The sequence below is a fragment of the Waterburya sp. genome, assembly GCF_058530065.1.
This window is the reverse complement of the sequence record NZ_JBZNBU010000054.1, coordinates 1-43551: the sequence shown is the minus strand read 5'-3', so window position 1 is coordinate 43551 and position 43551 is coordinate 1. Positions and strand designations below refer to the sequence as shown.

The following is a 43551-nucleotide window of genomic DNA, read 5'->3' as shown; positions in this document are numbered from 1 at the left end:
TCCCACGAACAACCCTTCATTACCACACGATTACCAGCAAATTTTAAAGTAGAAGTGTATTCAAATACATTACCTGCCATATCTTCCACTCCATATGTACTTTTACTGAGTGGGTAACTAGCGATCGCACTAGTGTAATTGAGACCGCTAGTTCCTGTATTCGTTGCTTCCTGTCGCCAATCATTTCCCCAAGGAAAATAGCTTCCTTTTTCTCCTCTAGCTGCCTTTTCCCATTCTTCTGCTGTTGGCAAGCGATAAGTATGTCCTGTTTGTTCTCCTTTCCATTGGGCATAGGCTAGAGCATCTTGATAGGAAACTAAAACTACTGGATGCTGTTCTGTATTGGAAGGATAGGAATTGTTGTTCCATAAAAATTCTCGTACTTTAGAATAGGGATGAACTAAAAAGCCCTGTTTTTGGTAATCTGATTCGCTAATATCAGGAATACGATGGTTAGTAGCTCGAATAAATTCAAGATATTCTTGGTTGGTAACTAAATTACGACTCAGACAAAATCCTGCTAAAGAATCGGTTTGACGAGCAACTTCGCGATCGAACCAACCAGTTTGACGTAGTTTTTGTTCGGCTAAATCAATACTTTTTGGGGTTTTGGCAATAGATTGGGCGGAAATCTGATAGCCATAGTCTCGTTCTTGGCGATCGCTACCTTGAATATATTTACCTCCTGGAATAAAAACAAAATCCGAGTCTGCCTGGCATTCTTGAAGAGTAATAGATGCGGTAGAGTTTGCCGATTGGGAAATATTACAGCTAGAAATAGCTAAGGCGATCGTACTGAGGGAGATAATAGTTTTCTGCTTCATAAGAAGTTTTTATCTAGATAAAAAATAAGGCAACCATTTATGATTATGATTGCCCAGTCAACACTGAAGAGATTAAATATTATGTCAGCCGTTTGAAAAACACTTTTCTGAAGGAATATATGTTGTTTATTTACCAGCGCAAGGATTAGCTGCTGCGCAAGGATTAGCTGCTGCGCAAGGATCGACTGCTGCACAAGGATTAGCTGCTGCGCAAGGATTGACTGCTGCACAAGGATTACCTGCTGCGCAAGGATCGACTGCTGCACAAGGATTACCTGCTGCACAAGGATTACCTGCAATTAAAGTAGATGTAGAAACGTCTGTTTGAAGAGTAGAAGCGAAAGCAGTGTTAGAAGTGAAACTCGCACCACCAATAGTTAAGATGGAAGCAGCAGCGACAGTAGCAATATATTGAAGTTTCATAATTTCGATTGAGTTGTATTTTGTGTTTGATTGACAGTTATCATTCAACTCAAGAAACCTGAATTTTATCTGAGTAACGTCTTGATGTTTGCTAAAAATTAGTTGATCGCTTCTCAGAAAATAATAATTTAATCGTCACTATCCCCCATTAACCTGGTCATTATTAGTTTTGTACAATACTCCATTATTTATGAGCATTACCCAAGAAAACCCCGATTGCGCCAACTGGATTGTTCTTAACGACAGTAGTAGAGAAGCCTATTATCCCGAAGAAAAAGAATTGAGTACCGATCCCTATCGACTATTTAGGTTTCTTACCGATATGGAAGATATCTTATTAGATATTCCCGACGATCGCGACCGCCTCAAAGCAATTATGCCTCTAGTGAGAAATTTATTAACTAGTTCCTATTGGCTGCAAATGGAATACGAACAGCCTTCTCCTAAAACTGGTTGGTCGGTTAAAATGCTCTATCGCGAGCCAGAATATCCCCTAACAGTGCAAATGGTGGCTTGGCAACCAGGTGGGATGTCTCCCATCCACAATCATGGAGCTTGGGGCATAGTAGCAATAGTGAGCGGAACGGAAAAAAATCGTTTTTGGAAGCGATCTCCTACTGCCGAACACCCAGATCGCTTGGAATTGATTGGGGAACAAATATTAGAGCCAGGAGAAATAATTGGTTTGATGCCCGATGCCATTCACAGCGTCGAATCAATTGGAGATGAACCCACTATTTCTTTTAATATTTACGGACAAACTAATTATCAGCAACGCTATCAGTTCGATCCTAAAAACCACACTGCCAAAAAGTTTTAGACGGGAATTAAATTTTTTTTCTGCCAAAATAATAACATCCAATCTTATTTAGCCAAGGGACTTTCTCTCATATATAGATTACAATAAGAGCTTTAATTAGCAAGGCTTACTAATTAACTAACTCCCAATTACCAGTTGAGAAAATATTAGCTTTAAGTACTGGATGTTATTATTTTTATTCAACGAGACAGATTTAAAATTAATCAGGTCTTTATCTCCTTTATTTACTATTTAAAAACCCGAACGCTCTGTCAGGGAAGCTTTATTAGCTTCTGGTATTAATATATCATCTTTTTTTATTATTGCAATAAAAGATACATAAGTTAATCATTTTAGGATTATTTACTATCAAATAGTTTTACAAAATATGTCATCAAATATGCGGATTTTTAAGCAAAAAAAATAAATTCTGGTATTTTCTACGGAGGTTTTACCCCAAAAAATATGCCAGACTCGAAACAAATTTTAAAAACTTAGTTTGGTTATATGATTAATAAGATTGATTCTCAGCAATCTGAGATACAAAATATCCTGGACGTAGACAATCTACAGAAAGAGACGATTGAATTATTAGATGAAATCAATCTATTAATTGATGATACGCAAAATAATGTCGAAAATTTAATCGAAGCCAAATACGATGTTTTCCAACAACAAATCGCTGCTGCGGGCAAGAATGTTGCCGATTTAGAATTAAGAATGGCAATTGTTGCCCCAATGAAGGCGGGGAAATCGACAATAATTAATGCGATCGCAGGACAAGAATTATTACCCAGTTGCGCGGTGGCAATGACTACCATTCCCACAGAAATTGTTTTTGAAACTGCAACCAAACAAGCGACTCTTGAAATTAGCGCAAAAACGATCGCCTTATTTAAAAGTTTGGCAGAAAATCTCAAAGATAAAGTAAACTGTTTGGGTATCGAACCTCTACAAGAAAAACTCGAACGCTATCCCCATTTAATCGATCTATTTGTCTCGATATCTGCCTCCAGAGATTTTACACTGGCTAAAGAAACCGTCGGTCACCAAGCAATCTCTCAAACCCTCAATCGCCTCAATCATTTAATTCGCCTTTCTAGCGTCATCGATCCTGCCAAGGACTATATCGCTCAACTAGAGGACATACCCCGTATTAAAACTCCTTGGTTAAGAATTGGCAAACATCGCAAAATAGAAGCCAGAGGAAATTTAACCATCGTTGATACTCCTGGACCTAATGAAGCCGAGGCTGGTTTGCATTTAACTGAAGTAGTAGAAGAACAATTGCGTCGTTGTTCTATAGTACTAGTGGTTTTAGATTTTACCCAACTCAACAGCGAAGCAGCTCAAACTATTAAAGAGCAAATTCAGCCGATTGTCGATTCTATTGGTCGAGATAATCTTTATGTAGCGGTGAATAAAATCGATCAGCGTCGCGAAGGAGACATGACTGGGGAGCAAGTAAAACAATTTGTAGCAGCCGATCTGGGTTTGACCGATGATAATAGCGATCTTGATGAGCATTCCCTTGCGCCTGGCGGCGGCGCGGGGTCTCATCGCATCTTTGAAATGGCAGCCGTCAGGGCTTTTACAGCCACTAAGTTTTTATTAGTAGTACAGCAAAATCCTAAAATTCAATTATTACAAATCAAATCTCTAACTGCTTTAGCTCAAGAAGTATTAGGAATAGATTGGGATGAAGAACTAGACGATATTACCGTCAAAATTATGGCTCAAAAGGCGGGCAAACTCTGGCGTAAATCTGGTTTCGCACCGTTTATTGAAACTGCAATTTCTACTTTAATTGTCAATGCTGCACCGCAATGTATTAATAATGCTTTAAATCTCAGTCGCCATCATTTACTAGCCATTAAAGACGATCTCAATCTGCGGAATAATGCTCTAGATCGAGATACAGCAAAAATTCAGTCAGAAGTAGAATCTTTAGAAAACGATTTGAGCTATTTAGAATCTTGTCGCGATCGCTTAAGTAACATGGCAGATATTAAAATTAAGCTGCAAGGAAGTTTAGAACAGATTCTTTCCCGACTTAAAAGGGAAGCAGTACTTAATGTAGAAACCTTCTTTGCTGGAGAAGAATATCATCAAGCCGACGCGATTAAAAAAGCGGACATTCATGCCAGAAATTTACTTATGAGTAATTTGGGAGACTTTGAACTATTTCCCAAATGGGTTTCGGAAAATATTAAGGCTGGTATTGAGTATAAAACTTCGGGTACTATTTCTTTTAAAACCGAGTTGGAAGCAGAAAATTTCACTCAAGAAGCAATAGATCGTGCCAAACAACGTTTGGAAGAATTAATTATCAAAGTCAGTCAAGATATTGAAATTGAAGTTAAAGGAGCTAGACGAGAATTAGAAACATTTCTAATTGAAGAGACCAAAGATATTATTAATAGAGCCAAACAACGCTTGCAAACTACTTTTGAAGTAGAGCTACATTTACCATCCCCAATTATTAACAGCGATCGAGAAATTGAGGTGGAAAATAGACTGGTCAAAACCAAAAGCCGTCTAGTTGACGATGGCTACGAAGAAAAGTTAGTTAAAAAAAGAGCTTGGTATTATTGGTTTGGGGTAGTTCCTTTTTACAGTCAAGAAAAACACAAGCGACCTTATAAAAAAGAAGACTACTATGCAGTTTCTGTTAATGAAATCATTAAAGAACTGAATAAATGTAGCGATCTTTTTATTGATGGAATTCAGCAAAAAATTGAAGTTTATTTAGAACAAGAATTACATCAGCAAGTTGATAATTTCTTTGTCAAACTAGATAAATATTTAGGTACTTATCTCAACAGTCTGCAACAGGCTCAATGCGATCGCAAACTGTCCTTAGAAAAAAGAGAGCAATTAGCCAATAGCTTGGCAAAATTAGTGCCTCAAACTAGTAAATGTATCCAAAAAACCGATCTTTATTTGGAAAAAACCCAAAAGATTACAATCGAGTCTTTAAAATAGCTATAAAATGGAATATTGGAGCAAAAAGCTTGCCAGTTCTTAGCTATTCTTAATGAATGAAAAAAATCTTTGTCATTGATACGAATGTAATACTTCATGACCCTACTGCCATTTTGCGGTTTGAAGATAATGAAATAATTTTACCCATAGCCGTAATCGAAGAGTTAGACCGTTTTAAAAAACAACCAGAAATGACTGGTCGCAACGCTCGCCAAGTTTCCCGTACTCTAGATGATTTGCGTCAATCTGGTCATCTCATTACTGGGGTAACTTTAGAGAATGGAGGAACATTACGAGTAGCTTTAAGCGATCGCCATACCCTCAAAGAACTACCTCCCGAATTAAGCGGTGATGTGGCGGATAATGCTATTTTGGCAGTAGGAATGCAGTGCAAGAATCAGTGTCAGTGTCCTGTGATTGTAGTTAGTAAAGATACTAATCTAAGGATTAAAGCAGATGCTTTGGGACTTAATGCTGAAGATTATGAAACCGATAAAGTAAATATAGGAGAACTCTACACTGGTTCTACAGAAATATTTGTCGAGGCAGAGAAAATAGATCTGCTGTTCAAAACTGGTTCGATACCTCTAGAAGAAAAACTATTACCCAACCAAGATGTTACTTTAGTCGATCGCCTCAATCCTTCCCATACAGCTTTAGGCATGGTAGACGGTCAGTGCAAAACTATTGTCCCTCTGATCGATCTACCCAAATTGGGAGTTTCTCGCATTCAACCCCGCAACCGCGAACAACGATTTGCGCTCAATCTTCTTTTGCAAGACTCGATTAAACTAGTTACTTTGGTGGGAAAAGCAGGAACTGGTAAAACTTTATTAGCGATCGCCGCAGGATTGCAGAAAGTTGCCGACGAAAAACTCTACAGTCGTCTTCTAATTTCCCGTCCCGTCGTACCGATGGGGAAAGATATTGGTTTTTTGCCTGGAGATATTAACGAAAAACTAACTCCTTGGATGCAGCCTCTTTACGATAACTTCGATCTAATTTTTGGCACTCAAGACCGAGAAGGAAAACCAGAACATTGGCGTAGAGGTCACGAAGAATTAATGGACATGGGACTGCTGCAAATCGAACCTTTAACTTATATTCGCGGACGAACCATTCCCCAGCAGTTTTTAATTATTGACGAAGCACAAAACTTAACTCCTCACGAAGTCAAAACAATTATTACCCGTGCGGGAGAAGGAACTAAAGTAGTTTTAACGGGCGACCCCGATCAAATCGATAACCCCTATGTGGATGCTGCTAGTAATGGTTTGACCTATGTAGTAGAAAGATTCAAGCACGAACCCTTAGCAGGTCATATTACTCTGACGAAAGGAGAGCGATCGAGCTTGGCAGAAAGAGCAGCAGCTTTGTTATAAATTATGAATTTGATTAAAACTAAACTAGATTTGATAGATCGTATTAATCATGGCGATCGCTTTAAATATCTTTTTTTCTGGGGACATCAGCCCAACCCAGATGGTTCGATTGGGAAGAGTTGTTTTAGTCAATGGTATCAAGCATCTTTTGAATTGGCAGGGATTAAATATCTCACTGCCGAACATTATATGATGGCAGAAAAAGCCCGCTTGTTTGAAGACCGAGAGATTTTGAAGAAAATTTTACAGGTAGAACATCCAGGGGAAGCGAAAAAACTCGGTCGTTTGGTGACAGATTTTCAGCAAGAAGTCTGGGAACAACATCGTATGGAGATCGTCGTCCGAGGAAATCTCGGAAAATTCGGTCAAAATAAAGCTTTAAAAGAATTTTTGCTGGGTACGGGCCAAAGAGTCCTAGTGGAAGCTAGTCCTAGAGATCGAATTTGGGGGATTGGATTGGGGCAAAATAACCCTAAAGCCGAAGATCCTTATCAATGGAGAGGTTTAAACCTGTTGGGCTTTGCCTTAATGGAAGTACGGAGTCTTTTAGCTTCAGGGTAAATTAATTGTCCATTATCCATTACCAAAATACGCTAACATTCTATGGGAATTGTTACATTACGAGATTCATGCCCAAAGGCGAAATTATTGGTTTAGGAAGATCGGGAATTGCCGCAGCAAGATTGCTCGATCGCAAAGGTTGGCAAGTTACTCTAATTGATTCGGCAACAGAATCGCAAATAGCAGCAAGATCTAATGGTAGGGATTTGCAAGCATCTCAACAACAACTAACTCAAGAGGGAATAACTGTCAAATTAAACAGCAAACCGACTCTGAAAGGGGATAAGACCCCCGATTTGATTGTAGTTAGTCCAGGAGTGCCTTGGAATATTCAACCGCTAGAAACTGCTAGGAAACTGGGGATTGAAACGATTGGAGAAATCGAACTAGCTTGGCGTTATCTTCAGGATAATCCTTGGGTTGGTATTACGGGTACTAATGGCAAAACTACGACTACAGCTTTAGTGGCAGCAATTTTTCAGGCTGCGGGGTTAAATGCTCCTGCTTGTGGCAATATCGGTTATGCAGCTAGCGAATTAGCCCTTGAAGATCGCGATCGCTTTGATTGGATTGTAGCGGAAGTGAGTAGCTATCAAATTGAATCCTCGTCAGAATTAGCTCCCCACATTGGCATTCTGACTACTCTTACTCCCGATCACCTCGATCGCCACAAGACTTTAGAGAATTATTATCGAATTAAGGAAGATTTGATCTGTCGCTCTCAATACAAAATTGTCAACGGCGACGATCCAGAAGCCAGCCAAAGATCGCGCTTGTTACAAAATATGGAATGGGGAGAAAATGTGGTTTGGACTAGCATTCAAGGTAAAAATAGTTTTACCGACAATCGCTCTGTAGGAGTTTACTTGGAAGACGGTTGGATTCACGCTTTTGGGGAACTTATTGCCCCAGTATCTTTGTTTAAAATGCCTGGAGAACATAATCTACAAAATCTCTTGTTAGCCGTCGCAGCAGCTAAAATAGCAGGTATCGAGCGAAAGGCGATCGCATCTGCCATAACTTCTTTCCCTGGAGTGGAACATCGTTTGGAATACGTTCGCACCTATGATGGGATTAAATTTATTAATGATAGTAAAGCTACTAACTACGATGCTGCAGAAGTGGGTTTGAATTCTGTAGCAGCACCAGTAATTTTGATTGCTGGAGGACAAGGTAAAGCGGGAGACGATACTGCCTGGATCGAGCGCATTAAAGCTAAAGCTGCCACTGTTTTATTAATTGGCGAAGCCGCACCAGATTTTGCTCGAAGATTGAACGATCGCAATTATCAAAACTATGAGATTGTAGAAACAATGGAAAATGCCGTTACTAGAAGTGTTGCGATCGCGCGAGATAAGCAAGCAAAGGTAGTTTTACTCTCTCCTGCTTGTGCTAGTTTCGATCGCTATCTGAGTTTTGAAGCCAGAGGACAACATTTCAAGGAATTGTGTATGGCATTAAGTAATAAGTAATAAGTAATGAGTAATGAGTAAAGTTTCTTTGTTGTGGGAAATTCCCTTGGCTTTGGCATCTTTTGTGTTTTACAAAGTCATGAAATTGGCGATCGGCAATTTATTTACAATTTATCTGGCGATCGATCAAAAGAAAGCTTCTCAATGGCGAGTTTTATCGGAAAAAACAATTAAAGCTCCTTTGGTTTTGCCTGTTTTAATGACGAAAGGACCTCGTTGGAATACCCACGCTACTATTGGTACTTTAGGTCCTTTTTCCGTTAAAGAAACAATAGAAATTGATGTTATTACTGCCAACCAGTCTTCTCGCTCTTGGATTGCGGTAATTTATAGTTTTCCTGGTTATAAAACTATTACCAGTCTGGAATCGGAGAAAATAGATTCGGATTCGGCTTGGCAAACTATAAAATTAAGCCCTGGTAAATATTCTTTGGGGGTTAGATATTATAATCGCAGCGAAACTATTAACTATCCCACTATTAAAGTTGATGGCGAAACCTATGTCGGTACTTATAATATTCCCCAGAATATTAACGACTATTATTACAATCTAATCGATGCCAAAAACTGGTTTTATTCCAGTCTGCATTACTATATTTTTACTATTCTCAAATTACGTAACTATCTACCAGAATCTTTCGTGCGTCGAGAATATCTACCAGTCGGCGCGCCCGCAACTCACTTTGCTTAAAATTATTTAGAATCTCAACAAGCTTTAAAAATCGAAGTTAGTTCAGAAATAATACAACAATTCGATATTTATTTTACTCTCTACGATCGCTCTAGTTTGCCCTTAAGTTGGTGCATCATTACTCAAGCGGAATATTTATTACCAGCCATAGAGAATAAAGGTTATTTTTTATTGCGAGTACGACCTAAACCCGAATATTTTACAACCGATATTAAAGTAAAATCTCAGTTACTATCGATAGATAGTTCGCTACAAGTTTGGTCGGTTATAAAGTCATAAATCACACGCCGTGTGCAACTCTTTTGCGTACTCGTTTGCTGCGATCGCTCGATAGTTTGATTAATACAGCGTTTTTCAGTTTACTGAGGTACATCTAACTTCTGCCTCGACCGAAAGTAAGGCGTTTAGTTAGCCGCAACTAGTCCTTTAGGGCTGTCCCCTGCCTGCATGCGGACACACGAATGTCCTTTGCGCCTTAAAACGATCTATTCTGTACCTGACTTAGATGAAAACTGCTGTATCGTCTTCAGCTTTAATAACAATAAAATCGATTAAAGTATTATCGGCAACAGCTAATTGTTGTTGTTCTTGAAAATCGTAATGTAAGTACCTAAGCAGAATTATTTGTATATTCCATATTTTCCTAACCCCTAACCCCTAACCCCTAAACCCAATCTCAACTATCCAATTAATTTTGCACAACTACTTATTAAACTCACAATTCAACTAATATTCGGTTAATTTCAAATTGGCGATCGCTTCTGGATCTATTACTGGATAAATATGTTCTGTTGGAGTTTTTAATGCAGCATAATTCTCATCGATAACATATCCTCTTTGTCGAGCTACAAAGTCAGAAATATCTTCAATTTCTACAATCCATTCTTTCGCATATTTAGCGATCGCATCCCCGCGCAAACCTAATTGAATTGCTCTACGTTGCAACCTCTCCCCTTTAGGAGTGCGATCTGGGTCCCATTGCAAGCGTACATTAGATCTTGCTACGGCTTTTTGCCATTCTGCCTTAGTTTCGTAGATTTCTGGAATATATTTAGCATGAACTGCTTGATTCAAAATCAGATCGAAAGCATCTCGCTTCAAACGAACTGCCAGAATTACTTCTTGACCTGGTTTTGTTCCCCATCCAGAACGATACATCATCCACAGAAAATTAGGCTTAATCCAGGTCATGCGGGATAACTTAAAGTCACCTCCAAAATAACCTTTTTCGGTGGCAAAATTACCGATAGATGGGCGATATGCTTGATAAACTACAATAGTCGAATCGTCATATTGAGCTAAGATCGCTCGACCTTCTTTTACCCAATGGAATTTTTGTTCTAGATAGGGTGTCGTTTTTAGTTTCATTTCGATCGATAAAATCTATATTGAGCTTTTGTTTACGAACAGTTTCTAAATGGCACTAACGCCTGTTTCATCGGTTCTAATTCGAGTAATGCGATCGACTTCCGAAACGAAAATTTTACCATCGCCAATTTGTCCAGTACGTCCTGCAAGAGAAATTTGCTTGACTGCTAAATCTGCCTTTTCTGCTTCGATAACGATTTGAATTTTTATTTTGTTAGTAAAATCAACGCGATACTTGGCACCTCGATAGCGAGTTGTTGAATTTTTACGATGTCCATAACTTTTAACTTCAGATATTGTCATGCCGATCGCACCAATAGAAAGGAGACTGGATTTGACATCTTCAAGTTTGTGGGGATGGATAATCGCTTCGATTTTAATCATTTTTTTTAATAATTTATATATTCAAAGATAATTTTAAAATATTTCTAGGGTATTAAAGATTATTTGAATTTATGGCAATAGAAATTGAACGTAAATATTTAGTTAAAAAGCCAGAGTGGCAATTATATAAAGACAAGCTACGTCGGCAATTGGGGACAATAGGAGTCAAATATTGTCAGGGTTATTTACCTACTAAAAATGAAACTACTGTTAGAGTTAGAATTATAGGCGATCGCGGATATTTGACAATTAAAAGTAAAGCCACGGGATATACTCGCTCTGAATTTGAATATCCCATTCCCTTAGAAGATGCTCGGCAAATGTTAGATACCTTGTGTCTGCAACCAATAATTGAAAAAACTAGATACAAGCTAGATTATGTCAATTTAACTTGGGAAGTAGACGAGTTTTTGGGGGAAAATGCAGGGTTAATTATTGCTGAAGTAGAACTAGAAAGCGAACAGCAATCGATCGCCATTCCCGACTGGATCGATCGAGAAGTAAACGATTCCAAATATTTTAATTCTAATTTAATTAAAAATCCTTACAGTCAATGGCGCGATCGAGAATAATAATTTATTTAGAGAAAAATCATAAATGTTTTTTCAATCTTTATAAAAAATCAAAGAAACAATACAACTTATAACAAAAAACCCCCAATCTAATTTTAATCGAGCATAATAAATTTACTTAGTAAGTACAAAATAGTAAGTACTAATACAAAATATCTTGCTGTATGGGGGTTGTACCGTTGTGACCCATTTATTGAAAATCGAAGGAGAGCGATCGCCAGATTTTCAGACAGTAAAGAGCAAATCAAATTAGGCTGTGGAGTTTTTATCGCTTCCTCCACTTAGTTGTTACCAAGGGAAGGCGCAATCCTTCATCAAAACGGTCTGAGGTAGCAGACGTATTAATTTGCTCGGCAATTATTAATTAAAAATAAAAATTGTTTGTCATCCCCAACTTCTAGCTTAATGGTTGAGTTGGGGATATTTTTGAGGATTCTTTAAGTCTTAAACTCCCGCTACCTGAGCGCGTTTGTAAGCTTCGTCAAGCACCTCCGAAAGAGTTGGGTGAGTGTGAATGTTAAAGGAAAGATTTTGTACTGATTCTCGTTTGGCGATCGCGTTTGCTGCTTCTTGAATCAAATCCGAGGCATGGATGCCAATGATATGCACTCCTAACAATTCTCCCGTATCTTGACGGTAGATAATTTTAGCAATCCCCTCAGTTTCTCCTTCCGCCAAAGCTTTAGAGTTTCCTTTATAAAAGGATTTAACCGTAGCTACTTTCCAGCCTTCTTTTTCCCCTTCTTCTTTAGCCTGGGCTTCAGTCAAGCCAACATAACTAATTTCTGGATGGGTGAAAGCAGCAGCAGGAATACAACGATAATCTACTTCCTTATCTTGTCCGCACATATTTTCTACTGCTACAATTCCTTGTCCCGAAGCAGCATGGGCTAGCATCATTTTACCCGTAGCATCCCCTACCGCCCAAAGATGGGGTACTGGTTTGCCATCTCTTAACACTTGCATTTTATCGTTGACGGGAATAAAGCCACGTTTGTCAATTTCAATGGCTAAAGTTTCCAAACCAATATTTTTAGTAGCGGGAATGCGTCCTGTAGCCACCAAACAAGCATCAACTTCTAATACTTCTACCACTTCTTTAGTTTTCGCATCGGTAAGTTCGATTTGTACTGGCGCGCCAGGAGTAATCTTGGTTGCAAAGACTCCCTTATAGGTTTCGATATCTCGTTTGTCTAGCAATACCTTTTTAGCAATTTTGGCAATGTCGGGATCGAATCCTGGCATTAAAGTATCCAAAGCCTCGATCATGGTTACTTCACAACCTAAAGCAGTATAAACATCGGAAAATTCTAACCCAATGTAGCCACTACCAATAATCGCAATCCAATCGGGAAGAGATTCTAACTTCACTGCATTGTCACTAGTAAATACAGTCTTACCATCTATCTCAATACCTCTAGGGACAAAAGGTACAGATCCAGGGCAAAGCATAATCTCTTTGGCAGTGTAGGTTTTCTCTCCATCATCCCCCGCAACAACTACTTTCTGCGTACCTGAGAGCTTGCCCCAACCACGAAGAATATCTACTTTAAGACGCTTGAGACTATTGGTTAAATCTCCTTGAATTTTATTAACTAAATTAGTAGCATGGTCGGCGATCGCACTGCGATCGAATTGAACCCCGCCTAACTGAATTCCCATATCCTGTAAATGAGAACTATCCCCCATTTCTCTGACTTTACCAGAAGCAGCTAGCAAAGCTTTAGAAGGAATACAGCCTCGATTGACGCAAGTACCGCCCATGTCTCCCGCTTCGACGATTGCAGTTTTTAAACCGCTTTTAACAGCGTGAAGTGCCGCACCATGCCCCCCAACACCCGCGCCAATAATAATTAAATCGTAATCAAAATCGCTCATTGCTATTTCTTCTATAATTTTTGTTGCTGCAATCCTCCATTGTAAAGCTTGACGGGGAGATATTATCCCGCGAAGACGGGACTAGGAAACTAGAAGACAGTGAGAATAGTTAGAATAATTATAGATTGTGAGGATTTTGTAGATTAACAAACCATTGAAGAGTTTTAGGCTTAATCCAGCCTTTTTGAGTAATAATTTCGCCAAATTTACGATGAGTGGCAGATTGTTGTTGTAGAGTTTCAGCAATTTGTTCCGCTTGGAGTAGACCAGCCCGATCTAAATAATCTCCCAGACGTAGTTTGCGTTCTCCACGAACTAATTTTGGCAGATCTTGGACGAAAAAATTGATAGTTTCTGTTGCTAAATAACCCTCTTGAATTAAAATTTCTCCAAAACGATAATCTTGATATTGTTTTTGAATATTAAGAGCTTGTCTGATGTTTTGTGCCGATAATAAACCAGCTTGTTGTAGTATTTCACCTAATGGCAAATATTCAGTTTGTAACAGGGGTGAAAATTGATATCGATTCATTTTCTGTTGCCCTACTAACCAAAATAAAGGCAAACTATCGACTAAATAACGCTTCCATAATCGATTGGGTTCGCAAGAGAGACGATACAACCATTCAAAACCCAAATTGCCCAAAACTTTGGGCGATCGCTTGACGTTTCCTGCCTCAAAATCAATGCTTGCTCCAATTGCCAAAAACACCTTAATTTTAGGTAGTTGAGAACGATATTTAGCAATCCATTTTTCTTGTTTGGGCGCGCCTACTCCCACAGCCAAGACTGTAGCCTCGGAGCGATTAATCCTCTCGATAATGGCTTGACATTCTCCTTCATCTTTTTCAAAACCAAAGGTTGGTGAATGGGCGGCAATCACCATTTCTCTACCTACCTTTTGATTAATAATATATTTAGCTTTTTCGGCTACTCCTTCTTTTGCTCCTAAAAGGAATATTTTAATATCTTCGTTATCTTTATTGTATTCATAAAAAGCAGGGAATAAATCTGCTCCCGAAATTTTTTCTTTGATCGGATTACCTAATAAAAAAGAAATATATTGTAAGATTTTGCTGTCACAGACTCGATAGTCGGAAGTATAATAAGCCTGTAAAAATTCGCGATCGCTTTGTATTTTGACTAGATGATCGACATTAGGAGTGACCACAACACCACCATTATTGGTTAACTCCTTTAATAATTCTGGAGTAGTAGTGTTATGAATCGAGACATTTAAAAAATCAACTATATCCATCTGTTTAGTACTCTTAGACAAAAAATTAGCTTTCAACCCAAATAGTTAGAGCAATAGTTATTCTGTATTCTTCTCTAATAAGCAATCTATTTGAGCTAATCAAACCGCAGAAAAATATAAGTTTTAGACTTATTATTTGTGCTTAAATTCAATATTTTAGACAAAAAAATAAGTTAGACTTATTAATTACTACAAAGTCTAACTTTTTAAATAAAATTAGCAACTGATTAAAATCACTAAAATATATTTGTAGCTAACATATACCCTCAATTACTTGCGATCGAAGATAGTCAGATTAATCGCCAATAATAAAAGCTTCAGTCATTTGATAAGCTTCATCATCGGTAAATTGTTGGGGAGGATGTTTCATAAAGTAAGCCGAAGGTGCAGTTAAAACCCCGCCAACTCCTCTATCTAAGCCCAACTTACAACAACGAATCGCATCAATAACTACCCCCGCCGAGTTGGGAGAATCTTCTACAGAAAGTCTCATCTCCAAATTCATCGGCACATCGCCGAACAACTTTCCTTCAATGCGAATAAAAGCTACTTTATTATCTTTCTGCCACGGTACATAATCGCTAGGTCCTACATGAATATCTTCATATTCCAAACGCTTGGCAATTACTCCTTGTACTGCTTCGGTTTTAGATTCTTTTTTAGAATCCAAACGAGTGCGATCGAGCATATTGCGGAAATCGGTATTTCCTCCCGTGTTTAGCTGGTAAGTTCGTTCTACTTTTACCCCCCGTTTCTTACACAGATCGACTAAAGTTCGATGGCTGATGGTAGCCCCAAACTGGGACTTAATATCATCTCCAACAATAGGAATATTGTGATGTTTGAATTTATCCGCCCACAGAGTCTGACTGGCGATAAATACGGGAATACAATTAACAAAACCCACTCCCGCATCGAGAGCGCATTCTGCGTAAAATTCTACCGCTTCTTGAGAGCCTACAGGGAGATAGTTAATTAAAACTTCCGCACCTGATTGTTGGAGACTGGCAACAATTTGCTCTTTAGATTGTTCTTGGGCATCGCTGACGACAAAAGTATATTTCTCATCAACGCCGTTCATATGTTGGGCAACTCCATCGAGAATTGCGCCCATTTGTACTTTAACCCCAGTATTAGGGACGTTTTCTGCAAAAACAGTAGTGCAGTTGGGCGGGGCAAAAATAGCTTCAGCCACATCTTTTCCTACTTTGCGGGCATCGACATCAAAGGCTGCAACTACTTCTAGATCGTAGGGTTTATAGCCTCCAATATCCCAGTGCATCAAACCAATGGCGTCGGATGCCTGTTTGCCTTTATAATATTCAATTCCTTGGACTAGGGAACTAGCACAGTTACCTACTCCCACTATTGCAATTTTTATACTCCCCACGATTTAACCTTACCTCCATTATTGGACTACATTATAGGGAAATCTTACAGTCATTGTTTAAAGAATGGTAAACGAATGGTAAATAATTCCACCATAATAAACGTTCTACAAGATAGATCGAGAAAACAATCCAAGCAAACAGCTTATACTTTTTTAGCCGATGGGGAAAACGAAGCAGGTAGCATATCCTATGAAGAATTAGATCGTCAAGCCAAAGCGATCGCGGTAGAATTATTGATGAAGGTGAAGCCAGGCGATCGCGCTTTGTTGGTCTATCCCTACACTGCAGGTTTAGAATTTATTGCCAGTTTTTTGGGTTGTTTGTACGCTGGAGTTATTGCCGTTACCGACTATCCGCGCCAACATATCAAGTCTTTAACTCAATATCAAGATCGGATTGTTGATTGTCAAGCTGCGATCGCCCTAACTACGGAAGAATTTGTTAACCGAGTTAAGGGACAATTAACCGTTAATCCTGGAATGGTGTTGAAGCTTAAAGCCCTCCCCTGGATAGCCACGGATAGGGTGAATGTTAGTTTGGCAGAAAAATGGCAACAACCAGACATTAATCGAGATACTTTAGCCTATTTGCAATATACTTCTGGTTCGACGGGGCAACCTAAAGGAGTCATGGTAACCCATGGCAATATTATGCACAACTCGGAAGTTATTTATCAATCTTTCGGACATCACGATAACACCAGAATTTTGATGTGGCTGCCCATGTTTCATGACATGGGGTTGATTGGGGGCGTAATGCAGCCTTTATACACAGGATTGCCCGCAGTATTAATGTCTCCTATTGCTTTAGCCCAAAAGCCTTTAATGTGGTTGCAAGCTATCTCCAAATACAAAATAACTACTAGTGGAGGACCTAATTTCGCTTATGACTTATTATGTCAAAAAGTCAGTGAGGAACAACGGGCTAGCTTGGATCTAAGTAGTTGGGAGGTAGCTTTTAGCGGTGCAGAGCCAGTAAGGGCAGAAACCTTGGCTAAATTTGCCGAACTATATGAACCCTGCGGATTCAACAAAGAAGCCTTTTATCCCTGTTATGGAATGGCTGAAGCTACTTTATTTATCACTGGTATTGAATCAAAAAAATATCCTACTATTCTTCACCTAGATAAAAAAGCTTTAACTGAAGATAAGATAGTTACCGTCTCTCCAGACGATCCTAATGCTAAAACTGCGGTAAGTTGCGGTCGTACTTGGTTGGGGGATGAAGTAATTATTGTCGATCCAGAAACTAAATTAGAATGTCCTGAAGATAAGGTAGGGGAAATTTGGACGCAAGGTAAAGGCATTGGTATGGGCTATTGGCAAAAAAAAGAACAAACCGACTCTACCTTTCAAGCAACCTTAGCAGATAACCCCAGTAAAACTTATCTCCGCACTGGAGATTTAGGTTTTATTAAAGATGGCGAATTGTATATCACGGGGCGCATCAAAGACATGATGATCCTTTGGGGGCGCAATCACTATCCCCAACATATTGAAGAAACTGTCGAAACTTGTCACCCCGCTTTACGTCCCAATCACGGTGCGGCTTTTAGCGTGGAAGTAGGAGGAGAAGAACAATTAGTCATCGCCCACGAAATTAATCGTACAGACTTGCGAAAACTCAATGCGGAAGAAGTCATCGGTGCAATTCGCCTAGCTGTAGGAGAACAAAACCTCGCTAATGTCTTTGCCGTAGCTTTGCTGAAGACTGGCAGCATTCCTAAAACTTCTAGCGGCAAAATTCAACGTCGCGCCTGTCAAAGTATGTTTTTAGATGGGGAGTTAAACACAGTAGCACAATGGCAACAGTCAGAGATTCCTGAAACTGATATTACCGATTTGGCAGGGCAATTTTTCAGCGATTAGTTGTGTAGTAGTGCAACTCTTTTAAAAATGTGGATAAATCAAATTTATCTAAGTCTTCTAATCCCCAATCCTGGGGGAATTAAGAAAAATTACTAATTCACTATTTTAGCTGTGTCGCACTAGCACTAGTAGGGTGGGCAATGCCCACTCTACTCTAGCCGTAGGCGTAACTATTATTGACTAAATTAACTGCTTCATAAGTAACAGCAGTTCCTCCTTCTCCCAAGATACTAACTATGCAATATCGATTGCTGATAATATCTCCAGGCTGATATGTGGTGTTCATAAGTAATCATAAAACGATTTTTCTACTACTAACGTTCCTTATTTTTATTAAAAAATAATTATTTAATTGTTGATTAAAGCTGATGTTTTATGCAATGGAGTAAAGCCAAGAAAAAGTTTGAATCTTTATTAGCACCTTGTTTTCAAAACACATTGAAAGTACATCTTACAAAATATAGAAAAACCAAAAACTTCGATTTGGGTAAGGGTTGGATTACTTGCGATCGCCAGACAATTGTTTCTGTTATGATTCCTTCTTTTTATAGTAATAATTTTTCATTTCGTACGGATACGATGAATTTTGGCGAAGCAGTTATTAGCTACGTCAATATGAGTATTCAGGAAATAAAAGAATCTCAAGACGAACTGATTAATGGTTTGATGTTTTTAGATCGCAGAATTGGGAAAAGATTTATCAACAATATCGATTCAAACTCATTACACTCTTTTACTCGAATAACCTATAAATTACGTTGTGAACTAGAAAATATTTGAATGGAATGCGATCGCAATCAATTAATCTTTAGAGGTACAGCTAAAAATTTGAACAATAATTTAGATAGAGAAATGGTATAAGCAAAGTACGATCGCTAGAAGCTCAATTTCAAATGACAACCAAATTGGTCATTTGTTTCCCGTTGTCGGGCAGCTTTTTGATTACTCATTATTCGCGTAAGGGCGAACGTTTTTTCGCCCTTACGAATTATTACTTGCGCCCAACAGCACCAGCCATATCTTTGAAATTAATTTTCAAATAATCATCCTCCATTTTTGCCCCCGATGGTTGCAGTGCTGCCAAAGCTTGGGGTAAAACCAGATTGCGACGATGATTGCCAATTCTAACGTTTAGTTCGTCACCAGTTTTATTTAACTGAATCTGCTCTTTAGGAATTCCTGGTAAATATAAATGAAGGCTGTAATTACCCTGCTCTTGAATTACTTTAATCGTGCTTTCTTTATAGTAAACCTGAGTTGGATCTTCGTCTTTATATAAAATCTCTTTGAGCTTGTCTAAAGCTTCCATACCACACATTTCAGTAGGAAAGAGGGGAGATTCTTTAACAGGTAAAGGATGGAAATTGTCATAGATTTCTTTTTTATAAATATCTTGATTGGCTTTCCAACTTTGGAAGAAAGGATCGATAACTTCTTGAGGAATTACGCGGTTGGCGATAACTAGATCTGTCGCCACATTGTATAAACTTAAGTATGCGTGAGCGCGTAAAGATTCTTTGATCACCATTTTTTCGGGATTCATGACCAATCGTACAGAAGTTTTGGTATTATCAGTCAAAACTTTTTCCAAAGCCTCAATTTGCTCGTAAAACTCATAAGGAGCATCCATCACTTCGTTATCTGGTAAGGAAAAACCAGCAATGGGTCTAAATAAAGGTTCTACTAAGGGACGTAAAGCAGCGGACATTCCTTGAAGTGGTTTATAGAAGCGTCTCATATACCAGCCACCCACTTCAGGAAGACTGAGTAACCTTAAAGCCGTACCTGTAGGTGCGGAGTCGATAATCAAAATCTCATAGTCCCCTTCATCGTAGTGGCGTTTCATTCTGACCAAACCGAAGATTTCGTCCATTCCTGGTAAAATTGCCAGTTCTTCAGCTTGTACCCCATCTAAGCCTCTAGCTTGCAATACTTGGGTAATGTAACGTTTAACCGAACCCCAGTTGCCTTCTAATTCTCGCAAAGCATCCAATTCTGCACCCCAAAGATTGGGACGGACTTGAACTGGATCGTGTCCCAATTCCATTTCAAAACTATCCGCTAGAGAGTGGGCTGGATCGGTACTGAGTACCAAAGTTTTATAACCTAATTCTGCACAGCGCAAACCAGTGGCAGCAGCGACGGAAGTTTTACCGACACCACCCTTACCAGTCATTAAAATTACACGCATAAAAAATTTAGACCCTATATTAAATATATTTACATTACTTAAATTCTTTTATTATTGTGACGCTTTTTGAGAAGAAAAGAAATTCTGACCTAAAACATTCCCAGGAGAAACCTGCCAATAGTCGATGTGAGAACTAATTAAATTATCTTGGTTGACTTGTAATTCACTCCAGCCAGGAATAGAAATGCGGGGTTTCCAAGGTAGAGGAGAGGTCATGTTAAGCGTCCATTCTGATTTAATTTCCGTGCCTTCTCTTTCTATGTTGTGGACTTGTAATTCGATATCTTGAAAAAAGCGGCTGAGAAAACCAATCATCTGGCGATACTTTTTAACTCCGCGAAATTCGTTCAAAGGATCTTTAAAATAAACATCATCAGCATAAATTTCAAAAGTCTGATTTTCGGGGAATCTTTGATAGTCTGCTTTGATTATTTCTAGTAAATCTGCTTGTAATTCTTTCATCTTTTAAGCAATATAGTCTAGTAGTTGACGGCGTTTTTCTTCAAATTCATATTCCGTTACTAAACCATCTTCCCGCAGTTTGTCTAATTCTCGCATGGCATCGGCGATCGCTTTAGCCTGGGGAGTATTTTTGGCGCGATCGCTATTATTACCGTTAAATTGCAGATCGAACTGTTCTGAATCTTGGACTAGATACCAGACCGCATCGATGGCGGCAGCGATGCGCGGAATAGGAGTAGACCAAAGTACTAAATAAATAATGCCCCAAATAGGCTGCCCTAAATAAATTTTGTGCAGTCCTGCCACTGGAGCGATCGTACCTAATAAAGCTAAAACTAGGGCAACTCGACGTTTTTTGTGATGTTTGAATAGTTTATCTAAAGCTAACATAAAGATAATCTGGCTCAATCCGATTGATTCAATTTACCTTAGCCTATTTTCATCATATGGAGACAAATAAAGGAGTTTGACAGCACAAACTCCTCTAGATTGAGTCATTAAATTTTAAGACTGCTCGACATTACTAATGACTAGTTTAAGTCGCACTGCTAGATAGCAAAAACTCTTTAAGTAAATCTGCTTTATCGGTTTTTTCCCAAGGTAAATCTAGATCGCTACGTCCAAAATGACCGTAGGCAGCAACATCTTGATAAAAGCGACCACCTCTAGACTGGGGCAGATTTCTCAAGTCAAGTGTTTGAATAATTCCCGCAGGACGCAATTCAAAATACTCTTCAACCAATTTCAACAGTTGGTCTTCAGAAACCTTCGCCGTACCAAAAGTCTCAATGAAAATACTTGTAGGTCTAGCTACACCAATAGCATAACTTACTTGGACTTCGCATTTATCTGCCAAACCTGCTGCCACAATATTGTTGGCTACATAACGACAAGCATAAGAAGCACTGCGATCAACTTTCGTGGGGTCTTTACCAGAAAAAGCACCGCCACCATGACGGGAATAACCACCATAAGTATCGACAATAATTTTACGACCAGTCAAGCCAGAATCTCCTTGAGGTCCGCCAATGACAAATTTACCTGTAGGATTGACCAAAAAACGAGTATTATCATCTGGTTTGATTGCCAAATCAGCAAAAATAGGTTGCACTACCGCAGACCAAAGATCTTCTTTAATTTTCTTTTGAACCGCACTATTTTCAGCCAAACCGCCAATAGTTTCAGTATGCTGGGTAGAAATCAAAATGGTATCGATACCAACAGGCACGCCATCTTCATATTTAACCGAAACTTGAGTCTTACCGTCAGGACGGAGATAGTCTAGCTTTTCTGATTTGCGTACTTTTGCTAAAAGGCGAGACATACGATGTGCCAAGCTGATAGGCATAGGCATCAATTCGGGAGTCTCGTTGCAAGCAAAGCCAAACATAATTCCTTGGTCGCCAGCACCAATTTTATCTAGTTCGCTATCGCTGAGGTTTTCTCTTTGTTCTTGGGCAGAAGTAACCCCCTGAGCAATATCTGGAGACTGTTCGTCTAAAGCAACAAGTACCGAGCAACTATCGGCAGAAAAACCATTTTCGGCATTAGTATAGCCAATTTCAGCGATTTTCTTTCTAACTAAATCGACATAATTGACCTCAGCTTTAGTGGTAATTTCTCCAGTAATTAATACGAGACCAGTATTAACAACTACTTCTGCGGCGACGCGACTTAAGGGATCTTGAGCTAATAAGGCATCCAAAATAGTATCGGAAATTTGATCGCAAATTTTATCGGGATGACCTTCTGTGACGGATTCGGAAGTAAATAAGTAATTACGAGACAATTTTATATAGTCCTCTAAGAGACATTAAGACATTAAACAATCAATAATAATGTAGTGATGGCAAATTTTCACTTAAGTATCCAAGCATAAGCTAATAATACAGGTTTGCATTAAGGATTACAAAATTTCAATTTCAGATAAGCTAGAAATATCTAAATCTCCCCCCAGAGAAGTAATAGTAGAATTACGTTTGATACCTATACATTTTGCTCCTGCTTTAGTTGCCATTTCCATATCTCCTCTAGAATCTCCGACCATTAATGTTTGTTCTGGAATAACTTTGAGAGTCTGACAAGCTTGAAGATATAATCTGGGATCGGGTTTAAAAAGCCTGTCATCGACTCCCATACTCAATTGAAAATATTTTTGTAATCGATGATTGGTCATAAATCTTTCAACCTCTGGGGTAGAATCGGCAGAGAGGATTCCTAATTTTAAGCCCGAACTATGTAAAGATTGCAATGTTTCTAAAACATCAGGAAAGAGTGGGGCAGATTCTGGGGTTTTTTGCAGATATTTTGACTCTGAAACTTCTAGAAAAGCTTCTTTGGCTATTTGCTTTGCTTCGTGCCAACTTCTTCCAGTCTCGGCAATATAAACAGCAGCGGCAAGTTCGTTTTCTTGACGACTGCCCACCGCCATCAATCCCGCAGGATCGATCGCATTATCTTGAATGCCAAACGCCATCAATAAAGGTTCTCCTACCCCTGGTATCTTGGCATCAATGGTGCGGGTTCTTTGAATTGCCACCTCTCGCCAAAATGGTAATGAATCTTCTAAAGTTCCATCTTTATCAAAGATAATGGCAGTTATATTTTGAAACTCTAAACCCTGGCAAAGAATTGTCTCGCTCACAATGATTTCCTCAAAATAATCAAAAAAAAGAGAGGATAAAATCCCCCCTTCCCATAAATTAAATAACAGAGTTGGTAACAAATATAAGGTTTCTATTCTTCAGAGGCTACTCCAACCATTTCTCCTTCAGAATCTTCTTCACTAACTGTTTCTTCTACTGCCTCTGTTTCTTCTACTAATTCTTCAACTACAGGTTCTTCGGCTGCGGAGGGAATTTCTTCTTCTATAGTGATACCTTCAGCTTCGGCTAGAAGTTTCTGACGATATTTTTCAGCCATTTCTTCGGCTTTCTCGAAGACAATTTCTCTATTTTTGAGCATATCCCCTGGTTCTGGCTCTAACTGCTTGGTGGATAGAGAAATACGACCTCTTTCCGCATCTAGGTCGATAATCATGACTTTAAGTTCGTCATTAACCCCAAAGACGCTGTGAGGAGTGTCAATGTGATCGTGAGAAATTTCGGAGATGTGAAGCAAACCGCTGACTCCACCGATATCGATAAATGCACCATAAGGCTTGATACCGCGTACAGATCCTTTGACGACTTGACCTACTTCTAGACCGTTCATCTTACGCTCTACCAAAGCACGACGGTGGCTGAGAACTAGTCTGTTGCGTTCTTCGTCCACTTCTAAGAATTTTAAGGGCAGATCTTCTCCCACCAAATCCTCTTTAGCTTCTCTAGCACTAATATGAGAACCAGGGATAAAGCCTCTCAATCCTTCAATTCTAACCAAAGCACCACCCCTATTGGTAGCAAAGACATTGGAGCGTACTGTAGCGTCTTCTTGTTGTAGCTGTCTGACGCGCTCCCAAGCACGCATATATTCAATGCGTCGGATAGAGAGAGTCAGTTGACCGTCTTCGTTTTCATCAGTGAGAATAAAGAATTCTCTAGTTTCATCTGCTTGTAAAACTTCTGTAGGGTTGTCAACTCTATTAATTGACATTTCTTGGATGGGTATATAAGCCGCCGTTTTTGCACCAATGTCAATCAGAGCTCCTCTAGGTTCCATACTAAAAACTGTTCCAGCTACTATATCTCCAGGACTGAAGTGGTAATCGTATTTATCGAGAAGAGCAGCGAAATCTTCGTGGGTGAAACCAATATCTTTAGTACTATTTGCTTGCTGATTGACCATATGGGTTAGATGTCCTTGTTTTATTTCCTTATTTTGTTGATTGATGAGCCTCCTGCTTGATGTACACTCACCCTATCTTATGTGTAGCCTACACCTACATTCACTTAGCTTTTCAGCCTACAAAGATGCAGTTTTAGATCTAACAAATCCTAATCAAACATACTTGTCACTGAAATACACTTGCTTGTCGGCAAGATGGCATTATAGCATTGTAACTTTTTATTGGAGTGGCTGTAACTTTTTTTTATTTTTTTTGCTAAAAATTTCATCAACTTTTATTTTACAGTTGAATTCTAGTAAAAATTGTTGCCATTTTAGCCAAGCGATCGCTTTTTATTAACTAATTGTAGTCAATTCTGGACTTTGAGAATTTTCTTGTTGCAGATCGTTTAAAGTTTCGATAAAGTCTTTGATACCTTGGAATTTGCGATATACTGAAGCGAAACGTATATAAGCAACTTCATTTTCATAACGCAAATTTTGTAGGACTAATTCTCCTATCTCACTGCTGCTAAACTCTCTACCTGAGTTTTGCTGCAATCTTGCTTCTATATTATCTACAATCGCTTCTACTTTCTGATGAGAAACAGTAGTTTTTTCACAAGCTCTTAAAACCCCTACAATTAGTTTGCTGCGATCAAAAGATTCTCGACGATTATCCCTTTTGATAACTGTGATGGGAACTAGTTCGATACGCTCGTAAGTAGTAAAACGCTGCTTGCAACTCAAACATTCTCGCCGACGACGAATACTTTGTCCGCTTTCTGTAGAACGAGATTCTAAAACCCTGCTTTCCGTATGCTGGCAATTAGGACAGTGCATAGATCTAAAAATTAGTTTTTTATTATATTTAAAGTTTAGCGATTTTATTCGCACAAACGACAAATCTGAGCCGTTTTTTACATCATAATCCGTTGGATAACAGACAATAATAAAAAATGACCCAGAATTGAGTAAATCTTAAAAATGCTTAACATTTAGCCAGTTTCAAAAAACAAAGATATATTGCCCAAGCAACTGGTTAAATTCAATCAAGATTCAACTTGAATTACTTTTCGATACGGGGTGGCTCGCGAAAGGCGATCGCAAAAAAGAGAACTGCAAGAGCCATAGCCAAAACTAAAATATATGCAACAGCTTCCATATTTAAAATCCTAAAGTATACTTTACTTTTATTTTACCAACAAAACCCCTAAGGTTTTGTTTTTGGTTATTTGTCAAGGAGATAGAAAACTATCCCTTGACAATATTTTGGGCTAAAAGCTAATTCTAAGCTTCTTGCTTAGCGCGAGTAGATTTGTCACCCACTTTTTGATAGAAGCCCCATTCTACTTGTTCTTCTTCTAGTTCGGGGTCAACACCAGCAAATACATCTCGGTACAAGGTACGAGAACCATGCCAAATATGACCAAAGAAGAATAGTAAAGCAAAACAAGCATGACCGAAGGTAAACCATCCCCGAGGGCTCGTGCGGAATACACCATCAGAGCCTAGAGTTTCCGTATCAAAAGCAAAAGCTTCACCAAGTTGAGCTTTACGAGCATATTTCTTAACGGTAGGCGCATCGGTGAAAGTTTGACCATCTAAAGCACCACCGTAGAAGGAAACGCTAACACCACTTTGCTCTACACTAAGTTTAGATTCTGCACGACGGAAAGGAATATCCGCTCTGACTACACCGTCTTCGTCAACCAAAACAACAGGGAAAGTCTCGAAGAAATTAGGCATACGACGAACGGTTAGTTCGCGACCTTCAGCATCGGTAAATACTGCGTGTCCCAACCATTCTTGAGCAATACCATCACCACTATCCATTGCCCCAGTACGGAACAAACCGCCTTTTGCAGGGCTGTTACCTACATAGTCGTAGAAAGCTAATTTTTCAGGGATTGTAGACCAAGCTTCAGAACGAGTCATGCCATCGTCCATTGCGGTTTCAACACGACGCTGAATTTCTTGGTTAAAGTACCCTTGATCCCATTGATAACGAGTAGGACCAAATAACTCGATAGGAGTGGTGGCATTTCCGTACCACATAGTACCAGTCACCACAAAAGCAGCGAAAAATACCGCAGCAATACTGCTGGAAAGTACTGTTTCAATGTTACCCATCCGTAAAGCTTTATAAAGCCTTTCGGGAGGACGAACGCTAAGGTGGAATAAACCAGCAATAATACCAACTACACCAGCCGCAATGTGGTGAGCTACAACACCACCAGGATTAAAGGGATTGAATCCTCCTGGTCCCCATTCTGGAGCGACTGGTTGAACGTGACCCGTTACGCCATAGGCATCGGAAACCCACATTCCAGGCCCCCAAACACCAGTAAGGTGAAATGCGCCAAATCCGAAGCAAAGTAGACCAGACAAAAACAAGTGGATACCAAACATTTTGGGTAAATCCAATGCTGTTTGTCCAGTACGGGGATCGACGAATAATTCTAGATCCCAATATACCCAGTGCCATACTGCTGCCAAGAACAATAGACCAGATAAGACAATGTGAGCGATCGCTACACCTTCAAAAGACCAAAAACCAGCACTTGCACCAGTTTCGCCTGTAACACTCCAGCCACCCCAGGATGTATCTACACCCAAACGTGCCATGAAAGGTAAAACGAACATACCTTGTCGCCACATGGGGTTTAAAACTGCATCGCTAGGATCGAAGGTGGCAAGCTCGAATAGAGCCATAGAACCCGCCCAACCTGCTACTAAAGCAGTATGCATTAAGTGAACTGAGATAAGTCTTCCCGGATCGTTCAGGACGACTGTATGAACTCGATACCAAGGTAGTCCCATAGACTACACTCCTCCTGTTGATTAAATAATTTTACAGAGCGCGATCGCGCTTAGGTTCGATTTAGTTAATAAGTCGCTGTTAATTAGTGGAATTAATATTGACTATTATTTTTGTAATCTGTATTTATGCCTCAACCTTTATGGTGACTGGGACTAGCCCGATCGCCATCGGTTATAAATTGGGCTATTCCAAGCAAGGCTTGAAAATACTATTTATTTAAAGAAGTGTAACTATTGTTAGAACCTATTGCAAGAATTATCGACTGTTATCGACAAATGTAAAGTTATATGAAGTTATCTCTGTCTCAAATTAATAGTTTTTTTCAGATTAAGATTGGTAATGATTGAATATTGATTCTGATTGGCTCAAGATTTCGATCGCCCGTTCGGCATCAATCAGACGTTTGAGAACCACCTGTCCGATATTAGATTCGGTTGGAGTCGCCCCTTGGGGCTGAACTTCAATCATCAACACGGCATCTTCGACTGCATAGAGCCAGAGAGTCTCCCCTTGTTGAATAGTGCCACAATTGAGACGTTTAATTTCGGGTTCTCGCCCCCAACTCAGACGATCCCATAAACCGCCAAATTCCCAAACTCTACCGTAAGTCCAGCCATCACTTAGAAAAAAATATTTCACTTTTTCAGCAGTTACCTAAATCGAAGATTGCGTCAAGATTCATAAGAATCAAATTAACAAACTGGATTATACTTTTTCATCGGGAAAAGTTTCGTTGAATTCTTCAATCAATTCGTCTAGTTCTTCTAAAGCTTGGTCTACGTCTATTCTTAAAGTTCCTAAATTGGGTCTTTCTAAAAGTTCTACCAAAGAATCTCTTTGGGCTGCCATTTGTCCGATTTTGGTAGCAATTTCTGCTTTATCCATAATTTTCTTGAAAACTAAGTATCCAATAGCTTTAGAATAGACAATATTGACAAATTTAAACAATTTTTTATTATGTTGCGTAAAATACCATTGGCAGCAGTAGGTCTGACTGTGGGGGGAATATTAACCGCCGTTGGTTTTTATGCCTATGCTGTGGGAATGAATACTCTCAATTTGGCTGGTTTTTTTTATGGCATTCCCTTACTTCTGGGGGGGCTAGCTTTGAAGGCTTCGGAACTTAAACCAGTACCCTACACCCAAGAAACGACTCCCGAAATTAAAGAATTGCGCTCGCAAGCAACCCCAACTCAAGAACAATTACGTAAAGACGTAACTCGCTATCGTTATGGACAAGAAGCCCATCTCGATGAATCTTTAGAAAAGTTTGGCTTGAGTCCTACAGACGAAGAAAGACCAGTGTTAGTAGGCATTCAAGAACATAACCGAGATGGTGCTTACACCCTGCTGATGGAATTTTATTCTCCTTTTTTCGATCTGGAAGCATGGCAAGAAAGAAGAGAAAAAATCGAAAAATATTTTGGCCCTAACATCAAAGCCGAAATTGTCGATCGAGGAGAATCCAAAATCGACGTAGCTTTAATTAAAAGCTAGATAGAGTATAACTGACTTTTATGAAATGACTGGGGGACTGGGAGAATAAACATTAGCTCCTACCTACTACCCACTACTTACTACTTTTCTTCATCCCTCATCCTTTAAAAAATATGTCTTTAATTCGCATTCCCCAGGCTTGGGAAATATCAGAAAATCAAATTACACCTCCCAGACTTTATTACAGTCGTCGTAATTTTATTAAATCTTTGGTTGGTGCGGGTATTGGCGCGAGTCTTTTACCCCTAACAGGTTGTCAATCTACAGCCAAGTTGGGCAAGTCAGCATCAGAAACAGCTTTAGAAAAAAGTATTAATCTACCTAAGATTGAATCATTTCAAACCAATCCCAATTTTGCTAAGGCTGGTCGTCCCATAGCCGAAGAAAAGGTAGCAGCCCAATATAACAATTTCTATGAATTTGGCGGTACTAAAAGGATTTGGCTAGACGCACAAAATCTACCTACAGAAAATTGGAAGGTAGAAGTCGCTGGTTTGGTTAAAAATCCTCGTACCTACGATCTTGACGACCTCAAGCAAAAATTTCCTTTGGAAGAAAGAATCTATCGCTTTCGTTGTGTAGAAGCTTGGTCGATGGTGTTGCCTTGGATAGGTTTTCCCATGCGGGCTTTGTTAGAAGATGTCGAACCAACTGCCAAGGCAAAATATGTTCGTTTTACTTCTTTTTACGATCCAGAAATTACCAAAGGCCCTGGTTTTCATCTTGGCTCGCTGCCTTGGCCTTACACGGAAGGATTGAGAATTGAAGAAATGGCCAACGACTTAGCATTTTTTGCAGTAGGTATTTACGGTCACGATTTGCCCAAACAACATGGTGCGCCTTTACGAATGGTGACTCCTTGGAAATATGGCTTTAAGGGGGCTAAGTCGATTGTTAAAGTGGAGTTTGTGGCAGAGCAACCAGCTACCTATTGGAATACTATCGATCCTAATGAATATAAGTTTGAGGCTAATGTTAATCCTCAAGTCCCTCATCCTCGATGGTCCCAAGCAACAGAGAAATTTATCAGCACTGGTCCTGGTTTATCTTGGGAAATTAAGGAGACTCTACCCTACAACGGTTATGGGGAATATGTAGCAAGTCTCTATACTTAAGAATTTTTAGTGCAAGATAAAATTTTACTTTTAAACTTACAAACTTAAAATTGAAAGCTTTTGATAAATGTAACATTTCCCATTTAAACTGCCGAAACTTGCTAAACTGATCGAAGTCTTATTGAGTTTCTTCTCCTAAAATGTTCTAAAGATGCAGTGGGAGAGGAGGCGTTTTTTGCTATCTCTAACGTTTCAGTTCAGAGTATTAGGAAAACTTCCTGTCAATTCGGATGAGATTGGTAACGCTAAATTTAGCATTGGAGATCGAGCAATAGTTTTTAATAGATTATGTCAATTATTCACGGCAGTTGGGTTGTTAATTCTGGTCAAAATTATTTTTTTATCTGGGGAGAAACTTGGCGATCGCTAGTTAATGAAAAGTACTCTCTTAATAAAGCAGGTGAGTTTATTCATCCCTTTTATTTAGCCAAACAAGAATTATTAGATCTTTGCCAACACCATAAATTAGACATTGTAAATTTATTAAATGATAGTACTTGGCATACGCAATTGGTAGGAATGCCAACAGTAGTTACGGGGACGGAAGATAGTAAAAAAATTCAACCAGTTTTCGCAGGAGATATTGTAGAGTCAGAAGCTAGTTTGGATTTATATTTATGGGAAGTAAAAGGATTTAAACTCACTCCTCAAGAAGCAGTAAATCTATTACAAATATTATCTTTTAATTCTTTACAATCTAGTGTTAAATATTTAGCGGGAGATATCTGTTTTTGGTCGCATATTTATCGCTGGGTATTGGATTTAATTGTTAGACAAAAGTTTTTACCAGGTCTTGAAATAAAATCAGAAAAGACAAGAAATAGGCGTAATCAAAAGAAAACAATATCTAAAAGTATTTGGCAGCCGATTATTGATAGTGAAATAGACCGCGTAAGACTGGCAAAATTTACGCAAACTATCCCCGAAGCTTGTTTGGCTTATTTAGATGCAGAAAAGTCCCAACAAGATATGACCGATGAGGACTTATTATTGCGATCGCTTTCTCTGTTATTGGATGCCCGCTTGCGGAGTTGGGTAGAAGAGCGACCGAATCTTTATAAAGATAGTATTGTTCGACCTTGGTTAGAATCTTGGGGAAAAAAATCCAAGATCGAAGATAACCATCGGGCAATAGAAAGATTAAATACGGCTCTGGATAATTGGACTTTACCGATTAGTGAATATATAGTTAATCCTAATAATAATGAATGGGGATTAAATAATTATCGCGTCTGTTTTGTCTTGACTCCCCCGACCGAAGTTACTGATGATAACGTTCAAAGTGATTGGTCGTTAAATTATTATTTGCAAGCTCTAGATAACAGCGATTTTGTGGTTAATGGAGGAGTAGTTTGGCAATGTCCTCAAGAGTTTTTGAATATAGGCGAACGTACCATTGAAAAACCCCAAGAAACTCTGTTAAAAGGGTTAGGATTGGCATCTCGCATTTATAGTCCTATTGCCGATAGTTTAGAACAAAGTCAGCCCATTGCTTGCACTCTCAACCCCATACAAGTTTACGAATTTATCAGAGCGATCGCTTGGCAATTAAAAGACAATGGTCTAGGGGTAATTTTACCTCCTGGTTTAGCTCAAGACAATCGGGAACAACGATTGGGCATCAAAATGACTGCTAGCGTCAATCGTAGAAAAGGCAGTCGTTTGAGCTTGCAGAGTATGCTTAAGTATAAGCTAGAAATCGCAGTAGGCGATCGCAGTGTTTCCAAACGAGACTTTAAAAAGCTGTTGGCACAAAAGTCACCGATTGTAGAAATCGACGGACAATGGATTGCCCTACAACCTGCGGATGTGAAAGCAGCCCAAGCGGTATTGGATAATTCTAACGAACAGTTAGATTTGTCTGTAGAAGATGCTTTGCGTTTATCTACGGGAGATAACAAAGTCTTGGCAAAATTGCCCGTAGTTAAGTTTGAAGCGACAGGAGTTTTAGCCGAACTGCTAGATAATTTAACTGATAATAAAGCGGTCGAACCAGTTAATAAAATTAAAGGTTTTCAAGGAGAATTGCGCCCCTATCAAGCAAAAGGAGTGGGCTGGCTATCTTTCTTAGAAACCTGGGGCTTAGGTGCTTGTTTGGCAGATGATATGGGTTTGGGTAAGTGCGTTTTACCAGATACTCAATTAGAAGTTAATGGTAAGCTACAGTCCGCAGCAGAAATATGGCAGGAATATTCTCAAGACACCCAATTTGATGGAGAGGGCTATTGGAGTAAACCCAAACAACAATTAAAAGTAAATTCTCTTAATGAGACTACAGGAAAAATAATCGTTGCTGAAATTGGTAATTTATATCGCCAAAAGATCGATGAAAAAGTAGTCAAAATCAAGTTGGAAGATGGCAATATTATTACTATTACCAAACGACATAAATTATTAACTACCAATGGTTGGAGTAATAACTTACAAGTTGGCGATTTCGTGTGCGTGCCTAGTAAACTTTATGGACAAGATAATCTAGAAGATCCTCAATTACTTAAGCTTATTGCTTGGCAAATTGCAGAAGGATGGGATAATCCCAAAAGAGCTACAGTTAATGTATTTCAAAAATCAACTGAAGTTTTATTCGATCTAAAACAGACATTAATCGAATTATCAAAGAAATATCGGCTTAATATTAATCAGCCTAAAGTTCGTATACTCAATAACAATCGAGTTAGCTATTTATCAATTAACAGTAAAGAATATAAAAGCTTCTTGGAATCTAAAGGATATCAGTGGGGAAAAATATCTAAAGACAAGTCGATTCCCTCCTTTATTATGGAAGCTGACTTAAATTCAGTTGCAATCTTTTTGCGTAATTATTTTGATGCAGAAGCATCAGTAGATTCTAAATCGAGAGTAATAGAAATTAGCTCTGCTTCTCGTCTATTAATCGAACAGCTATCAATTCTACTCAGACGTTTTGGTATTTGGCTGCGTACTTGTCAGAAGAAGAAACAAGCCACTAATGGTAATCAAATTATGCGCGATTACTATATTGGAACAATGGGGGGAAATGCGCTCGAAAAATTCTACAAATTAATTGGTTTTCAAAATGGCAAGAAACAGAAAAAGCTAGAATTAATTTGCGATAAGCCTCGTAATACAAATGTAGAAGGAATTCCTGCATCTAAAATTGTTGGTGATGTAATTACTCAAACAAAACTACCCCTTCGACATTTGGGAATGCACAACACTGTTTATATTAATGGTTCTCAAGAATTTTCTGCTCGTAGTCTCAGTAAAGTAATATCCAGTATAGATTCTATCCTTACAGGAGAATCTGAAGCTAACTATCGTCAAGTTAAAAAATCTAAATGGACAGAGATGACTTTAGCAAGTTATCAAAATTTAGACCGACAATATTTGAAAGAAAAAAGACAAGAATTACAGTATTTATTAGACAGAGAGGTATTTTACTGTCGAGTTAAATCCGTTGAAGAGATTGATTATCAGGGATGGGTATATGATTTTGAAGTTCCAATACATCATAATTTTGTAGCCAATAATATTCTTTGCCATAACACGGTTCAACTAATAGGATTTCTGTTAAATCTCAAACAGCAAAAGTTATTAAATAAACCGACATTGTTAATTTGCCCTACTTCAGTAATTAATAACTGGGAACGGGAAGTTAGGAAGTTTGCTCCCAAATTAAATGCAGTAATTCATCACGGAGATAAACGAGAGCAGGGTAAAACTTTTGCCAAACAAGTACAAGACCAACAGTTAGTAATTACCAGTTATTCTTTAGTACATCGCGATTTGAAAACCTTATCGGGTGTTGAGTGGCAGGGGATAGTTTTAGACGAAGCTCAAAACATTAAAAACCCCACAGCAAAGCAGTCTCAGGCAGTTAGAGATCTTCCCGCAGGATTCCGCATCGCCTTAACTGGTACGCCCGTAGAAAACAAATTAACCGAACTATGGTCGATTCTCGACTTCCTCAATCCTGGCTTTTTGGGCAATCGTAACTTCTTTCAAAAAAGATTTGCCGTCCCGATTGAAAAATATGGCGATCGCGAGTCTCTAAATATTCTTAGATCTTTAACTCAGCCGTTTATTCTGCGTCGTTTGAAAACTGATAAAAACATTATTCAAGATTTACCAGATAAGCAAGAAATGAATGTCTACTGCGGTCTTTCTGCCGAACAAGCAGACCTTTATCAACAATTAGTAGATAATTCTTTGGAAGAGATTGAAGATTCTGAAGGTATCAAACGTCGGGGATTAATTCTAACCCTATTATTGCGTCTCAAACAGCTTTGCAACCATCCCCGATTATTGCAAGATAATCAAGGCAAAGACATCAAATTTGACCCCGAATATTTTAGCGAGCGGTCGGGTAAAGTATTGCGTTTAGAAGAAATGCTCGAAGAACTTGTAGAAGAAGGCGATCGCGCTTTGATTTTTACCCAGTTTTCTCAATGGGGTAATATGCTCAAACCCTATTTAGAACAGAAATTTAAACAAGAAGTTATCTTTTTGTATGGTGCTACTCCCCGTTTAGCCAGACAAGAAATGGTCGATCGCTTTCAAAACGAACCCAATGGCCCCAAAATATTTATCCTATCTTTAAAAGCTGGAGGAACGGGACTTAATTTAACCAGAGCAAATCATGTCTTTCACGTCGATCGCTGGTGGAATCCTGCGGTAGAAAATCAAGCTACAGATCGGGCATTTAGGATCGGACAAAAACGCAACGTACAAGTCCATAAATTTGTCTGTACGGGTACATTAGAAGAGCGCATTAGCGACATTATTGAAAGCAAAAAAGAACTGGCAGAACAAACAGTCAATGCTGGAGAACAATGGCTAACGGATTTGGATACTAATAGTTTGCGTAACTTACTGTTGTTAGACCGCGACGCAATTATAGAAGAATAATTATAATTGTCTGACAATGCAGAATCCTAGTTTCTTGAATGAAAAAATATTGGCTGGCAATTACTCTATTTCTCTTAGTTTTAATTACAGTTTTATCTCTTTATCCTCTAGCAGAATTACCTCCCATACCTGGTACGGATAAAACACATCATGTAATTGCTTACGGTTTATTAATGATGCCTGTTGCGATGAGAAATCCCTCAAATATTATAGCGATCGCTTTATTTTTGGCGATCTGGAGTGGTGCGATCGAGATCCTACAACCCTATGTTAACCGTTATGCCGAATTTCAAGATTTGCTAGCTAATATTGCAGGTCTGATTTTGGGTTGGGTAATTGTCAAAGTGGGAAAAAAGATCATAAGTAATAAGTAATAAGTACCTATATTTGTTCCTATCTGCTTTGATTTCAACTGATTGCGTCCTGTTCCCAGCTTCAGCCTGTAAAATTCCGAGTTTATTCACTGTGGGCAGGTAAGGTTAGGGGTCGAGCCAGAGGTCGCCCTCTGATACTCCCATTCAAGCTGAATTTTAAAAGCTTTTTGCCTCTAAGAACAAACAATATAGATTAGGTTTACAAAAGGATCGAAGCCTAACTCTAGTCGCAAATCCCTACACATTTGCGAATAAATCTGATATCAATGGTAGATCGTAAGAACTAATTTTTATAATCCATGAAAATATTAGTAACTGGTGTGGCAGGGTTTATTGGGTATCATTTAGCCGCAAGGTTGTCAGCAGAAAACAATGAGGTTTATGGCATTGATAATCTCAACAATTATTACGATGTCAACCTCAAACAAGCTCGTTTGGCAAAACTATTACCTCAAGAAAATTTTAGTTTCCAATATTTAGATATTAGCGATCGCGATGCTGTAGCTCGATTATTTACCGCAATAGATTTCGATTGTGTAGTTAATTTAGCAGCCCAAGCGGGAGTCCGCTATTCGATGGAAAATCCCCATACATATATAGATAGCAATTTGGTAGGGTTTGCCAATATCCTCGAAGGCTGTCGTCACAGCCAAATACAACACCTGATTTTTGCTTCTTCTAGTTCGGTATACGGTACAAATACTAATATTCCCTTTGGAGTTGAAGATAAAACCGATACTCCCATATCCCTCTATGCAGCGACTAAAAAAGCCAATGAATTAATGGCTCATTCTTATAGTCATCTATATCAAATACCGATTACTGGCTTGCGTTTTTTTACCGTATACGGTGCTTGGGGAAGACCAGACATGGCTTATTTCAAATTTACCAAAGCGATCGCCGAAGGAAAAGCGATCGATGTTTATAATTACGGCAAAATGAAGCGCGACTTTACCTATATAGATGATGTAGTCGATGCAATTGTCAGAATAATCCCCAGCAAGCCTCAAAAAAATAAGAGCGAACTTTATAAAATATATAACTTAGGGAACAATCAACCCGTAGAATTGGCAGAATTTATTCGTACCCTAGAAAAAATTATCGGTCAAACCGCTGGGAAAAACCTGCTACCGATGCAGCCTGGAGATGTCTTAGCTACCTATGCCGATATCGAGGACGCGATCGCCGATTTCAATTTTCGACCAACTACTTCAATCGATCGCGGACTAGAAAAATTTGTTGCTTGGTACAAAGAATATTATGGTTTTGCTAGTCTTAATGATGGTCAAAAAATAACTTTATTAGCTAGATAAAATCCCTCAAAACTAAAAAATCACCATCATACCTTAATAATCCGATTCCAGACTGAGATTAGAATAGGTCAATCGATGTTAAAATGACAAGCAAATAATAACCCTAGCTAAAGCTTGAAATTGGTAAAAAATGGCAGAGGAACAAAATAAGCAAGACCAAGCGAAACCTTCAGCAGAAAAGAAACCCGCTGCAAAAGCTAAAAAAGCAAAACCACCAAAGCTAGAGGACAAACCATTTAGCGAATTTATTCAAGAGCATTATCTCCCTGCATTGCAAGAAGCAATGAAAAAAGAAGGTATTGAAGATGCAGAACTAACTTTCGTCCAACAACAAGTACCCATTCAAGGTGCAAACTCCAACGAACCTTGCTGGCAAGTTGTGGGCAAATGGAATAAAGGCGATCGCTCTTTTAATATCTATTTTCCCGATGAAGATATTAAGGGTCAAAAAGCCTTTTCTAGCACCACTTATGATAAAGTTCCTAGCACTCTAGAATCTTTTATGATTGACGAGAGACGAGTAACTTTAGAATTGCTGGTTATGTATACTATTCAGCGTTTGAATGCTCAGAAATGGCTGACTAGAAATTAATATATCCATTTTAAATATGATGGATAGGTTTTACTCTGACATTATCTTAGCTATGGTTGATTATACTTATCTGCATTATTGTGGCTATTCTTAGTGATTAACCCGTAAAAACCACAATAATACAGAAAAATACTAGACCGTACACCACCAAATTAATTTAATCAGTAATCAATTACGCCGCGTGCAACTCCTCTAACAAATTTTCAATTGCAATTATTAAATTAAATTAATGACTAAAACGCATTTTGTTTAACTCAGTCTTGATTTTTGGTAAATTTTGCTACATTTAATAGTTTTTATTGATGTCATTTTAGAGAAAATCAAGTAAAAGCATCAATGAAAAACCTCGCTCCTTATATTTTACCTTCTCTTTTCGGTCTACTAGCAGGAATCGGACACGGTGTTACAGCCCACCAACAAGAACTTCCTTTTTCCCTAGCAGATCAGGTAATTGAATCAGTGCAGAGCGATCGCTCTTTTAATTAAAGACGCAACAACTTTATCATTGTTGATTAGTTGAAGCTCTGCCCGATACATTTGATTCCGTTATCACTTCATCGAATTAAATCAGAGCAGATTCCTACTTCACAGATAAAACTTATTCAACCAAGTAAGATTCTTGCAAGAGCAAGAAAGGCAATTTTGAGATTTTGGATCAAGTCGAGCTAAGGAGATCTCATTTTAAATGAGATCTAGATTTTCCTTCATATAGCAACAAAATCGCTTTCAGCAATATCAGCTACATCTACATTGGTCAAAACTGCCAACATAGTATTGTTGTTAGTTAAATCTTCAATGATTGTAGAAGTACCTGTGCTGTTACTGACAATATTTAAATCGTTAAAATCAAGAGAACCTGTAAGACCCAAGAAATCAGTACCATCAGTAAAATCATTCACTACAATCGAACCCAAACCCGATTCGAGCGCAAAAATATCCGAATCTCCACCGCCAAACATGGTGTCATCTCCATTTCCGCCGTAGAGAGTGTCGTTGCCAGCACTACCGCTAAAGTAGTCGTTGCCATCTCCTCCAAAAAGAATATCATCACCGACTTTGCCGTAAAGTCGATCGTTGCCATCTCCACCTTCTAAAGTATCTTGACCTTCGCCGCCGCTGAGAATGTCACTACTTGCTCCTCCAATCAGAGAGTCATCCCCTGCTTCTCCAGCTAAAGTATCATTGCTATCGCCTCCATCAAGAGTATCGTTGCCTACTTCTCCGTAAAGGCGATCGCTATTTTCACCGCCAAACATGGTGTCATCTCCATCGCCACCGTAGAGAGTATCGTTACCGCTGTCACCTTTGAGGATATCGTTGTCAGCTCCTCCCAATAGGATGTCGTTATCGCCTCCACCATCAAGGCTATCCATACCCGAGTTTCCTTCGAGGCTATCGCTTCCACTACTACCGAATAGGGTATCGTTGCCATAATAGCCGTCTATTGTATCGTTGCCATCACCGCCATCTATTTCATCAGCATCAAAACCACCAGAAATAGAGTCATTACCAGCGTCGCCAAAGATAACATTTAGTCCGCCATCATCTGAAATTGAATCATCACCATCACCACCATAGATAATATCGGCATCAAAATCACCATCTATAACGTCATTGCCAGCATCGCCATATAAAACATTGAGTCCATCTCCACCATAGAGATAGTCATCACCATTGCCACCGCGAAGAGTATCATCCCCATCATAGCCATCGAGATAGTCATCACCATCATTACCTAGCAGCGAATCATTACCATTTTCACCATAGAGAGTGTCGTTATCGTCCGAGCCGTGAATTGTATCCGAACCATTGCCTCCACTGGTAAATCCTGATGTTCCATAAAAACTACTATCGCCACTCAGAGCAATCAAAACATCATCACTGTCAGAACCAGTAACATTAATTGCTTCAATATTACTAAACTCAACCGTACCGTTGTCAGTTGTATATAGAATGCTGCCGTCATTAGTGTAGCTAGCTGTTACTTCGTTAAAACTATAGGCGTAATCTAGATTGATAATGTCAAAACCACTACCGCCATCTATGACGTTATTTCCTAGTGGTTCGCCAATTCCAAAAGAAATTGAATCATCTCCCGAACCAGTATTCACCATATGGCTGCCACCATAGGCATCTAGATTAATATTGTCATTGCCTTGACCAGTGGTCAGATTGATTTTTTCTAGATCGAAGTGCTGAATATCTTTAAAATTGCCAGCCTCAGGAATACTAATTGATAAATTACTACCACCACCAGAATAAACATCTAAATCGCTGCGAACTTCGGAGTAGTCAACTACCAATTCATCAAAGCCATCTCCACCATTAATAGTGGGGAATGAAGGAAATTCTCTATCGGTGCTACCAGTACCCAAAGGAACGACTAGAACATCGTCGTAAGCTGAACCCCAAACGCTGATTGCTTCAATGTTGCTAAACTCTACAGAACTATCATCGGTAAAGTATTCGCCACTATCACTGTCACTAAGGCTGGAAGTCACACCACTCAAAGCATTACTAAAGTCTAGACTCAGCAGATCGTATCCTTTACCGCCATCAACCACATCATCGCCTTTGCCAGCAGTGATATAATCATCTCCCGCACCAGCATCGATGGTTTCATTGGAGAAAACAGATTGATCTAAGAAAATATCATCATCGCCACGACCAGTAGTAATATCGAAGGCTTCAACACTGTAGATATCAAAATTATCGAAGTAGCTAGCGTAATTAATATTTAAACCAGGAGCAAAGTTGTCAATAAAGATATTATCATTGCGATCGCTCAGATCGATAACTACTTCATCAAAGCCTTCTCCCCCATCAACAGAAGGTGCAAAGGGAAGTTCGACACCATTACTATTACCAATTGGCATCGCTAGAACGTCATTGTAAGAAGAACCAGTAACGTTTACTGCTTCAATATTGCTAAACTCAACAACATTGCTACCAATTGCACCTTCATCGCTAACATATTCGCCACTATTACCATCGCTGAGACTGGAAGTTACACCACTTAAAGCAGTACTGAAATTTAGATTGAGAAGATCGTAACCACTACCGCCATCAACTACATCGTAACCATTGCCTGTATTAATAACGTCGTTACCCGCACCAGTATTAACCGTATCGTCGGAATAACTATTGTTTAGATTAATCTCATCGTCACCACGACCAGTAGTTAGATCGAATCCTTCAATACTATAAATGTCGAGATAACTGTTGTGATTGGGAGAATTAATATTTAAGCCAGTAACATTATCAATCGAAAGATCGTCATTGCGATCGCTCAAATCGACAACTATCTCATCTAACCCATCTCCACCGTCAATGTAAGAATTAGTAGCGGTGGGACTACTTTGTAGGGAAACAGGGACGGCTAAGACATCATTGAACAAAGAACCTGTTATGTTTACTGCTTCAATGTTGGTAAATTCAACTACATTATTGTCAGTAACAGTCGCATAACTAACATATTCACCACTATTTCTATCTGTAAGATTAGAAGATACTCCACTAAAACTAGAAGCAAAATTCAGGTGTAATAAATCGTAACCGCTACCGCCATCAACTACATCGTAACCATTACCCGTATTAATAGCGTCATCACCCGCACCAGTATTAACCGTATCGTGCGAATAACCATTGTTTAGGATAATATTATCGTCACCACGTCCCGTAGTTAGATCGAATCCTTCAATGTTATAGATATCTAGATAAGTATTGTGGTTGGGAGAATTGATATTTAAGCCAGTAACATTATCAATCGAAAGATCGTCATTGCGATCGCTCAAGTTAACAACTAATTCGTCAAATCCCTCTCCCCCATCAATATAGGGACTTAAAGGTAAAGTGCTGCTATCTCCTTTTCCGATAGGTGCAGCTAAGACATCATTGTAAGAAGAACCTGTAACGTTTACTGCTTCAATGTTGCTAAATTCAACTACATTATTGTCAGCAGCAGTTGGATAACTAACATATTCACCACTATTTCCATCTGTAAGATTAGAAGATACTCCACTAAAACTAGAAGCAAAATCAAGGTGTAACAAGTCGTAACCGCTACCGCCATCAACTACATCGTAACCATTGCCTGTATTAATAACGTCGTTACCCGCACCAGTATTAACCGTATCGTCGGAATAACCATTGTTTAGGATAATGTTATCGTCACCACGACCAGTAGTTAGATCGAATCCTTCAATGTTATAGATATCTAGATAAGTATTGTGGTTGGGTGAATTGATATTTAAGCCAGTAACATTATCAATCGAAAGATCGTCATTGCGATCGCTCAAATCGACAATTATTTCATCTAAACCATCTCCCCCGTCAATGTAGGAATTAGTGGCGGTGGGACTGTTTTGTAAGGAAACAGGAACGGCTAAGACATCATCTTCATATGAACCATAAACCCTAATTTCTTCGATATTGGTAAATTCTACAGTACCTTCATCGCTGGTATATTCACCACTATTACTATCTTCAAGATGAGAGGTAATCCGACTGGAACTATAAGAATAATTTAAACCTAGTTCGAGAACATCATAACCACTACCACCATCAACAACATCATAACCATTGGCTGTAAAAATTGTATCGTTACCCGCACCTGTATTGATTACGTCATCTCTATATACCCCAGAATATTCTTCTAAGCGAATGTTATCATCGCCGCGTCCGCTAGTAATATTGTAGCTTTCGATGCTATCGGTAGAAACTTCGTTAATATAGTCGGGGTAAATTGCTAAACCAGGAGAATCAGTAATACTCAGATCTTCATTACTATCAGAAAGATCGACAACTATTTCATCAAATCCATCTCCTCCATAAATAAAAGGAATAGATGCTGAAAATGTGCCGTTGTTTTTTACTGCGGGAACGACGAAGGAATCATCATAGATTGAACCATTAATGCCAACTGCTTCAATATTACTAAACTCGACAACGCGATCGTTCGTAATATATTCTCCACTACCACCATTACTTAGGTTGGAGGTAACGCCATTGGGACTGTCGTTAAAGTCTAATTCTAAAATATCGTAACCAATACCACCATCAACGACATCAAATCCTTTACCTGGAGATATAAAATCATCTCCCGCACCGCCATTGATCGTTTCGTCAAGAACAATATTGTTATAGGGATACGAACCAAGAGTATCGTTACCATCACCACCCAGTAATTTGAGTTGTTCGATACTATAAAAATTAATTAGGTAACTAATATAATTATTGCTGTTATCTTCGCCATCTAGATATATTAAACCATCACCAGAGAAGACATCGTAACTCGATACCTTAATGTTTAAATCGTTGACATAAGAAGAATAATTAACACTTAATGTGTCTGTTCCTTCGTCGCCATAAATAGTATCGCTATCGGAACTTGTTTCTATTTCGTCATTTCCATCTAACGCGAAAATTTCATCGTCAACGACAGTATCCAATAAAATATCGTCATTTACCGTTCCTGTAATTTGATTGGTAGCCATAAATTTTATTCTATAAATGGAGATTTTGAGCTATAAAGTTCTTTGCTTGGATATTTATCTTTTTACGTCATCCAAATCACAATATTCTTCATTTATAACTTTTAAATCTTTAAGGCACATCGATATAAAACGCAGTGTTTTCGATCGCATATTGCAACAGTAATAGATATTACTTAAATAAGATTGCGTAACAAATTCTTTGTACGGGACAAAAAATAAGGCTAAAGCTTGCAAAGTACTATGGAAAGAGGGAAGAAGTGAAAAGTAAGCAAACTCAATCAACAGACCCTCATGAATCAGGTTATCTCACTTCGACAAACCTTAAAACCAATCTTCGGTTGGCATGGTGCAAGACTCAGCTTCCTAGCTCTATTTCTTATATAAGTACCCAAGCAGAATTATTTGTATATTTCTAATGTTTCTGACCTCTGACCCTTGACCCAATCTTAACTATCCAATTAATTTTGCACGACTACTTATTTCAGAAAAACAGATCTAGGTATTACAGCCTAAATAGCAGTATTCTTATATCCTTGAATACTAATAATAATTTTTTCAGAAATTATGGAAAATACCGATCCACAACGCCCTACTTCTGCTCAGTGGTGTTTAGTTACAATACGTCAATGGAAAAGAGAAGCTTTTCTGAAATATTTAGAAAATGATATTGACAGTAAAAAGCTGCAAGAAATTTTTTTAGAAGTTGTCGAGCCTGAAGATCCAGTATATGAAAATATGGTTTTAATTCGTATTAGTAATTATGCTGAGGCGAGAGGTCATTTAAAACAAGTCGAAAACTTTCAAGATATTCAAAGATTGAAACCCAATGAAGCGAATCGAATGTTGAATATTTAATAAAAACAAGCAATAAAAAACGCCCCCCGATGTTACGAGGAGCGTTTTTTAAAATTCTACTCACAAGGTGTAAGCAAACTTACCTAACTCGAGCATTCCCTTGCCCAGGTCACCGATCTGGGTAAACGCCTTTCGGCGGCGCGGGGTCTCTCGTCTAACCATTGATGGAAGGAGCAGTTAAAGCTACAGGAGCTTGTTCGCCACTTGCCAAGTCTAGAGGGAAGTTGTGTGCGTTACGCACGTGCATTACTTCAAAACCAAGGTTAGCTCGGTTTAAGATGTCTGCCCAAGTGTTGACTACACGTCCTTGAGAATTCATGATTGA

37 protein-coding genes and 2 pseudogenes are annotated in these 43551 nt (G+C 38.8%); 18 read left to right on the top strand and 21 right to left on the bottom strand.

The genetic code is table 11. The annotated features are described in order from the left end of the window. Positions 1-824 (bottom strand): formylglycine-generating enzyme family protein (locus AC33VI_RS03725; protein ID WP_491780926.1); only part of this gene is annotated, 824 nt, incomplete at its 3' end. A gap of 126 nt (positions 825-950) precedes the next feature. Continuing rightward, positions 951-1247, bottom strand: coding sequence for a hypothetical protein (locus AC33VI_RS03720; RefSeq protein ID WP_491780925.1), 297 nt, complete (start codon positions 1245-1247; stop codon positions 951-953). Positions 1248-1437: 190 nt separating this feature from the next. Here AC33VI_RS03720 and AC33VI_RS03715 point away from each other — a divergent pair, with 190 nt between their 5' ends. From AC33VI_RS03715 to AC33VI_RS03690, 6 genes and pseudogenes are all read left to right on the top strand, one after another. Then, a complete protein-coding gene (locus AC33VI_RS03715; RefSeq protein ID WP_491780924.1) occupies positions 1438-2067 on the top strand; it encodes a cysteine dioxygenase family protein in 630 nt (209 codons plus the stop codon). A gap of 486 nt (positions 2068-2553) precedes the next feature. Beyond that, positions 2554-5031, top strand: a complete 2478-nt coding sequence (locus AC33VI_RS03710) for a dynamin family protein (RefSeq protein WP_491780923.1) — start codon at positions 2554-2556, stop codon at positions 5029-5031. 56 nt (positions 5032-5087) lie between these two features. Then, positions 5088-6413 carry a PhoH family protein gene (locus tag AC33VI_RS03705; protein ID WP_491780922.1) on the top strand — a complete coding sequence of 442 codons (1326 nt, stop codon included), beginning with the start codon at positions 5088-5090 and terminating at the stop codon, positions 6411-6413. A gap of 3 nt (positions 6414-6416) precedes the next feature. Next, positions 6417-6974: a riboflavin biosynthesis intermediates N-glycosidase gene (ybiA, locus tag AC33VI_RS03700; RefSeq protein WP_491780921.1), complete on the top strand. Its 558-nt coding sequence runs from the start codon at positions 6417-6419 to the stop codon at positions 6972-6974. Between the two features lie 68 nt (positions 6975-7042). Continuing rightward, the gene (gene murD / locus AC33VI_RS03695; protein WP_491780920.1) at positions 7043-8446 is read left to right on the top strand and encodes a UDP-N-acetylmuramoyl-L-alanine--D-glutamate ligase; all 1404 of its coding nucleotides are present in this window, start codon (positions 7043-7045) and stop codon (positions 8444-8446) included. 13 nt (positions 8447-8459) lie between these two features. After that, a pseudogene (locus AC33VI_RS03690) lies at positions 8460-9416 on the top strand (DUF6208 family protein). Between the two features lie 447 nt (positions 9417-9863). On the opposite strand, the gene AC33VI_RS03685 reads toward AC33VI_RS03690, so the two are convergent. Continuing rightward, positions 9864-10505: a DUF4291 domain-containing protein gene (locus AC33VI_RS03685; protein WP_491780919.1), complete on the bottom strand. Its 642-nt coding sequence runs from the start codon at positions 10503-10505 to the stop codon at positions 9864-9866. Between the two features lie 45 nt (positions 10506-10550). Next, positions 10551-10889 carry a P-II family nitrogen regulator gene (locus tag AC33VI_RS03680; protein WP_491780918.1) on the bottom strand — a complete coding sequence of 113 codons (339 nt, stop codon included), beginning with the start codon at positions 10887-10889 and terminating at the stop codon, positions 10551-10553. Positions 10890-10960: 71 nt separating this feature from the next. Here AC33VI_RS03680 and AC33VI_RS03675 point away from each other — a divergent pair, with 71 nt between their 5' ends. Continuing rightward, the gene (locus AC33VI_RS03675; RefSeq protein ID WP_491780917.1) at positions 10961-11461 is read left to right on the top strand and encodes a CYTH domain-containing protein; all 501 of its coding nucleotides are present in this window, start codon (positions 10961-10963) and stop codon (positions 11459-11461) included. Between the two features lie 444 nt (positions 11462-11905). Here AC33VI_RS03675 and lpdA read toward each other — a convergent pair whose 3' ends face one another. From lpdA to AC33VI_RS03660, 3 genes are all read right to left on the bottom strand, one after another. Further along, positions 11906-13339, bottom strand: a complete 1434-nt coding sequence (gene lpdA / locus AC33VI_RS03670; protein WP_491780916.1) for a dihydrolipoyl dehydrogenase — start codon at positions 13337-13339, stop codon at positions 11906-11908. 118 nt (positions 13340-13457) lie between these two features. Then, positions 13458-14597, bottom strand: coding sequence for a WecB/TagA/CpsF family glycosyltransferase (locus AC33VI_RS03665; RefSeq protein ID WP_491780915.1), 1140 nt, complete (start codon positions 14595-14597; stop codon positions 13458-13460). A 295-nt stretch (positions 14598-14892) separates the two neighbouring features. Next, positions 14893-15987: an inositol-3-phosphate synthase gene (locus AC33VI_RS03660; RefSeq protein ID WP_491780914.1), complete on the bottom strand. Its 1095-nt coding sequence runs from the start codon at positions 15985-15987 to the stop codon at positions 14893-14895. Positions 15988-16062: 75 nt separating this feature from the next. On the opposite strand from AC33VI_RS03660, the gene AC33VI_RS03655 reads away from it, so the two are divergent. Next, on the top strand, positions 16063-17856 hold the full coding sequence (locus tag AC33VI_RS03655) for a fatty acyl-AMP ligase (protein WP_491780913.1): 1794 nt from the start codon (positions 16063-16065) through the stop codon (positions 17854-17856). Positions 17857-18010: 154 nt separating this feature from the next. Here AC33VI_RS03655 and AC33VI_RS03650 read toward each other — a convergent pair whose 3' ends face one another. Then, positions 18011-18142, bottom strand: a complete 132-nt coding sequence (locus AC33VI_RS03650) for a hypothetical protein (protein WP_491780912.1) — start codon at positions 18140-18142, stop codon at positions 18011-18013. Between the two features lie 89 nt (positions 18143-18231). On the opposite strand from AC33VI_RS03650, the gene AC33VI_RS03645 reads away from it, so the two are divergent. Next, positions 18232-18636, top strand: coding sequence for a hypothetical protein (locus tag AC33VI_RS03645; RefSeq protein ID WP_491780911.1), 405 nt, complete (start codon positions 18232-18234; stop codon positions 18634-18636). A gap of 211 nt (positions 18637-18847) precedes the next feature. On the opposite strand, the gene AC33VI_RS03640 is transcribed toward AC33VI_RS03645, so the two are convergent. The 9 genes from AC33VI_RS03640 to psbB form a co-directional block, all read right to left on the bottom strand. Next, on the bottom strand, positions 18848-20047 hold the full coding sequence (locus AC33VI_RS03640) for a TRC40/GET3/ArsA family transport-energizing ATPase (RefSeq protein WP_491780910.1): 1200 nt from the start codon (positions 20045-20047) through the stop codon (positions 18848-18850). A gap of 51 nt (positions 20048-20098) precedes the next feature. Further along, complete coding sequence (locus tag AC33VI_RS03635) at positions 20099-20509, bottom strand: C6orf136 family protein (RefSeq protein WP_491780909.1); 411 nt, start codon at positions 20507-20509, stop codon at positions 20099-20101. 3 nt (positions 20510-20512) lie between these two features. Continuing rightward, on the bottom strand, positions 20513-20899 hold the full coding sequence (locus AC33VI_RS03630; protein WP_491780908.1) for an NINE protein: 387 nt from the start codon (positions 20897-20899) through the stop codon (positions 20513-20515). 145 nt (positions 20900-21044) lie between these two features. Then, the gene (metK, locus tag AC33VI_RS03625; RefSeq protein WP_491780907.1) at positions 21045-22298 is read right to left on the bottom strand and encodes a methionine adenosyltransferase; all 1254 of its coding nucleotides are present in this window, start codon (positions 22296-22298) and stop codon (positions 21045-21047) included. 117 nt (positions 22299-22415) lie between these two features. Then, a complete protein-coding gene (locus tag AC33VI_RS03620; protein ID WP_491780906.1) occupies positions 22416-23153 on the bottom strand; it encodes an HAD family hydrolase in 738 nt (245 codons plus the stop codon). 92 nt (positions 23154-23245) lie between these two features. Then, positions 23246-24295, bottom strand: a complete 1050-nt coding sequence (locus AC33VI_RS03615; protein WP_491780905.1) for a 30S ribosomal protein S1 — start codon at positions 24293-24295, stop codon at positions 23246-23248. Positions 24296-24631: 336 nt separating this feature from the next. Continuing rightward, positions 24632-25117 carry a transcriptional regulator NrdR gene (gene nrdR / locus AC33VI_RS03610; RefSeq protein ID WP_491780904.1) on the bottom strand — a complete coding sequence of 162 codons (486 nt, stop codon included), beginning with the start codon at positions 25115-25117 and terminating at the stop codon, positions 24632-24634. Between the two features lie 226 nt (positions 25118-25343). Continuing rightward, positions 25344-25439, bottom strand: a complete 96-nt coding sequence (locus AC33VI_RS03605) for a photosystem II reaction center protein T (RefSeq protein WP_491780903.1) — start codon at positions 25437-25439, stop codon at positions 25344-25346. 125 nt (positions 25440-25564) lie between these two features. Next, the gene (psbB, locus tag AC33VI_RS03600; protein WP_491780902.1) at positions 25565-27097 is read right to left on the bottom strand and encodes a photosystem II chlorophyll-binding protein CP47; all 1533 of its coding nucleotides are present in this window, start codon (positions 27095-27097) and stop codon (positions 25565-25567) included. 98 nt (positions 27098-27195) lie between these two features. Here psbB and AC33VI_RS03595 point away from each other — a divergent pair, with 98 nt between their 5' ends. Beyond that, positions 27196-27318, top strand: coding sequence for a hypothetical protein (locus AC33VI_RS03595; RefSeq protein WP_491780901.1), 123 nt, complete (start codon positions 27196-27198; stop codon positions 27316-27318). Positions 27319-27425: 107 nt separating this feature from the next. Here the strand turns inward: AC33VI_RS03595 and AC33VI_RS03590 are convergent, their stop codons facing one another. Beyond that, positions 27426-27737 carry a hypothetical protein gene (locus tag AC33VI_RS03590; protein ID WP_491780900.1) on the bottom strand — a complete coding sequence of 104 codons (312 nt, stop codon included), beginning with the start codon at positions 27735-27737 and terminating at the stop codon, positions 27426-27428. 66 nt (positions 27738-27803) lie between these two features. After that, positions 27804-27983, bottom strand: a complete 180-nt coding sequence (locus AC33VI_RS03585; protein WP_491780899.1) for a hypothetical protein — start codon at positions 27981-27983, stop codon at positions 27804-27806. A gap of 72 nt (positions 27984-28055) precedes the next feature. Between AC33VI_RS03585 and AC33VI_RS03580 the strand changes: the two genes are divergently transcribed. The 7 genes from AC33VI_RS03580 (at position 28056) to AC33VI_RS03550 (ending at position 37362) form a co-directional block, all read left to right on the top strand. Beyond that, positions 28056-28595, top strand: a complete 540-nt coding sequence (locus AC33VI_RS03580; RefSeq protein WP_491780898.1) for a DUF2854 domain-containing protein — start codon at positions 28056-28058, stop codon at positions 28593-28595. A 113-nt stretch (positions 28596-28708) separates the two neighbouring features. After that, positions 28709-29710, top strand: a complete 1002-nt coding sequence (gene msrP, locus AC33VI_RS03575; RefSeq protein WP_491780897.1) for a protein-methionine-sulfoxide reductase catalytic subunit MsrP — start codon at positions 28709-28711, stop codon at positions 29708-29710. Between the two features lie 288 nt (positions 29711-29998). After that, positions 29999-34597, top strand: a complete 4599-nt coding sequence (locus tag AC33VI_RS03570) for a sll1366 family intein-prone helicase (RefSeq protein WP_491780896.1) — start codon at positions 29999-30001, stop codon at positions 34595-34597. A 38-nt stretch (positions 34598-34635) separates the two neighbouring features. Continuing rightward, entirely contained in the window at positions 34636-34971 is a 336-nt protein-coding gene (locus AC33VI_RS03565) for a VanZ family protein (RefSeq protein ID WP_491780895.1), read from the top strand. Positions 34972-35270: 299 nt separating this feature from the next. Beyond that, positions 35271-36284 (top strand): NAD-dependent epimerase, encoded by a 1014-nt coding sequence (locus AC33VI_RS03560; RefSeq protein WP_491780894.1) that lies wholly within the window; start codon positions 35271-35273, stop codon positions 36282-36284. Positions 36285-36414: 130 nt separating this feature from the next. Next, complete coding sequence (locus tag AC33VI_RS03555; RefSeq protein WP_491780893.1) at positions 36415-36876, top strand: DUF2996 domain-containing protein; 462 nt, start codon at positions 36415-36417, stop codon at positions 36874-36876. Between the two features lie 336 nt (positions 36877-37212). Then, positions 37213-37362, top strand: coding sequence for a hypothetical protein (locus AC33VI_RS03550; protein ID WP_491780892.1), 150 nt, complete (start codon positions 37213-37215; stop codon positions 37360-37362). 218 nt (positions 37363-37580) lie between these two features. Here the strand turns inward: AC33VI_RS03550 and AC33VI_RS03545 are convergent, their stop codons facing one another. Next, positions 37581-42371 (bottom strand): hypothetical protein, encoded by a 4791-nt coding sequence (locus tag AC33VI_RS03545; protein WP_491780891.1) that lies wholly within the window; start codon positions 42369-42371, stop codon positions 37581-37583. A gap of 564 nt (positions 42372-42935) precedes the next feature. Here AC33VI_RS03545 and AC33VI_RS03540 point away from each other — a divergent pair. Continuing rightward, positions 42936-43226, top strand: coding sequence for a chromosome segregation ATPase (locus AC33VI_RS03540; protein ID WP_491780890.1), 291 nt, complete (start codon positions 42936-42938; stop codon positions 43224-43226). Between the two features lie 154 nt (positions 43227-43380). On the opposite strand, the pseudogene AC33VI_RS03535 reads toward AC33VI_RS03540, so the two are convergent. Continuing rightward, positions 43381-43551, bottom strand: a pseudogene (locus AC33VI_RS03535) (photosystem II q(b) protein); the annotation flags it as partial.

Excerpts from the sequence above, each read along its gene's own strand:
- AC33VI_RS03720 (WP_491780925.1), bottom strand. The coding sequence starts at position 1,247 with ATGAAACTTCAATATATTGCTACTGTCGCTGCTGCTTCCATCTTAACT.
- AC33VI_RS03715 (WP_491780924.1), top strand. The coding sequence starts at position 1,438 with ATGAGCATTACCCAAGAAAACCCCGATTGCGCCAACTGGATTGTTCTT.
- AC33VI_RS03710 (WP_491780923.1), top strand. The coding sequence starts at position 2,554 with ATGATTAATAAGATTGATTCTCAGCAATCTGAGATACAAAATATCCTG.
- AC33VI_RS03705 (WP_491780922.1), top strand. The coding sequence starts at position 5,088 with ATGAAAAAAATCTTTGTCATTGATACGAATGTAATACTTCATGACCCT.
- ybiA (WP_491780921.1), top strand. The coding sequence starts at position 6,417 with ATGAATTTGATTAAAACTAAACTAGATTTGATAGATCGTATTAATCAT.
- murD (WP_491780920.1), top strand. The coding sequence starts at position 7,043 with ATGCCCAAAGGCGAAATTATTGGTTTAGGAAGATCGGGAATTGCCGCA.
- AC33VI_RS03685 (WP_491780919.1), bottom strand. The coding sequence starts at position 10,505 with ATGAAACTAAAAACGACACCCTATCTAGAACAAAAATTCCATTGGGTA.
- AC33VI_RS03680 (WP_491780918.1), bottom strand. The coding sequence starts at position 10,889 with ATGATTAAAATCGAAGCGATTATCCATCCCCACAAACTTGAAGATGTC.
- AC33VI_RS03675 (WP_491780917.1), top strand. The coding sequence starts at position 10,961 with ATGGCAATAGAAATTGAACGTAAATATTTAGTTAAAAAGCCAGAGTGG.
- lpdA (WP_491780916.1), bottom strand. The coding sequence starts at position 13,339 with ATGAGCGATTTTGATTACGATTTAATTATTATTGGCGCGGGTGTTGGG.
- AC33VI_RS03665 (WP_491780915.1), bottom strand. The coding sequence starts at position 14,597 with ATGGATATAGTTGATTTTTTAAATGTCTCGATTCATAACACTACTACT.
- AC33VI_RS03655 (WP_491780913.1), top strand. The coding sequence starts at position 16,063 with ATGGTAAATAATTCCACCATAATAAACGTTCTACAAGATAGATCGAGA.
- AC33VI_RS03650 (WP_491780912.1), bottom strand. The coding sequence starts at position 18,142 with ATGAACACCACATATCAGCCTGGAGATATTATCAGCAATCGATATTGC.
- AC33VI_RS03645 (WP_491780911.1), top strand. The coding sequence starts at position 18,232 with ATGCAATGGAGTAAAGCCAAGAAAAAGTTTGAATCTTTATTAGCACCT.
- AC33VI_RS03640 (WP_491780910.1), bottom strand. The coding sequence starts at position 20,047 with ATGCGTGTAATTTTAATGACTGGTAAGGGTGGTGTCGGTAAAACTTCC.
- AC33VI_RS03635 (WP_491780909.1), bottom strand. The coding sequence starts at position 20,509 with ATGAAAGAATTACAAGCAGATTTACTAGAAATAATCAAAGCAGACTAT.
- AC33VI_RS03630 (WP_491780908.1), bottom strand. The coding sequence starts at position 20,899 with ATGTTAGCTTTAGATAAACTATTCAAACATCACAAAAAACGTCGAGTT.
- AC33VI_RS03615 (WP_491780905.1), bottom strand. The coding sequence starts at position 24,295 with ATGGTCAATCAGCAAGCAAATAGTACTAAAGATATTGGTTTCACCCAC.
- nrdR (WP_491780904.1), bottom strand. The coding sequence starts at position 25,117 with ATGCACTGTCCTAATTGCCAGCATACGGAAAGCAGGGTTTTAGAATCT.
- AC33VI_RS03605 (WP_491780903.1), bottom strand. The coding sequence starts at position 25,439 with ATGGAAGCTGTTGCATATATTTTAGTTTTGGCTATGGCTCTTGCAGTT.
- psbB (WP_491780902.1), bottom strand. The coding sequence starts at position 27,097 with ATGGGACTACCTTGGTATCGAGTTCATACAGTCGTCCTGAACGATCCG.
- AC33VI_RS03585 (WP_491780899.1), bottom strand. The coding sequence starts at position 27,983 with ATGGATAAAGCAGAAATTGCTACCAAAATCGGACAAATGGCAGCCCAA.
- AC33VI_RS03580 (WP_491780898.1), top strand. The coding sequence starts at position 28,056 with ATGTTGCGTAAAATACCATTGGCAGCAGTAGGTCTGACTGTGGGGGGA.
- msrP (WP_491780897.1), top strand. The coding sequence starts at position 28,709 with ATGTCTTTAATTCGCATTCCCCAGGCTTGGGAAATATCAGAAAATCAA.
- AC33VI_RS03570 (WP_491780896.1), top strand. The coding sequence starts at position 29,999 with ATGTCAATTATTCACGGCAGTTGGGTTGTTAATTCTGGTCAAAATTAT.
- AC33VI_RS03565 (WP_491780895.1), top strand. The coding sequence starts at position 34,636 with ATGAAAAAATATTGGCTGGCAATTACTCTATTTCTCTTAGTTTTAATT.
- AC33VI_RS03560 (WP_491780894.1), top strand. The coding sequence starts at position 35,271 with ATGAAAATATTAGTAACTGGTGTGGCAGGGTTTATTGGGTATCATTTA.
- AC33VI_RS03555 (WP_491780893.1), top strand. The coding sequence starts at position 36,415 with ATGGCAGAGGAACAAAATAAGCAAGACCAAGCGAAACCTTCAGCAGAA.
- AC33VI_RS03550 (WP_491780892.1), top strand. The coding sequence starts at position 37,213 with ATGAAAAACCTCGCTCCTTATATTTTACCTTCTCTTTTCGGTCTACTA.
- AC33VI_RS03545 (WP_491780891.1), bottom strand. The coding sequence starts at position 42,371 with ATGGCTACCAATCAAATTACAGGAACGGTAAATGACGATATTTTATTG.
- AC33VI_RS03540 (WP_491780890.1), top strand. The coding sequence starts at position 42,936 with ATGGAAAATACCGATCCACAACGCCCTACTTCTGCTCAGTGGTGTTTA.